Source organism: Thalassospira sp. MIT1004, from assembly GCF_001858545.1.
In the GTDB taxonomy this organism is placed as follows: domain Bacteria; phylum Pseudomonadota; class Alphaproteobacteria; order Rhodospirillales; family Thalassospiraceae; genus Thalassospira; species Thalassospira xiamenensis.
Window position 1 is genome coordinate 173,015 of sequence record NZ_MCAO01000011.1, and the last position, 57,671, is coordinate 230,685.

At 56.0% G+C, this 57,671-nt stretch carries 56 protein-coding genes and 1 tRNA gene (2 of these 57 running past the window's edge); 23 read left to right on the plus strand and 34 right to left on the minus strand.

Going from position 1 to position 57,671, the window contains the following annotated elements; all coding sequences use genetic code 11:
• Together BC440_RS05585 and BC440_RS05590 are read right to left on the minus strand one after the other, a co-directional pair.
• Positions 1 to 46, minus strand: the 5' portion of a protein-coding gene (locus BC440_RS05585; protein WP_065702142.1) for a CaiB/BaiF CoA-transferase family protein. Its footprint begins 1,178 nt before the window's first position; 46 of the gene's 1,224 nt are visible here — the first part of the coding sequence; it begins with the start codon at positions 44 to 46; the stop codon falls past the left edge of the window.
• A gap of 75 nt (positions 47 to 121) precedes the next feature.
• Complete coding sequence (locus BC440_RS05590) at positions 122 to 1,312, minus strand: acyl-CoA dehydrogenase (protein ID WP_065701784.1); 1,191 nt, start codon at positions 1,310 to 1,312, stop codon at positions 122 to 124.
• A gap of 224 nt (positions 1,313 to 1,536) precedes the next feature.
• Between BC440_RS05590 and gcvA the strand changes: the two genes are divergently transcribed.
• On the plus strand, positions 1,537 to 2,442 hold the full coding sequence (gene gcvA / locus BC440_RS05595) for a transcriptional regulator GcvA (protein ID WP_007090180.1): 906 nt from the start codon (positions 1,537 to 1,539) through the stop codon (positions 2,440 to 2,442).
• Positions 2,443 to 2,451: 9 nt separating this feature from the next.
• Here gcvA and BC440_RS05600 read toward each other — a convergent pair whose 3' ends face one another.
• The 6 genes from BC440_RS05600 to BC440_RS05625 all read right to left on the minus strand — a co-directional run bounded on the left by BC440_RS05600 (position 2,452) and on the right by BC440_RS05625 (position 8,806).
• A complete protein-coding gene (locus tag BC440_RS05600) occupies positions 2,452 to 3,897 on the minus strand; it encodes a hypothetical protein (protein ID WP_065701785.1) in 1,446 nt (481 codons plus the stop codon).
• Positions 3,894 to 5,060, minus strand: coding sequence for a hypothetical protein (locus BC440_RS05605; protein WP_065701786.1), 1,167 nt, complete (start codon positions 5,058 to 5,060; stop codon positions 3,894 to 3,896). Before BC440_RS05605 ends, BC440_RS05600 begins: the two co-directional genes overlap by 4 nt.
• A 296-nt stretch (positions 5,061 to 5,356) precedes the next feature.
• A complete protein-coding gene (locus BC440_RS05610; protein WP_065702143.1) occupies positions 5,357 to 6,514 on the minus strand; it encodes a homogentisate 1,2-dioxygenase in 1,158 nt (385 codons plus the stop codon).
• 331 nt (positions 6,515 to 6,845) lie between these two features.
• Positions 6,846 to 7,142, minus strand: coding sequence for a putative quinol monooxygenase (locus BC440_RS05615; RefSeq protein ID WP_065701787.1), 297 nt, complete (start codon positions 7,140 to 7,142; stop codon positions 6,846 to 6,848).
• Between the two features lie 104 nt (positions 7,143 to 7,246).
• The gene (locus BC440_RS05620; RefSeq protein WP_196871089.1) at positions 7,247 to 8,140 is read right to left on the minus strand and encodes a hydrolase; all 894 of its coding nucleotides are present in this window, start codon (positions 8,138 to 8,140) and stop codon (positions 7,247 to 7,249) included.
• A gap of 12 nt (positions 8,141 to 8,152) precedes the next feature.
• Complete coding sequence (locus BC440_RS05625; protein WP_065701788.1) at positions 8,153 to 8,806, minus strand: hydrolase; 654 nt, start codon at positions 8,804 to 8,806, stop codon at positions 8,153 to 8,155.
• Positions 8,807 to 8,947: 141 nt separating this feature from the next.
• On the opposite strand from BC440_RS05625, the gene BC440_RS05630 reads away from it, so the two are divergent.
• Together BC440_RS05630 and BC440_RS05635 are read left to right on the plus strand one after the other, a co-directional pair.
• Positions 8,948 to 9,829, plus strand: a complete 882-nt coding sequence (locus BC440_RS05630; RefSeq protein WP_065701789.1) for a LysR family transcriptional regulator — start codon at positions 8,948 to 8,950, stop codon at positions 9,827 to 9,829.
• A gap of 30 nt (positions 9,830 to 9,859) precedes the next feature.
• A complete protein-coding gene (locus BC440_RS05635; protein ID WP_007090184.1) occupies positions 9,860 to 10,252 on the plus strand; it encodes a GFA family protein in 393 nt (130 codons plus the stop codon).
• A gap of 11 nt (positions 10,253 to 10,263) precedes the next feature.
• Here the strand turns inward: BC440_RS05635 and BC440_RS05640 are convergent.
• From BC440_RS05640 to BC440_RS05655, 4 genes are all read right to left on the minus strand, one after another.
• Positions 10,264 to 10,340, minus strand: a tRNA-Arg gene (locus tag BC440_RS05640).
• Between the two features lie 142 nt (positions 10,341 to 10,482).
• Positions 10,483 to 11,007, minus strand: a complete 525-nt coding sequence (locus BC440_RS05645; protein WP_007090185.1) for an acyloxyacyl hydrolase — start codon at positions 11,005 to 11,007, stop codon at positions 10,483 to 10,485.
• A gap of 83 nt (positions 11,008 to 11,090) precedes the next feature.
• Entirely contained in the window at positions 11,091 to 12,053 is a 963-nt protein-coding gene (pip, locus tag BC440_RS05650) for a prolyl aminopeptidase (RefSeq protein WP_139189976.1), read from the minus strand.
• Positions 12,054 to 12,126: 73 nt separating this feature from the next.
• Positions 12,127 to 12,951: a hypothetical protein gene (locus BC440_RS05655; RefSeq protein WP_065701791.1), complete on the minus strand. Its 825-nt coding sequence runs from the start codon at positions 12,949 to 12,951 to the stop codon at positions 12,127 to 12,129.
• Positions 12,952 to 13,106: 155 nt separating this feature from the next.
• Here BC440_RS05655 and BC440_RS05660 point away from each other — a divergent pair, with 155 nt between their 5' ends.
• On the plus strand, positions 13,107 to 14,588 hold the full coding sequence (locus BC440_RS05660) for a M48 family metalloprotease (RefSeq protein ID WP_037987239.1): 1,482 nt from the start codon (positions 13,107 to 13,109) through the stop codon (positions 14,586 to 14,588).
• A 62-nt stretch (positions 14,589 to 14,650) separates the two neighbouring features.
• Here BC440_RS05660 and BC440_RS05665 read toward each other — a convergent pair whose 3' ends face one another.
• From BC440_RS05665 to fdxA, 3 genes are all read right to left on the minus strand, one after another.
• The gene (locus BC440_RS05665) at positions 14,651 to 15,457 is read right to left on the minus strand and encodes a hypothetical protein (protein ID WP_065701792.1); all 807 of its coding nucleotides are present in this window, start codon (positions 15,455 to 15,457) and stop codon (positions 14,651 to 14,653) included.
• A gap of 92 nt (positions 15,458 to 15,549) precedes the next feature.
• On the minus strand, positions 15,550 to 16,050 hold the full coding sequence (locus BC440_RS05670) for a CarD family transcriptional regulator (RefSeq protein ID WP_007090190.1): 501 nt from the start codon (positions 16,048 to 16,050) through the stop codon (positions 15,550 to 15,552).
• 297 nt (positions 16,051 to 16,347) lie between these two features.
• A complete protein-coding gene (gene fdxA / locus BC440_RS05675) occupies positions 16,348 to 16,683 on the minus strand; it encodes a ferredoxin FdxA (RefSeq protein ID WP_007090191.1) in 336 nt (111 codons plus the stop codon).
• Positions 16,684 to 17,056: 373 nt separating this feature from the next.
• Between fdxA and BC440_RS05680 the strand changes: the two genes are divergently transcribed.
• The 5 genes from BC440_RS05680 (at position 17,057) to BC440_RS05700 (ending at position 22,586) form a co-directional block, all read left to right on the plus strand.
• On the plus strand, positions 17,057 to 19,486 hold the full coding sequence (locus BC440_RS05680; protein WP_065701793.1) for an EAL domain-containing protein: 2,430 nt from the start codon (positions 17,057 to 17,059) through the stop codon (positions 19,484 to 19,486).
• 65 nt (positions 19,487 to 19,551) lie between these two features.
• Positions 19,552 to 19,926 carry a response regulator gene (locus BC440_RS05685; protein ID WP_007090193.1) on the plus strand — a complete coding sequence of 125 codons (375 nt, stop codon included), beginning with the start codon at positions 19,552 to 19,554 and terminating at the stop codon, positions 19,924 to 19,926.
• Positions 19,923 to 20,549 carry a hypothetical protein gene (locus BC440_RS05690; protein WP_007090194.1) on the plus strand — a complete coding sequence of 209 codons (627 nt, stop codon included), beginning with the start codon at positions 19,923 to 19,925 and terminating at the stop codon, positions 20,547 to 20,549. The genes BC440_RS05685 and BC440_RS05690 overlap by 4 nt, the downstream gene beginning before the upstream one ends.
• A 14-nt stretch (positions 20,550 to 20,563) precedes the next feature.
• Positions 20,564 to 22,165 (plus strand): ATP-binding protein, encoded by a 1,602-nt coding sequence (locus tag BC440_RS05695; RefSeq protein ID WP_065702145.1) that lies wholly within the window; start codon positions 20,564 to 20,566, stop codon positions 22,163 to 22,165.
• Positions 22,166 to 22,202: 37 nt separating this feature from the next.
• Positions 22,203 to 22,586: a MerR family DNA-binding transcriptional regulator gene (locus tag BC440_RS05700; protein ID WP_065701794.1), complete on the plus strand. Its 384-nt coding sequence runs from the start codon at positions 22,203 to 22,205 to the stop codon at positions 22,584 to 22,586.
• A 34-nt stretch (positions 22,587 to 22,620) separates the two neighbouring features.
• Here BC440_RS05700 and BC440_RS05705 read toward each other — a convergent pair whose 3' ends face one another.
• On the minus strand, positions 22,621 to 23,043 hold the full coding sequence (locus tag BC440_RS05705; RefSeq protein ID WP_037987237.1) for a YbaN family protein: 423 nt from the start codon (positions 23,041 to 23,043) through the stop codon (positions 22,621 to 22,623).
• A 164-nt stretch (positions 23,044 to 23,207) separates the two neighbouring features.
• On the opposite strand from BC440_RS05705, the gene arfB reads away from it, so the two are divergent.
• Positions 23,208 to 23,624 carry an alternative ribosome rescue aminoacyl-tRNA hydrolase ArfB gene (gene arfB / locus BC440_RS05710; RefSeq protein ID WP_007090198.1) on the plus strand — a complete coding sequence of 139 codons (417 nt, stop codon included), beginning with the start codon at positions 23,208 to 23,210 and terminating at the stop codon, positions 23,622 to 23,624.
• 14 nt (positions 23,625 to 23,638) lie between these two features.
• Here arfB and BC440_RS05715 read toward each other — a convergent pair whose 3' ends face one another.
• Positions 23,639 to 24,232, minus strand: coding sequence for a helix-turn-helix domain-containing protein (locus tag BC440_RS05715; RefSeq protein ID WP_065701795.1), 594 nt, complete (start codon positions 24,230 to 24,232; stop codon positions 23,639 to 23,641).
• Positions 24,233 to 24,515: 283 nt separating this feature from the next.
• Between BC440_RS05715 and BC440_RS05720 the strand changes: the two genes are divergently transcribed.
• Positions 24,516 to 25,298 (plus strand): acyl-ACP thioesterase domain-containing protein, encoded by a 783-nt coding sequence (locus BC440_RS05720; RefSeq protein ID WP_065701796.1) that lies wholly within the window; start codon positions 24,516 to 24,518, stop codon positions 25,296 to 25,298.
• Between the two features lie 2 nt (positions 25,299 to 25,300).
• On the opposite strand, the gene BC440_RS05725 is transcribed toward BC440_RS05720, so the two are convergent.
• From BC440_RS05725 to BC440_RS05800, 16 genes are all read right to left on the minus strand, one after another.
• On the minus strand, positions 25,301 to 25,915 hold the full coding sequence (locus tag BC440_RS05725) for a ribonuclease HII (protein WP_065701797.1): 615 nt from the start codon (positions 25,913 to 25,915) through the stop codon (positions 25,301 to 25,303).
• A gap of 58 nt (positions 25,916 to 25,973) precedes the next feature.
• A complete protein-coding gene (locus tag BC440_RS05730; RefSeq protein WP_065701798.1) occupies positions 25,974 to 26,489 on the minus strand; it encodes a GNAT family N-acetyltransferase in 516 nt (171 codons plus the stop codon).
• 85 nt (positions 26,490 to 26,574) lie between these two features.
• Positions 26,575 to 26,979: a Na+/H+ antiporter subunit G gene (locus tag BC440_RS05735; protein ID WP_007090203.1), complete on the minus strand. Its 405-nt coding sequence runs from the start codon at positions 26,977 to 26,979 to the stop codon at positions 26,575 to 26,577.
• An 11-nt stretch (positions 26,980 to 26,990) separates the two neighbouring features.
• Positions 26,991 to 27,260 carry a K+/H+ antiporter subunit F gene (locus BC440_RS05740; protein WP_007090204.1) on the minus strand — a complete coding sequence of 90 codons (270 nt, stop codon included), beginning with the start codon at positions 27,258 to 27,260 and terminating at the stop codon, positions 26,991 to 26,993.
• On the minus strand, positions 27,257 to 27,751 hold the full coding sequence (locus BC440_RS05745; protein WP_223304866.1) for a Na+/H+ antiporter subunit E: 495 nt from the start codon (positions 27,749 to 27,751) through the stop codon (positions 27,257 to 27,259). Before BC440_RS05745 ends, BC440_RS05740 begins: the two co-directional genes overlap by 4 nt.
• Positions 27,752 to 27,771: 20 nt before the next feature.
• Positions 27,772 to 29,304 carry a monovalent cation/H+ antiporter subunit D gene (locus BC440_RS05750; protein WP_065701799.1) on the minus strand — a complete coding sequence of 511 codons (1,533 nt, stop codon included), beginning with the start codon at positions 29,302 to 29,304 and terminating at the stop codon, positions 27,772 to 27,774.
• A complete protein-coding gene (locus BC440_RS05755; protein WP_065701800.1) occupies positions 29,304 to 29,660 on the minus strand; it encodes a Na+/H+ antiporter subunit C in 357 nt (118 codons plus the stop codon). Before BC440_RS05755 ends, BC440_RS05750 begins: the two co-directional genes overlap by 1 nt.
• Positions 29,661 to 29,664: 4 nt before the next feature.
• Entirely contained in the window at positions 29,665 to 32,535 is a 2,871-nt protein-coding gene (locus BC440_RS05760; protein WP_007090208.1) for a monovalent cation/H+ antiporter subunit A, read from the minus strand.
• Positions 32,536 to 32,716: 181 nt separating this feature from the next.
• Positions 32,717 to 33,943: an MFS transporter gene (locus BC440_RS05765; RefSeq protein WP_223304868.1), complete on the minus strand. Its 1,227-nt coding sequence runs from the start codon at positions 33,941 to 33,943 to the stop codon at positions 32,717 to 32,719.
• A 189-nt stretch (positions 33,944 to 34,132) separates the two neighbouring features.
• The gene (locus BC440_RS05770; protein WP_065701801.1) at positions 34,133 to 35,368 is read right to left on the minus strand and encodes an AMP-binding protein; all 1,236 of its coding nucleotides are present in this window, start codon (positions 35,366 to 35,368) and stop codon (positions 34,133 to 34,135) included.
• A gap of 46 nt (positions 35,369 to 35,414) precedes the next feature.
• The gene (locus tag BC440_RS05775; RefSeq protein ID WP_139190050.1) at positions 35,415 to 36,236 is read right to left on the minus strand and encodes an ABC transporter ATP-binding protein; all 822 of its coding nucleotides are present in this window, start codon (positions 36,234 to 36,236) and stop codon (positions 35,415 to 35,417) included.
• A gap of 109 nt (positions 36,237 to 36,345) precedes the next feature.
• The gene (locus BC440_RS05780) at positions 36,346 to 37,590 is read right to left on the minus strand and encodes an ABC transporter substrate-binding protein (protein WP_065701802.1); all 1,245 of its coding nucleotides are present in this window, start codon (positions 37,588 to 37,590) and stop codon (positions 36,346 to 36,348) included.
• A gap of 105 nt (positions 37,591 to 37,695) precedes the next feature.
• Entirely contained in the window at positions 37,696 to 38,769 is a 1,074-nt protein-coding gene (locus BC440_RS05785; RefSeq protein WP_037987222.1) for a branched-chain amino acid ABC transporter permease, read from the minus strand.
• An 18-nt stretch (positions 38,770 to 38,787) separates the two neighbouring features.
• Positions 38,788 to 39,681, minus strand: coding sequence for a branched-chain amino acid ABC transporter permease (locus tag BC440_RS05790; RefSeq protein ID WP_037987219.1), 894 nt, complete (start codon positions 39,679 to 39,681; stop codon positions 38,788 to 38,790).
• Positions 39,682 to 39,750: 69 nt separating this feature from the next.
• Positions 39,751 to 41,700: a long-chain fatty acid--CoA ligase gene (locus BC440_RS05795; protein ID WP_065701803.1), complete on the minus strand. Its 1,950-nt coding sequence runs from the start codon at positions 41,698 to 41,700 to the stop codon at positions 39,751 to 39,753.
• 2 nt (positions 41,701 to 41,702) lie between these two features.
• A complete protein-coding gene (locus BC440_RS05800; RefSeq protein ID WP_065701804.1) occupies positions 41,703 to 42,512 on the minus strand; it encodes an ABC transporter ATP-binding protein in 810 nt (269 codons plus the stop codon).
• An 804-nt stretch (positions 42,513 to 43,316) separates the two neighbouring features.
• On the opposite strand from BC440_RS05800, the gene acnA reads away from it, so the two are divergent.
• Both acnA and BC440_RS05810 read left to right on the plus strand, forming a co-directional pair.
• Positions 43,317 to 46,004 carry an aconitate hydratase AcnA gene (gene acnA / locus BC440_RS05805; RefSeq protein ID WP_065701805.1) on the plus strand — a complete coding sequence of 896 codons (2,688 nt, stop codon included), beginning with the start codon at positions 43,317 to 43,319 and terminating at the stop codon, positions 46,002 to 46,004.
• Between the two features lie 229 nt (positions 46,005 to 46,233).
• Positions 46,234 to 48,798: an EAL domain-containing protein gene (locus BC440_RS05810; protein ID WP_065701806.1), complete on the plus strand. Its 2,565-nt coding sequence runs from the start codon at positions 46,234 to 46,236 to the stop codon at positions 48,796 to 48,798.
• A 75-nt stretch (positions 48,799 to 48,873) separates the two neighbouring features.
• Here the strand turns inward: BC440_RS05810 and BC440_RS05815 are convergent, their stop codons facing one another.
• On the minus strand, positions 48,874 to 50,211 hold the full coding sequence (locus BC440_RS05815) for a sodium-dependent transporter (protein WP_007090220.1): 1,338 nt from the start codon (positions 50,209 to 50,211) through the stop codon (positions 48,874 to 48,876).
• Between the two features lie 281 nt (positions 50,212 to 50,492).
• Between BC440_RS05815 and BC440_RS05820 the strand changes: the two genes are divergently transcribed.
• The 10 genes from BC440_RS05820 to BC440_RS05865 all read left to right on the plus strand — a co-directional run.
• Positions 50,493 to 51,236 (plus strand): DUF1223 domain-containing protein, encoded by a 744-nt coding sequence (locus BC440_RS05820; RefSeq protein ID WP_065701807.1) that lies wholly within the window; start codon positions 50,493 to 50,495, stop codon positions 51,234 to 51,236.
• A gap of 179 nt (positions 51,237 to 51,415) precedes the next feature.
• Positions 51,416 to 52,138, plus strand: coding sequence for a heme ABC exporter ATP-binding protein CcmA (gene ccmA, locus BC440_RS05825; protein ID WP_007090222.1), 723 nt, complete (start codon positions 51,416 to 51,418; stop codon positions 52,136 to 52,138).
• Complete coding sequence (gene ccmB, locus BC440_RS05830; RefSeq protein WP_007090223.1) at positions 52,135 to 52,800, plus strand: heme exporter protein CcmB; 666 nt, start codon at positions 52,135 to 52,137, stop codon at positions 52,798 to 52,800. Before ccmA ends, ccmB begins: the two co-directional genes overlap by 4 nt.
• Before the next feature lie 49 nt (positions 52,801 to 52,849).
• Positions 52,850 to 53,641 carry a heme ABC transporter permease gene (locus BC440_RS05835; protein WP_037987206.1) on the plus strand — a complete coding sequence of 264 codons (792 nt, stop codon included), beginning with the start codon at positions 52,850 to 52,852 and terminating at the stop codon, positions 53,639 to 53,641.
• Entirely contained in the window at positions 53,638 to 53,841 is a 204-nt protein-coding gene (ccmD, locus tag BC440_RS05840) for a heme exporter protein CcmD (RefSeq protein WP_007090225.1), read from the plus strand. Before BC440_RS05835 ends, ccmD begins: the two co-directional genes overlap by 4 nt.
• A 31-nt stretch (positions 53,842 to 53,872) precedes the next feature.
• Positions 53,873 to 54,361 (plus strand): cytochrome c maturation protein CcmE, encoded by a 489-nt coding sequence (gene ccmE / locus BC440_RS05845; RefSeq protein ID WP_007090226.1) that lies wholly within the window; start codon positions 53,873 to 53,875, stop codon positions 54,359 to 54,361.
• Positions 54,362 to 54,502: 141 nt separating this feature from the next.
• Positions 54,503 to 56,557, plus strand: coding sequence for a cytochrome c-type biogenesis CcmF C-terminal domain-containing protein (locus BC440_RS05850; RefSeq protein WP_065701808.1), 2,055 nt, complete (start codon positions 54,503 to 54,505; stop codon positions 56,555 to 56,557).
• A complete protein-coding gene (locus BC440_RS05855) occupies positions 56,554 to 57,090 on the plus strand; it encodes a DsbE family thiol:disulfide interchange protein (protein WP_007090228.1) in 537 nt (178 codons plus the stop codon). The genes BC440_RS05850 and BC440_RS05855 overlap by 4 nt, the downstream gene beginning before the upstream one ends.
• A complete protein-coding gene (locus BC440_RS05860; protein WP_063094197.1) occupies positions 57,087 to 57,578 on the plus strand; it encodes a cytochrome c-type biogenesis protein in 492 nt (163 codons plus the stop codon). The genes BC440_RS05855 and BC440_RS05860 overlap by 4 nt, the downstream gene beginning before the upstream one ends.
• A 52-nt stretch (positions 57,579 to 57,630) precedes the next feature.
• Positions 57,631 to 57,671: the beginning of a cytochrome C biogenesis protein CcmI gene (locus BC440_RS05865; protein ID WP_065701809.1), read on the plus strand. 718 nt of this gene lie beyond the right edge of the window; only the first 41 of its 759 coding nucleotides appear in the window; the start codon lies at positions 57,631 to 57,633; its stop codon lies beyond the right edge, outside the window.

Genomic DNA, 57,671 nt, shown 5'->3' on the forward strand with positions numbered 1-57,671 from the left:
CACGCGAAAGATCAAGCACACGAAGTCCAGAAAGCGCGCTGGTCATCATTCCATCCCGGGATCGTCATCAAAAAGGAAAAAGGGCGACACCAAAGATCGGTGCCGCCCGTAATCGAAGTCCTCAGCCCTCGGCGCTGAACGCCTGAATGCCGGTCTGGGCACGTCCAAGGATCAGGGCATGCACATCATGCGTACCTTCATAGGTATTGACCGCTTCAAGGTTCATCACATGGCGGATGACATGGAATTCATCGGCAATGCCGTTGCCGCCATGCATGTCACGGGCAACACGCGCGATATCAAGCGCCTTGCCGCAGTTATTACGCTTCATCAGGGAAATGGCTTCCGGTGCGGCTTTTTCTGCATCCAGCAAACGGCCCAGCTGAAGCGCGCCCTGAAGACCAAGGGTGATTTCGGTCTGCATGTTTGCCAGTTTCAGCTGGATCAGCTGATTGGCGGCCAGCGGACGACCGAACTGTTTGCGATCAAGGGTATATTGACGTGCCGCATGCCAGCAGAATTCAGCAGCCCCCATCGCCCCCCATGCAATGCCGTAACGTGCCTTGTTCAGGCAACCGAACGGCCCGCCAAGGCCCTTGGCATTGGGCAACATGTTTTCCGCCGGGACAAAGACGTTATCCATCACGATTTCACCGGTGATCGACGCACGCAGCGAAAACTTGCCTTCGATCTTTGGCGCGCTCAGGCCCTTCATGCCTTTTTCAAGGATGAAACCGCGAATGACACCTTCGTCATCCTTGCCCCAGACGACAAACACATCGGCGATCGGGCTGTTGGTGATCCACATTTTCGATCCCGACAGGGTGAAACCGCCGTCGGCCTTGCGGGCGCGGGTTTTCATGCCGCCCGGATCGGACCCGTGGTCCGGCTCGGTCAAACCAAAACAGCCAACCCATTCACCGGTCGCCAGTTTCGGAAGGTATTTCTTGCGCTGTTCTTCGCTGCCATAGGCATAGATCGGATGCATCACAAGCGAGCTTTGCACCGACATCGCCGAACGATAACCGCTATCGACGCGTTCGACTTCGCGCGCGACAAGGCCATAGGCCACATGGTTGACACCCGGTCCGCCGTATTCTTCGGGGATGGTCGGGCCAAGCAGGCCAAGTTCGCCCATCTCGGTCATGATTTCGCGATGGAAAATCTCGTGCCGGTTGGCTTCGAGAACACGGGTCTGAAGGTTTTCCTGACAATAGGCGCGCGCCGCGTCACGGATCATGCGTTCTTCTTCGCTCAGCTGATCTTCAATCATCAGCGGGTCTTCCCAGTGAAAAGGTGCGCGGCTTGCCATCGTCCTGATCCCTTATGAAATTTTTGAAACCAAAGCAGGGATGACGCCATAGAAGGGCGAGACGGCATCATCCCTGAAAGCTTATCGCTTCTGGGCTAAAGCTAGGGATTGGCAGGCAAGCTTGCAAATGATAAATCGGATATAGTTTATGCGTAAAACTCATAAACTAGCGACAACAAGCCCAGATAAAGCGCAAATATCGCCATATTTCGAGCAATCAGATCATGAGCCGCCGCATCCCGAGCCTTAAAGCGCTGAGTTGTTTTGAGCAGACCGCCCGCTTTGGCAGCGCATCACGCGCCGCCGAGGAGCTTTACCTGACGCAAAGTGCCGTCAGCCGCCAGATACAGGGGCTTGAAGACTGGCTGGGCTGCAAACTGTTTGCCCGCCAGAAGCAGCGCCTCGTCCTGACAGTCGAAGGCGAAAGTTATTTACAGGCAATCCGCCCGGCGCTGGATCAGCTTGAAACCGCCACCCTGACATTCCTGTCTGGCGGAGCCGAGGGCGGGGTTTTGACCATCGCCGCCCCGCCGACTTTCGGGTCGCGCTGCCTGATCCCGTTGCTGCCCGATTTTCGCGGCCGCCATCCCGATATCGTCATCAACTTCATTTCACGGATCGGCATTCCCGATTTTGACCGTGAACAGATCGACATTGCGGTGCTGTTTGGCGATGGAAACTGGCCCGGGCTGGATGCGCATTTGCTGCATGGCGAGGAAATGGTCCCGATCTGCAGCCCGAAGCTGATCGAGAATCTGGATTACTCACCAAAACCAAATAATCTTCGTGATTATTCACTTTTACACATAGCCACCCGCCCCCGCGGATGGAGCGACTGGCTGGCAGCGAGTGACCTTACCGATATTGATGGGGAAAACGGTCCGAAGTTCGAACATTTCACCATGGCGATGCAAGCCGCCATCGCAGGCCTTGGGGTGGCGTTGCTGCCGACATTCGCGATCGAGGATGAATTGGCCAATGGCCGGATCGTTGCCCCCTTTGGCCCGCCACGCGCAAGCCCGTTTCATTATTACGCGACAAGCCCGGTCGGCCGGTCACGCAATCCGAAAATCCGGGCTTTCATGACCTGGCTTGATCAGCGCAAAAAACAGGAAGAACTGACGGCATAAAAGGCAGGCTCAACTTGCCTTTCTGCCTTCAAGCGCGCGCAGTGCATTCATGCCGCGACGGCGCAGAAGATCGGCTTCTTCGGGACCATCGATGATTTCAAGCAGCCGGACAATCGCCATCATGTTGCGCTGGGCATTATCCAGTTCGTCGGCATCAAGCCGCCCCATGCCATCCACCCCGGCACGCCCGATCTGGTTAAGCTTTTTCTTGAGCTCCACCACCGCCTTTGTCGCCGAACTTTGCGCGGCCAGAACATGCGAAATGCGCGCGGTTTCGGCAATCGCCTCGGCTGATTGTTCAGCGGCCAGAACCTTTTCCTCGTCAAAGGGCTGGGCAAAAATCGGGCGCACACCCTGCCGGCCGGACCCCGGGCCCTGCTTGGTTTCGATCTGCGGCAGGGCATCGATGATGCGATCAGGGCTGGCACCAAACATGGTATTGGCCATCGCCTTGGACACCCGACGGCGCGTTTCCAGAAGCTTCTCGCCCCAGCGGCCATCCTTGCGGATGTTAAATTCACGCGTGATGCGGGTAAATTCCGACGCATACCAGCGCGCAAGCGACAGGATGTGATGTTCGCCCTTGCCCGCACCGACCCCCTGTTCGATCTCGATCACGGTTTCCGCCAGAAGATCAATGATCAGATCACCGGTGGTCGCAAGATTGGTGCTGGAAATCGTTCGGTCATCGGCCTTGCTTGATAGCACGCGGATCAGTTTGAAAAGTTCGCTTGGCCGAAGCAGCCGGGCCAGAACAGCCAAAAGGTAAACCGGCTCGTATCCCGGTTTTTCTTCGGAAATCTCAACAAACCGGTCGCGCAGCCAACTGATATCGGCCGTGCCCAGACTTCTGATCGGGGCCGATGGGAACCGTTTGCGCATCGCAGTGATTTCTTCGCCAACATTCAGGATTTTGCCGATCTGCTCGAATGCGGGAAGATGGCTGCGCGAACCAAGCCGCGTTGCCAATGCGCGTTCGGTCTTGACCCCGTTCAGCGAATTTTCGATTTCCTGCGCAATGCACACCGACGCCAGCTTCCACATCCGGCGTTCTGCCTGCTCAAGCATATCCTGATCACGTTTGGCCGCCGCCTTTTCGATATCGGCAATCGCCTTGGTCATTTCAGGGCCGCCCGTGGCCTCGACCACCTTCCAGATCGGCATCAGGGATGAACGGCTGATACGGATACTTTTCTCGACCGGTGGTGCCGAAGTCAGCAGATCTTCGAAAGGATCGCAGAACTGGCGCATCGGCGTCGGATAGCGTTCAGGCTTCAGCGACGCCAGACGCGGGCGCAGGATTTGCAAAATCTGTTCATGCGGCAACGGCAGCTTGGGATCGGCGCGGTCACTTTCGATTGCGCGGGTAAAGCGGGCAATTTCCGAACTGCTCAGCGATTCAAACAGATCACCAAGCTGGGAAACACCCATATTAGCGGCATTTTCAACCTTCACGCCGACTGCCTCCGGAACCGCTCCAGCCGGTCGACCATGTCGGCGTCAATTTCACCACTGCCCAGTTTGCGCAACTCGGACGCCCACAACATCTGGTTAACACGGACATCGACCCAGAATTCATATTCAATTTTCTCTAGTGCCTCGATCGGCAGGACCGGCGCAAAACTTGCGATTTCCTCGACAATTTCACGCTGCCGAACCCGATCATGTTGCGGACGCGACCGCCACAGATCAATCAGCTCCTGCCACCCGTCAAGCACCCACCACAAGCGGTCAATATGCTTTTGCATATCTTCCTTGGCCTTGGCCCAGTCTTGCAGGACCTTGCCCAGTTCATTGTTCCACAAATCAATCTTGCGCAGCAACCGCAAGGCATGGTCCTTGGTGGCACTGGCGGCATTGATCACGCGTGTCGCCATAAAGCGGAAATCGGATTGTTCGGAAATCGACCATTCCTCGACATCGCCGGCAAGTTTCTGCAAACCGAATGTCAAATGACGCAGCGGCCCTTCGCACCCCTCTATCGCAAGGCCTACCGGCGCGCTCAGGATGCTCCAGTCACCCAGGGTATCGATGATCGAATCATTTTCCAAACCGGTCGATGTCGCAAAACGGTTCAGCGCCTTGCGCGCCCTGATCTGACCATCCATGGTCAGCAGGTCTTCGCGCTTCATGTCCTGAACGTCATTACCGCCAAGCTGGCGCAGCGCCTGATAAAGCAGCGTCAGTTGCCCCAGTTCACGTGCGGCCTTTTCGTCCTTGTTGCCGGTAATCCCGGCACGAGCCAGCGCAACACCGCCAACACCAGTCACCGCCACCGCGCGCGCATGCTCGCGCACCATTTCCGGGGTGAATTTTTCAAGTGTGATCAACCGGTCAAACAGCATCCGGTCATGAACCGACAGATCAAAAACCTCGCGCAGGGTTTCAAGCGGCATTTCATAGGTGCCAAGCCCGCCCGAAAGCCCCGGAAGACTGACAAGCGTGCGACCGCTTTGGCCGATCAATACGCGCGAATAGCGCAAGCTTTTGGTCGTGAATGGTGTCCGCACGCCGCGCGACGCAAAAGATGCGGGCAAACAGGACAAGGCATCGGGCTGCCCTGCACCGATTTTGGGGGAACTACCTGCCCCTTTATTTGCAAGCTGCTGTCTGGTCATTCTCGGCTTTGATCAACCCATCCCGACTAATCTATTCTTCGGTCCATCTGCTTTTGGCCTTTCGCGCTCTCAGCTCACGCCATCGGTACCGCTGCCAAGCTTATACTAACGCGCAGGCCAGTCCACGACAAAGGAACCGGTTTTGCGAACTTGCAGGTTACCGGGACAAGCTGATGAAACCCTTAACGCTTCGGATAGGTCAAACAGGCCGGAAGATCAATGCTCAATAACCGCAAAAGTGCAGAAACCCGCCCCAAAACAACTTTTGCCCCCTGCGCCCGGGGTCAGATCGAACATCAAAGTGTTTCCTTCGCCTTTTCCCAGGTATTGACATAAGCCTTCCATTCCGCGCCATCGGGGATGCTTTCATCGATATTGACCATGTCGGCACAGTCGATCATCACCGCCACCTCGTCGGTTTCAACCGGCACCTTGATCATGGTTTTCTGATAGGAACACGGATGCGGACCATGCGGGAAACCGCTGGGGTGGAAGGTTGCCATACCGGGCTTGATATTGCCCCGGCTGTAAAACTCGCCCCGGTGATAGAAGATGAACTCGTCGAAATCCTCGTTCGAGTGATAGAACGGCACGCGAAGCGTCCCTGATTCACCTTCGCCAATTTTCGGCACAAAGGTACTAATGGCAAACCGGTTGGCGACAAAGGTGCTGTGTGCCGCGGGCGGCACTGGCTGATCCGGTTGACGATCCTGTCGCAAGTCGCGCCAGTTCAACCTTACGACACTCAGGTCGCCCTGCCAGCCCACCGCATCCAGCGGATTATAGGGATAGGTCAGGGTCGAAATTGCATTGCGACGCTTGATGTGAATTTCCCAATAGGCTTCGTCCTGCTGGGCACGGAATTTGTCATCAAGTCGCGGCACTTCGAAACTGGTCGGGTTGATCGACGGATGACCTGCCGACTGGGTGTCGTTTGGCAGGCCAAAGGCATCGTTGGTGGCCTCGATAAACAGGAATTCGGACGGATCGGTTGCCTCGAACCGCCAGGCCGTGCCGCGCGGCAGCAGGATGTAATCCCCATCACGATAGGGCATGTGGCCGTAATCGCAATAAAGCGCGCCGCTGCCATTGTGAACAAAAGCAAGCGTATCGCCATCGGCATTGCGCGCCAGCGCATGCATTTTGCCATCCAGCCGCCAATAGCGGACTTCCATCACGGCATTATGCACAATACGGCGCGCCTGCAACGGGCAATCCGGCCCGGCGGCCAACTTGTTCAGATCGAACGCCCGCGGTCGAAGCGGCCCTTCGAAAGAAGCCCAGCCTGCCGGTGGGTGTTTATGATAAATGTGTGCTGATGGCCCAAGGAACCCGTTACGCCCTATTTCGCGTTCATGAACGGTAACGGATGGGGAATTTGTTGAACCTGCGGCATTCTTGGACGCTGCAACGCAATTGCCTTCGCTGTTCGGAAGACGAATCCAGTTCTTCACCTGACACCTCCCGGCCGGATCGGCCATATAAAAGGGCTTGTCGGATTTGCCCGTTATATAAGGATATGTGCAGGTCAGCAGACCTTTTCAAGCCGGGTATACATTTGGAAAAGTACAACTTTCAGATGTGTCCTGCGATATCCGCTGCTTTCCATCAAAAGGGGAAACATCAATTCCCCCGTTCCGATATCCAAACCGGGTGGCAGCGAAGGCAATGATGAAAGCAGCCAGGCGCTGTCCGACGGAATATTGACGTCGTTGATGTGGCAACAACGTCAAATGCACGATGCTTTCACCCCTGTTGCCACCATTCGGACGGGGCAAAGTGGTATCAGACGACCCGTTTTAACAGGCGTGCGAATTCCGTTTTTTCGACATTGCGCACACCATTGGCGTGAAAGTGCTGAATGTGGGGACCCTGTTCGTGATGTTTGCTACGTGCTTCCATCGACTCCCATTCTTCAACGAACACAAAGCATCCGGGCTCGTCCCGATCTTCAAACAGGTCATAGCGGATATTGCCGTCTTCTTTGCGCGATGGTTCGACGACTTCCGCCAGATCGCGACGCAGTTCGTCCTCTTTTCCCGCCTTGGCCTTCAGCCCGACGACGATAAACAGGTTGCTCATTTACTGATTTTCTCCTTGATCGAATGGCGACGAACAGGTTTCTGGTCGCCGCCATCGTTTGCCAACCGTTTTTGACAGATGCCTTAACAGACGCTTTGGCCTATTTATTTCTCGGTCGCCTTTTCGACGTTGAAACCGTCAAAATTGTCAAAAACGCCCATGAAACCGGGAACCGTTGCCTCGCGCGCCCAGTCCCGCTGGAGTTCGCAATACATTTGCACACGGCTGATAAGCTTCACCCCGGCCTGCTCCATACGACGAAGTGCAGCTTCGTGGGCGGCAAGCGACGTACCGCCAACCGCATCAACCGGTACATAGATTTCATAACCTTCCTGAATGGCATCAAGTGCCGGAAAGGTCAGGCAGGCCTCGGTCCAAAGGGCGGTCATGATCAGTTTAGGACGCCCGATTTCCTTGACGGCTTCCTTGAACCCTGTGTCCTCCCAGCTGTTGATCGAGGTACGATCATAGGTCGGCAAATGCCCAAGCACGTCCTGAAGTTCCTGAATCGGTGGCTTGTTGCGACCGGTTTCGACATTGACGGTCGAATGAACGATCGGCAGGTCGTAATTGACCGCAGCCTTGGCAACACTGGTGATGTTGAAGACCAGTTCTTCGCGGGGCATCGAACGGATCGAAGACACCTGGATCGGCTGATAATCAATGACGATCAGGGCCGAATTTTGCGGCGTCAGAAGTTGGTCGGTATGGGGATTACGGATTTTCTCGCTTGCCATCTGGCAGGTCCTTTCCTTGGTTAAAAACGCGCTTCTGTTTGGGCAAAGCCCGCTTTTGGTGAATGGGGTAGCGCGCAGCCCCTTCACGATTTCGGCAGATTGCAGCCATGACTGCGGGCGTGGTCCTGCCAATCGATGGCCAGCGGAATGAAGTTCGATGCGTCGGCAATGCCCGTTAAACTGATCACCGGTCAGGCGGCGGAAACAAAAGTGGGGATGACGAAACAGGCCAAAAGCCAGCTTTGCGGGGGCATTCGTCATCCCCGCCCCGGATCAGCCCCGGGTGTCTGTTACCGGCGTGTTAAGCAATTGCTGTTCCCACAGGAAAGCACTACCGCTTGCGCCGGCGTGGTCCTTGAGTATCTCTGCCAGCTCGACAATATGTTCGGTCCGGGCCCAGTCGCGTTGCCATTCGGATGCAACGGCCAGCCAGGTCATCATATTTGCCCCGGCAGCAATCATGCGCTGGATCGCGACCTGATGCGCCTCGACCGAAACACCGCCACAGGCATCGGTCACCACAGTCACATCCCAGCCTTCGCCAAGCGCCTGTATGGTTGGCATCGCGACACAGACTTCGGTCCAAAGACCGGCAATGATCAGCTGCCTGCGCCCGGTTTCCTTGACCGCATCGACCACTTTCTGGTCCTGCCAAGTGTTGATCAATGTCCGATCAATGATTTCTTGCCCGGGGAAGACATCGGTAATCTGCGGGAAAAGACGACCGCCTTGGGCGGCAATCACGGTTGTCAGGATGGTTGGCACACCAAACGCCTTGGCAACCTTTGACAACCCTGCTGTATTGTTGATCACCATATGGGGATCGTGACTGTTCAGGTTTGCAAGCTGATAGGGCTGGTGATCGATAAGAACGAGCACCGAATCTTCGGGGCGAAGAAGCGAATCGAGGCCATTGCGAAAAGTCATGACGATCCTTTGCTGCCATATTGAAGGTGGTTTACCGAAAGGCTTCTTTTCGGTTGCTGCACTGCCAAAACTGTCATACCGGTCAGGGTTGCACTACCGACCAAGTTTGCTACGCAGTGTCGCAAAATCAGGGACGCTAAATTGGATTTAGATGATTTACAGACTTTTGTAGAAGTTGCTGATGCTGGTGGTGTTTCACCTGCCGCACGGCGGCTTGGCGTGTCCAAATCCGTCGTTAGTCGGCGGCTGATCCGGCTTGAAGCCGAACTGGGTATCCAGCTTCTGACGCGCACAACACGCGGGGCTTCTTTGACCGAGGCCGGGGCCATGTTCCGGGACCATGCGGCCAAAGCCTGCGCCGAGATTAATTCGGCCAGAGAAGTGCTATTACCCTCGGGTCAGCTATGTGGCGTGCTGCGCGTTTCGGTGCCGCTTTCCTTTGGGCCAGATCACTTTGCTCCGGTGCTGGCGGAATTGGCTGTGCGCCATCCGCTGCTTCATCTCCATACGTGTTACAGCGATCAGGTCGTCGATCTCATATCGGGAGGATTTGACTGCGCGATACGCCTCGGATTTCTTGAAGATTCAAACCTGATCGCACGGCGTGTTGGCCCGATTTACGGAACGGTTGTCGCAAGCCCGGCCTATATCAAAGAACATGGCGCGCCCGATACGCCGGAAGAATTGCAATCCCATCAGGCTCTTATGAAGGGAAATGAGGCATGGCAGCTTATGGATGGTGACAAGGTCATCACGGTTCGCCCGCAGGGGCGCTTCAAAGCAGACAACGGAACCGCACTTGTCGCCGCAGCCCTTGCCGGACTTGGCGTCGCCTACCTTCCGGATGGCCTTATCGCCGGACATATTGCATCGGGGGCGCTGGTTCGCGTGATGCAACGTTATCCTATTCCAATGGCGGGAATGTACGTTGTCCGCCCGCCATCACAGCATCCCGACCGGAAAGTCCGCGCATTGACCGAATTGCTGATCGAACATTTCGGATCAGTCTCGTGCATCGCCTGAATGCAACAGCTCGCAGCAAGGGAGAAACCTATGGATAAAATCACCGGTGGCTGCCTATGCGGCAAAGTCCGGCTTGTGGCAACGGGAAAGCCGTACCGGGTTGGCCTGTGTCATTGCCTTGATTGCCGGAAACACCATGGCACGCTTTTTCACGCGTCGGCGGTTTATCCAAAGAACGCGGTAACGGTCGAAGGCGACGTGCGTGATTATCAGGGGCGCTATTTCTGCCCGACCTGCGGATCATCGGTTTTCGGCCATAGCGGGGACGAGATCGAAGTGAATATCGGGTCGCTCGACGCGCCCGATCAGTTAAAGCCCACCTACGAGCTTTGGACCATTCGCCGCGAGGGGTGGCTGCCGGAATTTCCGCTTGCGAAACACTATGAGCGGGACCGGGAAGGCACGGATCGTTCGGAGGAATAGGGGAACAGAAATGGTGCGCCCGACAGGATTCGAACCTGTGGCCCCCAGATTAGGAATCTGGTGCTCTATCCTGCTGAGCTACGGGCGCACTTTATCGGCAAGAGGCATTCAATTAGCAGCTTCGATAGCTGCGATCAATCCGCCAGCGCCGCAAATATGTCGTACCATGGCCAGAAAAGCAAAAAGCCCCGCAAAATGCAGGGCTTGAAGCGGCGTTCCGGAACGTCGGATCACTCAAAGATCGCGTCGATCGGAATGGCATAGGTCAGAGACAGGATTTCCGTGCCCGGGTTTTCGTCGCCGATGCTGGCGTTCGAAATGTGGGCGATACCGAGGCTCAGACGTTCGCGGCTGTCAAAGCGGAAGCCGAGCTCAAGACCGGAACGGAATTCGATCCAGTGACCAAGGTCTTCGCCGTCACCCTGATGGTAGGCTCCGACCGAGGTATAGATGCTGGAAACGAAGTGATCGCCCCACAGCACATCCATCGCCAGACCGCCATAACCGTGTGCTGCCTTGTCGCTGGTGACCATCACGCCGGTGATCGGGCGCAGAACGCCAAACATCGCGTGCTGGAAACGGTAATCAAGACGGAATTCAGCGGCTTCTTCATCCTGCGTGATATCGACCATACCGGTCGAGAATTCCAGCAGGCCGCTGTCATTGTTATTGCCAAGAAACTGCTGCGCGTTTGCCGCACCTGCAAATCCTGCGACCAAAAGCAGGGCCAGGATTTTCCCCAAAACCAACCGCATTAACCTAAGTCCCCTCTAGGATAAATTTGGGCATATACTACCCAACCGTATGATATAAACAACAAAACAATGACACGACTGTTTTAATTTTTATCAAAGCCGGTGCCATTAAAGGAATTCGTGGCACGCACAAGTTCGCGCACGATCCCCGGTTCACTTGCCGCGTGACCGGCATCCTCAACGATATTCATTTCAGCACCCGGCCATTGCGCGTGCAGCTCAAACGCGGAAACCGGCGGACAGACAACGTCATAGCGGCCCTGAACAATGCGGGCCGGCAGATGACGGATTCGATCCATATTCCGAAGAAGCTGGTCAGGGGCAAAGAACCCCTTATTGACGAAATAATGATGTTCAAGCCGCGCCAGCGCCAATGCGATCCCGTCACCTTCGAAATCCGCGACCAAGCCATCATCGGGCAGCAACGTGCAGCAGGTCGCCTCGAACCCGGACCATGCGCGCGCCGCTGCAACCGCGGCAGCTTCGCCGTCCCTGCCGGCAAAGACATCGCCATAGCGATCCAGCAGGGCAGCACTTCCGGGGTTGCGATCAAACCCGACAGCGGCGAGGAATTTTTTCTCGGCCTCGGCAAAGAATTTGCCCATGCCATCCATGAACCAGTCGATTTCCCGATCCCGGCACAGGAATATCCCGCGCAGAACAAAACCAAGCACCTGTTCCGGGTGGGCCTGCCCATAGGCAAGCGCCAGCGTTGACCCCCATGACCCGCCAAACACCAGCCATTTATCAATGCCGCGATCCTGACGGAGCGCTTCGATATCGCCAATCAGATGGTCGGTGGTATTGTTTTCAAGGCTGCCGAACGGGCGGGATTTACCGGCACCGCGCTGGTCATGCAGGATCACCCGGTATTTTTCGGGATCAAAGAAGCGGCGCGACTTGGGCGATATCCCACCGCCGGGCCCGCCATGCAGGAAAATCACCGGAATGCCGTCGGGATTGCCGACTTCCTCCCAATAGATCGCATGCCCGTCGGGCCGTTCCAGCCAGCCGGAATAAGCAGGTTCGATCTCGGGATAAAGCATTGGGGAGCCTCTTGGAATCTAGCGGTTCATTCTTCTACACGTCCAGAGTGTAATTGGACAAGTCCAAAGCCGTTTACGGTTGACCGACAGACTGTTCCACACATAGGGACGCCGGATTGGTCAGTTCCAGGTACGGTCCGCCGCGATCTTCGATCATGCCGCGCACACGGATTTTATCGCCAATCCAGTCTTCCATATGCTGTCCGGCCGTTTTGATCGCATCGCGCAGATCGCGATCGACCATCACGGTGAAATCGTTGCGCCAGTCGGAACCAAAATTAAGGTAGCTGCGCCATTCGCGGTCTTCGATGCGTTGAAGGATGCCATCAATTACGGCAAATCTTCCGACGGCCCGCGCCGCATCGGGAAGATCACCATCAATTTCCGAGGACCCGGCATAATGATAAGCCGGGCTCTGGCCCGGTGCCCAAAGCCCGATTTGCTGCGACATGGCCGATTGCTCGGCCGCAAGCCAAGCATCAATCGGACGGCCTGTTTCGGGCAAAAGCATCACAAGCCCTGTTTCAAGCAGCTTTTCCTGCCAGAGTTTACCAAAACCATCCCGCATATCGGCCAGATGCCGCCCGGCGAAATCGGGCGTTTGATCATAGGCAACAAGATCGGTGATGGCAGAAGACCCGTTTTGCATGGCACTTAAAGCCGCATCCTCGAATTCAGGAACAAAGGCGACATCGGCCAGCCGCCAAAGGATATCTGGCCGGGAGGTCGCAATCAGCGCATCGACGGTTTCGGGCTTTGCCAACCGGATCGGTATCGACCTGACATCACTTCCACGAGCATTGACGGAACCAAAGGACGGCCCGCACAGCCATTGATCCGCCTTTGCCGGGATGCCAAAGGCCAGAATTCCGGCAATCAGACACAAAAACAGCGACATACGGCAGATCGCCGCAAAATTTCCCGATTTTTGCGAATAGGTTTGATTGTTGCGAGATATTGATTGGCAAGCCAACACGCGCTACCACATCGTAAGGGATAAAATTGCGGTTCCGGCAAAGGATACGCATCGCGGGCACAAGAGGAAAGACTTCAATGAGCTGGCTTTTTCATCGCAAGACAAGACGATTGGCAACCGCCCTTGGCGCGCTGGGTCTGGTGGCAACCCTTGCGGGCTGTTCGACCAACCGCGCGACCGGCGAGGACAGCTTTACCGCCTTTATGTCCCCCGATCAGGAAAAACAGGTCGGCGCGGAAGAACATCCGAAAATCGTGCGCGAATTTGGCGGCGATTATGACGAGAAGAATATAGAGGCCTATGTGACCGAAATCGGCAACAAGCTGGTGGCGGTTTCCGAAGCCCCCGACGAGAAGTTTACCTTCACCGTCCTTGATTCACCCGTGATCAACGCCTTTGCCTTACCGGGCGGCTATGTTTACATCACGCGCGGACTGGCTTCGCTTGCCTCGAACGAGGCGGAGCTTGCCGGGGTTCTCGCCCATGAAATCGGCCATGTCGTTGCACGCCATTCCGCCCAGCGTTACAGCCGCGGTGTCCTGACCCAGATTCTGGCCGGTGGCCTTTCGGCGGCCCTTGGCAATGGGGCCGGCGATATCGTCGGTGTCGGCGCGAACGCCTATCTGAAGTCGTTTTCGCGCGAACATGAATTCGAAGCCGACATGCTGGGCGTGCGTTACATCACGCGCGCCGGATACGACCCCGAAGGCATGGCGTCATTCCTGAAAAAACTGCGCGCCCATTCGCGCCTTCAGGCAAAACTGGCAGGCCGGTCGCCCGATGAAATCGATCAGTTTGATTTCATGGCCACCCACCCGCGCACCGTTGACCGCATCGAACAGGCCCACAAGGCCGCCAATGTTACACCGGTCGCAAATCCCGAAGTCGGCAGTGTCCGCTATATGCGCGCCATTGACGGGATTATTTACGGTGACGGCCCTGATAACGGTTATGTCCGTGGAACGTCGTTTATCCATGTGCCGCTTGATTTCCGGTTCGAGGTGCCCGACGGATTTTCGATGATCAACCAGCCCGATGCGGTGATTGCACAGGATGAGGGCGGCGCACAGATCGTGTTTGAAGGCGCACCAAAGGCCAAGGGTGTCGCGCTTGATCAATATCTGGCGCGCGGTTTTTCCAGCAAGATCGCCATCACCAATATCGAAAAAATCGATATCAACGGTCAGGAAGCCGCCACCGGATATGCCGATGTCAACCTGAATTCCGGTGGCAAGGCGCGCCTTCGGGTGGTTGTCATCCGGCACGGCGATAACGCCTATCAGTTCCTGTTCATCATGCCGCTTGATCAGGTTGATGCCTATAACGTTGCACTTCGCCGCACAACATACAGCTTTCGCCCACTGACCCGCGAAGAGCAGCAGAAATACCATCCGCTGCGCATCAAGGTGCGCGCCGTGAACCCGGAATATGATCTTTCGACCTTTGTCGGCCAGATGGCGGTATCACGTGAACCGGCCGAAACCTTTGCCGTACTGAACGGGCTTGAACCCGGGCAGCCACCGGCAACCAATTCGATGGTCAAGGTTGTCATCGACTAACCAGAACAAAGGGGCAGCAAATCCGGTTTGCTGCCCCTTTTGGTATCGAATACCCTGAAAAATCAGCTTTCGATCTGATCGACAATCCTGCCGTCGCGCCCGATCGCAACCGCGATCAATGGGCCACCGCGCCCTGCCCCGCCGTCAATCGACAGGGTAAATTCGCGTTCCTGAAGGCCAAGATTGGCCAAGGCAGATCCCCGCACGATCCGGCGGCAATCGTAATAACGATCCGTGATGCTTTCAAACATCGACCCGCCCCACCAGAAGGTATCGGTCTGTCCGGTCAGCGGACGCGACGCATCAAGCCCGGCATGCACAAAGATCAACGAGCCATCCGTGGCATAGGCCGCGTGCTTCAGGTCCGACAAAAGCGAACTGTGACCAGGCCTGCGACGAAATGCTTCGCCAAACTGGCCGGTCCATTGCGAAATCGCATGCGCCCCCTGCCGCATCAGCGATTGGGTATGCGACGGATCAAAGCCATAGGCGCGCAGCGTCCCGGCAATACCGCGCGACAGCATCCAGTCGAATACCTCGCCCGGGTTCGGGGCAAAGTGAATCTGTTGCAGTTTGCTCAGCATTTCTTCGGTGGAACCGCGCAAAAAGGCGATATCGGCAATATCAACGCCTTCTTTCGCCAGGAAGTAACGCCGGAACAGCAGTAATTCATTGATAGCACCCGATACGGCCTCGGCCGTGCCATCGCCCCAGTAATTGCCAAGATAGATCAGGCGATCACCGGCTGTGATTTTGCCCCGAAGCTTGCCATGAACGGCTTGCAGCGCGGCAAGATCGCCATTGATCGCCCCGACGGTCCATATTTTGTCCGCCGGTTTTATCGGTGCCAGAACTGCGCTCATCGCCATAACGTGCCCAAAATAAACAAAACCGGCCCAAGATTACCTTGTAGGCCGGTTTTTAAAAAGAGGTCTCTGTATAACAAAGCTGTACAGGCGTATCAGGCAGCTTTCTGCAACAGTTTTTCAAGCTTGCCCGAAGCCTTGTCCTTGTCGATCTTTTCGATCGCGGCCAGTTCATCAACAAGGCGTTCAAACGCTGCTTCGTAAATCTGGCGTTCGGAGAACGACTGTTCAGGCTGGGTGGCGGTGCGGTGCAGGTCACGAACCACTTCGGCGATCGAAACCGGGTCACCGGAATTGATCTTTGCCTCATATTCCTGCGCACGGCGCGACCACATGGTGCGTTTGACGCGCGCACGGCCTTTAAGGGTGATAAGCGCCGAGTCCATCTGTTTTTTCGAGGACAGCTTGCGCAGCCCGGAGTTACCCACCTTGTTGACCGGCACGCGCAAGGTCATGCGGCTCGAATCAAAAGTGATGATGTAAAGGCGTAATTCCTGACCCGCGATTTCCTGGGTCTCCAGGCCATCAACACGGCCAACACCGTGTGCGGGGTAAACAACGTAATCGCCAACAGCAAAGGGCAACTTATCCGACATCAAGCTTCCTTCCGGCCCAAACAGGCCTGGTCATTCAACTGTAACACTATAGACCCAGCGACACGAAGAGCTGCACACGACGATGCTTTTGGCGAAGTCGCGGTTTTTGACAGGATATAATAGCGGAGATCCGACTGCGCGGAGCGAGCCTGCCGAGCCCTTGAACGCGAGTTGCCCACAATAACACAAAGAGCCGGCCTATCACAGATTTTTTCCGTGCGACCGGCTCAATGCAGCCATGCGCCAATAAAATCAGGGTGCAAAAACAGTGGTTTTACAAGCGTTTAACGCGTTTTATCAATCACCGGTTCCCGGTGCTTCGCTGAGCAATTCAGTCTTGCCCGACTTGCCATTCCATTCGTCGGCATCGGCCGGTGCATCACCCTTGCGCGTAATATTCGGCCAGACTTCCGCGAATTTGCGGTTGATCTCAAGCCAGTTATCCAGATTCGGTTCCGTATCGGGAATAATGGCCTCGGCCGGACATTCAGGTTCGCAGACACCGCAATCAATGCATTCGTCCGGGTGAATAACCAGGAAGTTTTCACCTTCATAGAAGCAATCGACGGGGCAAACCTCGACGCAGTCCTGATACTTACACTTGATGCAGTTTTCTGTCACCACATAGGTCATGGTGTAACTCCGTTCAGGTTGCGAGGCCGTGATGCGGCTGCGCCCGCGCTCGGCCTTGTTCTCTCTCGGGGCATTGGGTTATCACGCAGTGCGGTTGTGTGCAACTCCAATAAAATCCCATTTTTTTTAGTAGTATTGCCGTTTCGGTGCATTGCGATATCGCAGTTAAACAGACCGCATCGGACGTTCAAACCGGCTTTGGCGGGAAAATACATAAATCCCGGCAATTTTCCAGTATTAGAACCCGCGCAACAATTGCTTTTGCGGTGCCAAGCACATAGTCTGGACTGTGAAACATGGTCATAGAGCCATGCAGGGGTGTGGATTGGCGGAGGGTAGCCTGAAAACACAACGGCTCAGATGGCGTGACCGCTTGTCTGTCAAACAGGCACGTGCCGCTGTCGTTATCACCCTTCTGATTGGCCTGTTTTTCAGCGTCGTACAGATTGTCTGGGATCTTTATGAAGAACGCAGCCTGATTGACCGAACCGTTAATCAGGTTTTGTCGACGTTGCGCGAATCCGCAACACAGGCGGCCTATGGCCTTGACGAAACGCTTGCCGCACGCGTGGTGTCGGGCCTGTTTGAATATGAACCGGTTTACAGCGCGACGCTGCGCGACAATTTCGGAAATGTTCTGGCGCAAAAATCGCGCGCCCCCTCATCATCGGGGCGATCCGCATTTAGCGAAGTGATGTTTGGCAACAACCAGCAATATAACGTGCCGTTGCTGACCGGTGAAAGCCGTGATCTTGTCGGCCATCTGATCGTTCGGATCGATACCGACCTGATTGCCGATGGTTTCATCAATCGCGCCACCCGCATCCTGACGTCGGGCATTTTGCGCAACTTCCTGCTGGGGCTTGCGCTGGTTGTATTCTTTTACCTGACACTCACCAAACCGCTTTTGCGCATTTCACAGGCCGTCACCGGCATTGATCCAGACAGTCCCGATGCAACGGGGCTGACCGTTCCCCGTCATCATCAACGCGATGAACTGGGCCTTTTGTCTCGGTCCGTTGCCACACTGGTCGAAGGGATTGCATCAACACTTGGCAAATTGCGCCAGGCCGAACAGCAGATGCGTGATAACGAGTCCCGCCTGCGCGCGATTGTTCAGAACGTGGCCGATGGCATTCTGACCATCACGCCGAACGGCACCATTGTTGAGTTTAACAATGCATCCTATCCCCTGCTGGGCCTGAAAGAAGGTGAAACGCCAAAGGGACGGTCGCTTCTCGAATTTATCGCCCCGCGCGCCATTCCGAATTTCGAGGAAAGCCTTGCCGAGCTCTCGGGTCTGGACCTGCGTCATCATATCGCAGAGCAGCGCCTGACGCTGCCGCTGGTACGGATGGACAAGACCGAGATCGAAGTAAGCGCCGCGTTTCGCCCGATCCCCGATGCGCAAACACCGCTGATTACGGTTGTTCTTCACGATATCACCGCGCGCAAACGCTATGAGGAACAACTGGTCTATATGGCCAATCACGATGCGCTGACCAACCTGCCCAATCGCAGCATGCTGGAATACAGCCTTAAATCAGCGCTTGAGAATCACAAACGTGATGCCGCCAGCCCGCATGACCGGGCAACCGCGATCCTGTTTATCGATCTGGACCGGTTCAAGCTGATCAATGACAGCCTTGGTCACAATGTCGGTGATTTACTGCTTAAGGCCGTGGCGGACCGTTTGCGCCGGGTGATCAGCCGACAGGAAATCATCGGCCGACTGGGCGGGGACGAGTTCCTGATTATCATCCCGCGGCTGCGCGAAACGCAGGATGCCGCCACACTTTCGCAGGCGGTTCTGGATGCGCTGGCCCCGGCCTTTGACATTCAGGGGCGGCACTTGTTCATCACACCGTCAATCGGCATCGCCCTTTGCCCGGCGGATGGCGATGATTTCCCGACCCTGATGCGCAATGCCGATACGGCGATGTATAGTGCAAAGGCCCGTGGCGGCGGGACCTATCACTTCTTTACCAAGACGATGAATGAAAGTGCGGTTGCGCGGCTTGCCATTGAAAATGACCTGCGCGAAGCCCTGAAAGAGGGACAGTTCGAACTTTATTACCAGCCAAAGATCGAACTGCTATCAGGCAAGCTTGCCGGGCTTGAGGCCTTGATCCGCTGGAACCAGCCGGGGCGTGGCTTTATATCACCAATGCAGTTCATCCCGGTGGCCGAGGAAACCGGACTGATTGGCAAGATCGGCGAATGGGTATTGCGCCGGGTCTGTGATCAGATCCGCGAATGGGATCTGCTGGGTCTGCCGCCGGTCAGCATTGCGGTCAATCTGTCCCCCAGACAATTGATCGAAGGCCGCATTACCGAAACGATTTCGCGCATCCTTGATGAAACCGCAACACCGGCATCACGCATCGTTCTTGAAATCACTGAAACCGTGATGATGCATGAAATCAAACGATCGGCATCCATCCTTGATGAATTGCGCAAGCTTGGCCTGCAGATCGCAATTGACGATTTCGGGACGGGTTATTCGTCGCTGGCCTATCTGAAACGATTGCCGATCAATTCGATCAAGATCGACCGGTCGTTTGTCCGCGATGTGACGACCGATCCCGACGATGCGGCGATCACCAACACGATTATCATCATGGGGCACAATCTTGGCCTGAAGGTGGTTGCAGAAGGGGTTGAAACACAGGAACAGCTTGAATTCCTTCGCGAACATGGCTGCGACGAAATCCAGGGCTTCCTGATTTCCGAACCACGACCGGCCAATATCACAGCCAGACAGATCGAACAGCTTTCGCGCACGGTTGCGTCTATTCTATAATCGGCCCTATCCTTGCGGATGATGCCTGATACAACAAGAACACAAACCGAAAATCAGAGAAAAACATGTCCCAGAATCGATCCGTCCTGCTTGTCGATGACAGCAAATTTGCCAGACTGCTGGTAAAGGCCTTTATCACCAGCAACTATGCCGACTGGCGGGTGGACGAGGCCGAAGAAGCCGAAAAAGCCCAGGCAATGGCCGCCGAGCATGCCTATGATTACCTTTTGATCGATTTCAACATGCCGGGCATGAACGGGCTCGAATTGGGGGAAAAGCTGCGCGCGGCTTATCCCGATGCTGCAATTGCGCTTCTGACGGCCAATATACAGAAGGAAATCCAGAACAAGGCCCACGGGCTTGGCATGGACTTTCTGGCAAAACCGCCAACCGAAGAAAAGATTTGCGATTATCTGAAGGGCAAGGAAGCCGGGCGATGATCGACCTTAGCGAGCTTGAACACGACACAATCAGCGAATTGATCAATATCGGGGTCGGCCGTGCTGCCGCGTCCCTGTCGGAAATGGTTGATCAGCCGGTGGAACTGACAGTTCCGACGATCACCTTTGTCGAAAGGTTTTCCGATTCAAACCTGACATCTTCGCCCGAAGAAGTGGTTTCCGCCGTCAGCCAGTCATTCGATGGCCCGTTCAAGGGCGAGGCGATGCTGGTTTTCCCGGAAAAGCGCAGCCTTGAACTGGTGCGGCGGTTGCTTAAGGTCGATGTGCCGCTCGATACCCTGACCGATCTTGAACAGGAAGCCCTGATGGAGGTCGGCAACATCATCCTCAATGCCTGCCTTGGCAGCATTGCCAACGTGCTGGGCGAGCCGATCAATTGTTCGATGCCGACATTTCGCAAACGCGAAACCCGTGCATTGTTAAATGAAGACACCGCATTTGATGCCGCGTCTGGCAAGATGCCGGTTCTGATGATCCTGCATGTGCAATTCATGCTGCGCCAGAACGATATTGATGGCTATGTGCTGTTTGTCATGGATCTTGACTCCATCCAAACCCTGAAGGAACTGGTACGACGCTTCCTTGAAAACGCACTTGGTTGACGGGCAGCGCCAAGATGACAAACCCTACCCCCCCGATTGTCGATATCAAGAATGCCGCCGAGGCCGCCGACCTATACAGCAATCTGCTTGATACTGCCGATGTCGGATTGGTGGTGATCGGGTCGGATCATGCCATCTGTCACTGGAACCAGTGGATGCAAAGCCGGTCGGGTATTCCGGCCGATCAGGCAATTGGCAAACGGCTGAGTGCGGTTTTCACCGAAACACGTTTGGGGCGGCTCTGCCAAGCAATCAAGGATTGCCTGGAATTCGGCATGCCTGCGGTAATTTCGCCGTCACTTAATCAAGGTGCGCTGCCGCTTCGCCCATTGCCACAATTTGCCGCAACATTTGACCGCATGGAACAATCCATTCGCGTTCATCCGATTACGACATCGCGCGGCGAAAAGCTGTGTTCACTGACCGTGCGCGATGTGACCCTTGCGGTGCAGCGTGACCGGCTTTTGCGCCAACAGGCTGCCGAACTGGCCGAACTGGTCACCCAGACCCGACGCAGCGAAGACCGCACGCGCGCGATTTTGCAAAACACCATTGATGCCATTCTGGTCGCATCTGATGACGGCAACATAGAACCGCTGAATGCCCGCGCACAGGAACTTTGCGGCCCGGAAGGCGACCCGGAACTCAGCAACATTATCCGGTTTCTGCTGCCTGATAGCGAACATACCCCACCACAACGCCCGACAGCCGACAGGTTACTGACCGATCTGGGGACCGGCGTGATCGAGGTTCTGGCATGCACCCCAAATGGCCGCAACGTGCCGCTTGAAGTTGCGATCAGTCATTTTTCGGCAGACGGACGCTATCATTACATCATCACGCTTCGCGATATTTCCCAGCGCAAACGCCATGAAATGGAAATCCAGCGCACCATGGCGGAACTGGAACGTTCCAACAGCGAACTTGAACAATTCGCCTATGCCGCGTCCCACGATTTGCAGGAACCGCTTCGCATGGTGTCAAGCTATACACAGCTGATTGCGCGGCGATACAAGGATCAGCTTGACGAAACCGCAGATGAATTCATCCATTATGCGGTTGATGGCACCCAGCGCATGCAGCGCATGATCGACGACCTTCTGACCCTGTCGCGGGTCGGACGGCATGGCAAACCGTTCAATGCGGTCCCCCTTGATAGTCTGTTTGATGCGATTGCCGCCAATTTCCGGCGCGCAGGCCTTGGCCCGGCGGGCAATATCGTGCGTGACGGCTTCCTGCCAACCGTAACCGGGGATGCCAGCCAGCTTTTGCTGCTGTTTCAGAATCTTGTTTCGAATGGCCTTAAATACAGCGACCCTGACAAGGGTGAAGTCCGGATTTATGCCACCGAAACCGATGAAAGCTGGAAGGTTTTCGTTGCCGATAACGGCATCGGGATCGAACCGCAATATCACGCAACAATCTTTGAAATCTTCAAACGCCTGCACGGTTATGGTGAATATGCCGGGACAGGGATCGGTCTTGCGATCTGCAAAAAGATCGTCGACCGGCATGGCGGAACGATTTCGGTAGAAAGTGAACCGGGCAAAGGCAGCACGTTCTGCGTTGAATTGCCGAAAGAATTGCCGATTGTGATCCCGCCAGAAAGCATGTAGCTTTCGTTTACGTAAGCGTAAACCTGAACGGGATGTCATGAGCGACAATTATTCCATCACCGACCTTGCCCGCGAGTTCGACGTCACGACCCGTACCATCCGTTTTTACGAGGATCAGGAACTGATCGCCCCGGCTCGTCAGGGGCAGACCCGCATTTACAGCCATCGCGACCGGGTGCGCCTGCGCCTGATCATGCGGGGCAAGCGGCTTGGCTTTTCGCTTAAGGAAATCCGCGATCTGCTTGATCTTTATGACACCGACCGCAGCGAAATCATGCAGTTGACCATCCTTGTCGGCAAGATCAATGAACGCCGCGACACGCTGCGCAAACAGCGTCAGGATATCGATGCGACACTTGATGAGCTCGATAAGCTTGAAGAAACCTGTCAGGAAGAATTGACCCGCAAATCGGGGAACTGATCTGCACTGTTGTGTGCCTTGACGTGGTCAGGAATCAGGAGCCTGCACCCGGCTCCCCGCCCTGCGTCTGTACCTGCGCCATCGGCATCGATGCGGGCAGACGCGACGGGCGCGACAGGATAAAACAGCTGACCGGGATCGCGACAAGCAACTGGATCATCACCACCCAGCGGTTTTCGACAAAGATCAGGGATGCGGCAATCACCACGACAAAGGCCGACATCGCCATGATCTTGGCCCGGCGATGGATCACGCCATGTTCGTTCCAGTGCCGGATCGACGGACCAAAATGCGGATGATTGTAAATCCACGCATGCAGGCGCGGTGACCCTTTGCTAAACAGCCAGGCGGCCAGCAGCATGAAGGGGGTGGTCGGCAGAATTGGCAGAAATGCGCCAACAATTCCAAGCCCTACCGAAAGCCAGCCCAAGGCCAGATAAAGATACGATACCTGCACGTCTTATTTCCTGTTTACAGCCCTGCCCGCCCCTGACAGGGTAAGTGCCTTCAATGTAGGTGGAATGCCATTGTTTTTCAATCAACAGCACCCACCGGCTTTCGGGCTTCTGCCGTGCGGGATCGCCGCACAACTTGCCGCCCCTATTACTTAGACGATCCGCCATGCTCGAAATCTCAAATGATCTTTATCTTGATGAACGCCATCTGCAATTCCAGTTCGTGCGCGCATCCGGACCGGGCGGCCAGAACGTCAACAAAGTATCGACCGCGGTACAGATGCGCGTGCGTATTGATGACCTGACGGAATTGCCGCAACGCGTGCGTGATCGCCTGCGTGAACTGGCGGGCAGCAGGCTGACCAATGACGGGGAAATCATCTTTGACGCGCAGCGTTATCGCACCCAGGAACGGAATAAACAGGATGCCATCGAACGGCTTCTGGCCCTGTTGCGCAAGGCCGCAGAACGCAAGAAATTCCGCGTCAAAACCCGCCCGTCTCTATCGGCCAAACGCAAACGGGTCGACACGAAAAAGAAACGCGGCGACGTAAAGAAAATGCGCCAGCGACCGATGGATTAGGCCGCAGATACCGGTCAGGACAACGGGCATTTATGCAGCCAGTCGTCCATCAAGGCGGCCATTTCCGAGTTTTCCACACCCGCCTGTGACAGCGATTGCCAGGTCGAAAACTGCACCGCATGTCGCGCAACCGCTTGGCACATCTTGCCCTTGCGTCGTTCGGCAGGCAGGCTTGCCAGTGCATCGGCAGACAACATGTCGAGATAGCCATCAAAGCCCTTCATCTGTTCATGAAGGGCTGGGACATTTTCCCGATCACGATAGCAATGATCCCACATATAAGCCGTTTCACCATAATAGTGATAAAGCATGCTCAGTATCGCGAGGCCCCAGTCACCCTCTGCTACCGACTCGCGCCATGATGCGGGATCGGGTGGCGGGTTAAGGCTCAGCCAATGTGACGAGCACGCATCAAGCAATTCATTTTCTTCGGGAAAATGCCGATAGACCGTCAGGCGCTGCACCCCGGCGCGGTCTGCAATCGCGCTGATGGTTGTGCGTGCCGGGCCGACTTCGCCATGCAATTTCATCGCAGCTTCGAGAATCTTGAGGCGCGTTTCGTCTTCTTTTTCCGCGCGTAACGTCTTGTTGTATTTTCGTTTTTCCATTTAATAAAACATCACTGTTCTTTTAAATTTAAACCAAAGGAACTGCGTTCTTCATTTTAAATGAACACATGTGATCATTCACTTTCTTGGTAGTTCCCCAAAGAGCCACAAAATACACATGATGCAGCCCAACCCTGAATTTAACCATCATCACCAGCTTTGCCGAAATGAGCAAGATGAACCTTCGGGACATCCCGGTTCGTATTGCGGATTTCCAATCCGGATTTGCACACAGCCAACCGGGTTTCTATAACTGTCATGGAATGACACAGGATTTGCCAACATGACAATCCAATGGAACGAAATCGCCAAGCCCGCCCTGCCCGCCAATTGCGGATGGCGCGGCATCTACCGGGTGCGTTATTCGGAAATTGGCGATAACGGCCTTGCGATGTTGCCGGCCCTGGCCGATTACATGCAAGACGCCGCTGGTTGGGGCGCACGCATCCTGAAACTCGCCTATGACGACACGGTTGATAAAGGCATGGCATGGGTGCTGGCGCGGATGGTCATTCATGTCCGACGCTATCCCGGCAATGGCGAGGAAATCATTGTCGAAACATGGCCATCGGGCGTTGCAAGGCGTGTGGCCACCCGCGATTTCCGTCTGATCGACGGCAAGGGTGATGTAATTGCGGTCGCGCAAAGCTTCTGGGTGATGTTTGACCTGCTGGAACGCCGTGCCGCAAGCTGGCCGGACTGGATCGAAGAACGGCTGCCAAAACCGCCCGGCCCGAAACTGATCGAACCACCATTCCGGCCGCCCTTCACCACCGACCCGTTACCCGAAATCGACAGCATAAAGGCCCGCCCATCCGATCTTGACCTGTATGGGCATGTCAATAATGTGCGCCTGATGCAGTGGGTGCTTGGCGCAACCGGTGCGGATGCAAAACCGGACTTCCAACCCGAAAGCATCGATATCCAGTTCCGCACCGAATGCCGGGTTCACGAACGGGTAAAGGTTCGCCAGACGAACGGGTTTTCCGCGATTACGCGCGATGGCGACGGGGTTGATCTTGTCCGTGCCCATGTGGTGGCACGAAACCAGACCGCTCTGGCCTAGGATCAGGACAGAATTCCGAGCAGTTCGGCAATCGGTCTGAAACTGCGGCGGTGATGCAGGGTCGGCCCGACAATGCCAAGCCCCTCCATATGCTTTTTCACGCCATATCCCGCATTGCCATCCCATCCGAAATGCGGATAGCGCGCGGCAAGGCGGGTCATGGCGCGGTCGCGCACGACCTTGGCAACGATGGATGCCGCCGCGATGGATAATGATCTGCCATCGCCCTTGATGACCGTTTCCACCGCGCACGGCAGCCCCGGGTCACGATTGCCATCCACCAGCGCCTGATCAGGGCATTGCGGCAAACGCGCCACTGCACGGCGCATCGCAACATAGGTCGCCTGAAGGATATTGATCCGGTCGATTTCACGGACCGATGCCGCGCCAATACCAACCTCGGCACATCCCATGATCAGGTCAAACAACAGATCGCGTTTCTTGACCGACAGCTTTTTGGAATCGTTGAGTTCCGCCAGAAGGATTTCAGGCAGCCGTTCATCACGCGGCAGGATCACGGCCGCGGCAACCACCGGCCCGGCAAGCGGCCCGCGGCCGACCTCGTCGATCCCGGCAATGCGTCCGCGATATTGATCCTCGATGCTGAAATCCGGCATGTAAAACCTGTCCCTCCTGCCTTGTCCTCATAGCAAGGATGTGGGGCGGTCGACAATGTCATCTGTGATGACGTCTGGCAAAATCATCCGCCGTGATGGCATATCGCACGCCATCACTATCGGTCTTGTGATGGCGCATGCCGATCTTTCGTGCGACCGCAAGTGACCCGATATTGCGTGCATCGATACAGGCAATGAAACTGTCCAGTTTCATTTTTTCAAACCCGTGCGATAACACGGCGTTGGCGGCCTCGGATGCATATCCCCGCCCCCAGAAAGCCGGTTTCAGACGCCAGCCGATTTCGATTTCGGGTCCAACGGCGTCCTCGGGGATCAGCAGAACCCAGCCAATGAAACTGTCCGGTTCCGTTTTTCGAAACAGCGACCAATATCCCAGCCCCGGCCCGTAATCCATGGTGATGCGATCATGGATAAAGGCGCGATGTTCGGTTTCATCGGCCCAAGGCCCCTGAACGAAATCGGTTACGCCGGGTTCGCGATCCATCGCAAAACAATCGTCAAGATCATCCAATGTCCGCGGGCGCAGCCATAGACGTTCGGTTTCCAGTATCATTCGGTTTTCCTGCTATTCGAGCACCGCAACAGCATAACAAAACGGCACCGCTTGAACGGTGCCGTTTTAAGGTTTGCAAACCCGGCTATTTTTCGTCGGGTTTATATTCTTCGCTGGGGTCATAGCCATCCGGGCCAACCGGATCAAAGGTCGCCCAACCTTCGTCCCGACCACTTTCCGGAAGGTCCTTATGCGGGTCAACATGACGCAGCAAATAGGCCTTGGCGATCAGGTTCGCGGTGATCGGTGCCGTCAGGAACAGGAACAGCGTGATCAGCAATTCATGAATGGTGAAATGCCCGCGTTCGATCCAGAAGAACAGCATCGAAGCAATCAGAATGGCACCAACACCCACGGTGGTTGCCTTGGTCGGCGCATGGAGCCGCGGCAGCAATTCACGCAGCTTGATCATCCCGAACGACCCGACCAGCAGGAAAATCCCGCCAATCACGATCAGAACAGAAATGACGATTTCAGCAATAAACGGCATCCTGTCTCTCCCTATTCGATGATGTCGCCACGCAAGACGAACTTGCAATAGGCAACGGTGGAGACAAAGCCGAACATGGCAAACAGAAGCGCGCCTTCGAAATACATCGAGGTCGCGCGGCTGATCCCGTACAGCACCAGAAGGGCAATGGCGTTGATCGCCATGGTATCAACCGCCAGAACACGATCAGCAATGGTCGGCCCCTTGGCCAAACGCCACAGATTCATCAACAGGGCCACCGCCACACAGATAAAGCCGAAATTCAGTGCATATTCGATCATTCGAAAATCTCCTTCAGACGGCCTTCGTAGCGGGTCTTGATATCATCAACCACGCCCTGCGGGTCCGGCGCATGCAGGCAATGCACCAGAAGGCTTTTGGCATCCGCACTCAGATCGATGGTCACCGTGCCCGGCGTCATGGTGATCGTCCCGGCAAGGGTCGTGATCGCCTCGGGCGAGGTCAGATCAAGCGGCACAACCACGCTTTTGGATTCAAGGCTTTCGGTCTTGCGAAACAGGATCAGTCCGGCAACCACAACATTGGCGACCAGAATGTCCCACAACACGATCAACCCGTATTCGCAGATGGCATAGGCATTGCCGACCTTTGGGCGCGCGGGCCAGAAGTTTGACGTGATCAGCGGGATGGCAATCGCCAGGATCGCACCAAAGACCACGGCACCAGCCGATATTTCATTGACCAGCAACACCCAGACAACCAGCAGGGCCAGCGAGAGCAGCGGGTGGGGAAGACAACGTTTCAACATCATCACTATCCTTTCATCACCGCTTACTGGCCAGACTGTGTGGCGGGTATTTCACCCAGCACAGCCCGGATGTAATCCGTGGTGTCAAACAATTGCGCCGCCGTTCCCTGCAGGTAATCCGTGATCGGGGCGGCAAAGACCGTCAGCACAACCAGCGCACCAAGCATGCCGCAGGCGGCAATGATCGGAAGAACCGGCCAATTGGCGCCTTCGACCTCAATCACGCCTTCGGCAGACGCGCTTTTCCAGAACAGCACACTGCCAGCCCGACCGAAACCGACAATCCCCATCAACGACGTCACAAGGATCACCGCCCAGATCCAGACGCCGAACGCGCTATCGCGCGCAGCATCAAGGATAAGAAGCTTGCCGATAAAGCCACTAAGCGGCGGCATCCCGGCCATGGCGATGGCGGCAATAAAGAACAGAACCGCCAGCAATCCGGACTGATGGAAAACCGGCGCGGTGTTCAGGCGATCGCCATACTGGCCACGGCGCGATGCCACAAGATCACCGATCAGGAACAGGGCCGCACCGGCAAAGGTCGAATGCAGCAGATAATAAAGACCGGCCGAAATGCTTTCGGGCGTAAACAGCGCGATGGAAATCAAAAGCGTTCCCATCGATCCGATCACGGAAAAGGCAATCAGACCATTAAGCCGCTTGGCCGCCAGAACCCCGATCATGCCAATCGCCAGTGTCACAATCGCGGCTGGCAGGATATAGGGCTGTGCGAGCCACGCCATATCACCGGCATTTTCACCAAAGCCCAGCGAATAGACGCGCAGGATCGAATAGGCCCCGACCTTCGTCATGATGGCAAACAGCGCCGCCACCGGGGCCGGTGCATTTGCATAGGTGCCCGGTAGCCAGAAATGAACCGGCACAAGGGCCGCCTTCACACAGAACACCAAAAGCAGGATCAACGCCCCGGCACGCAGCAGCGCGGCATCACCAGCCGCCACCAGCGGCACCTGAACGGCAAGATCAGCCATGTTCAGCGTACCGGTAACGGCGTAGATCATGCCGACCCCGACAAGGAACAGCGACGACCCCGTCAGGTTGATGACGATATATTGCATGCCCGCCTTAAGGCGTTCCGCCCCGGCCCCATGCAGCATCAGACCATAGGATGCGATCAGCAGGACTTCGAAGAAGACAAACAGGTTGAACACATCCCCCGTCAGGAAGGCACCATTGACCCCCATCAGCTGGAACTGGAACAGGGCATGGAAATGCTGGCCGCGCTTGTCCCATTCGCTGGATGCAAACAGGATGACGCCAAGACCAAGGATCGAGGTCAGAAAGATCATCATCGCCGACAGACGATCCAATACGATCACGATCCCGAACGGTGCCGGCCAATCGCCAAGCGCGTACATTTCCGGGTTGTTGTTATTGGCAAAAATCACCAGCGACAGGGTAACCGCCACAAGGGCGACGGTCGCGGTGATCGAGAATATGCGCTGCAAGACAATGTCGTGACGCACCGCCAGAACAATCAGGGCGGCCATCACGGCAGGCAGCAAAATGGGGACGACAATCCAGTGACCCATCAGTTTTCATCTCCTGCTTCGGATGGTGCGCCTTCCGGGCGACCGTCAACATGGTCATTACCGATTTCAAGATAGGCCCGGATTGACAGCACAACGATCAGTGCGGTCATCCCGAACGAAATCACGATCGCTGTCAGGACAAGCGCCTGGGGCAGCGGATCGGTATATTCGGTAACACCATCACGCAGGATGGGCGGCATATCGATGGTCAGGCGTCCCATGGCGAACAGGAACACGTTCACCGCATAGGACAACATCGCCAAACCGATCACCACCGGGAAAGTACGACCGCGCAGCAACATATATGTCCCGCACATGGTCAGAAGCCCGATACTGCTTGCTACAAGAAACTCCATGATATCAGGCCTCTTTCTCAGCTGTCGCGACCTTCGCGGTCGCGGCGGACGGATCATGGTCCATCGGCTCGGGATTGATGTCGACATGTTCGGCCATGCGTTCCACCTGCGACAGTTTGGCAAGCGCAAGGGTCACCGCCCCCACCACCGTCAGGAACACACCAAGATCAAAGCCCATGGCAGATGCCAGCTCAAATTCGCCGACAATCGGCAGATGAACATGGACAAAGCCACTGGTCAGGAACGGCAGCCCCGCCACCCAGGCCGAAAGCCCCGTAATGGCCGCGGCAATCACGCCAAGCCCGATCATGCCGTGGTAATTGGCCTTCATGCGATTCTGGGTCCAGCCAAAGCCCGACGCCATATATTGCATGACCAAGGCAACCGAAACGACCAGACCGGCAATAAAGCCACCACCTGGCTCGTTATGACCGCGCAGGAAGATGTAAACCCCCACCAGAAGCGACAGCGGCAGCATCACGCGCGTTGCAATGACCATCATCATCGGATGACGGTCTGCCGACCGGCGATTATCGACCACCCAGCTTGCAAGGCGTTTGGCGGCCTCGCCCTGGGTGACGGTTTCAATCAGGGCAAAGATCGACAATGCGGCAATGCCAAGAACAATGATCTCGCCAAAGGTATCAAAACCACGGAAGTCAACGAGGATCACGTTGACCACGTTGGTGCCGCCACCTTCGGTTTTCGAATTGGCCAGATGAAACGCCGAAATCGAATTGGGCAGTTCACGGGTCATGATCGCCCAGACAGCCCCACCCATGCCAAGACCGGCCGCGATTGAAATCACCCAGTCGCGGAATTTGCGCCCCGGCTGGCTTTCTTTCGGGGTTTCCTTTGGCAGGATGTTCAACGCCAGCAACATCAGGATGACCGTTACCACCTCGACCGAGATTTGGGTCAGGGCAAGGTCAGGTGCCGACAGATAGATGAAGCCAAGCGAGACAATCAAACCGATGACCCCCACCAGAAGAAGGGTCAGAAGCCGGTTATGATGCATCGCGACCGCCGCGATACAGGTCCCGACCAGAAGCACCCAACCAATGGCGGCAGGCGGCGAAACGGCCAGAAGTTCGCGCGTACCAGCGGTGTGATCGGGTTCGGCATAGAAACCCGAAAGCCCGATGGCTATGGCGGCAAAGATCATGATCGCCAGATAACGTTGCAGCGATCCGTTCTGAAGATTGTCGGAAATCACGCGACTAAGCGCCACGACCTTGACGATCAGACAATCAAACATTGCCTTTGCATCCGGCCGCGACAGGTTGGAGGTTACCGACATCAGGCCGCCATGACGCAGAAGAATAAGCGCACCGGCAATCAGGGCAATCACGCTCATGCCAAGTGCCGGGGTCAGGCCGTGCCAAAGTGCCAGATGATATTCCGGAAGGTTCCCCCCCGTGACCGCATTGGCCGTGGCCGCAACCAGCGGTCCGGCAATGGCCGCCGGGAACAGACCGATCAGAACCACCAGAACCGTCAGAAATGCGGGCGGTGCCCACATGCCAAACGGCGGGTCATGGGGATGATGGGGCAGTTCGTCACGGGTTTTGCCAAACCAGACATGGAAGATAAAGCGCAACGAATAGGCGACCGAGAACACCGCACCAATCGTTGCCAGCAACGGTACAAGCCAGTTCTGATCGAACCAGACGGTATGCCATGCTTCTTCCAGCATCATTTCCTTGGACAGGAACCCGTTCAGCGGAATGATCCCGGCCATCGATGCCGCCGAAATGATCCCGATGGTCCCGGCAATCGGCATCAGGTTCAGCAACCCGCCCAGACGGCGGATATCGCGCGTTCCGGTCTCATGGTCAATGATCCCGGCGGTCATGAACAGGGCCGCCTTGAAGGTTGCATGGTTGATGATATGAAACACGCCCGCAACGGCGGCCATCGGCGTTCCGAAACCAAACAGCATGGTCACAAGACCAAGATGGCTGACGGTGGAGTACGCCAGAAGCCCCTTAAGGTCATGTTTGAAAATCGCAATCCAGGCGCCCAGCACCATGGTCACGAGGCCCGCACTCGCCACGATATAGAACCATTCCTCCGTTCCCGAAAGAACCGGCCACATGCGCGCCATCAGGAAGATACCCGCCTTGACCATGGTCGCCGAATGCAGATAGGCCGAAACTGGGGTCGGTGCGGCCATGGCATGCGGCAGCCAGAAATGGAACGGGAACTGTGCCGATTTGGTAAAGCAGCCCAGCAGGATCAGAACAAGGGCTGGCACATAAAGCGGCGACGCCTGGATCAGGTCGGCATTTTGCAGGATCACCGTCAGATCATAGGACCCGACGATATTTCCAAGGATCAGCATCCCGGCAATCATCGCAAGTCCGCCTGCCCCGGTCACGGTCAGCGCCATACGCGCGCCCTGACGACCTTCGGGCAGATGCTTCCAGTAACCGATCAGAAGGAAGGATGACAGCGACGTCAGTTCCCAGAAAATCAGCAGAAGCAGGATGTTGTCGGACAGAACAATACCGACCATCGCGCCCTGGAACAGCAGCAGGAACACATAAAACCGCCCCATCGGATCGTCTTTCGACAGATAGAACCGGGCGTAAATGATGATTAGCAAACCAATCCCGAGGATCAGGGTCGCAAACAGCAAACCCAGACCATCAAGAAAGAAGGTCACGTTCAATCCAAGATCGGTCAGCCAGTCATAGCGGACCTGAAACACTTCGCCGCCAATGACGGCGGGTGCCTTGGCGATAAGCAGGATCAAGGCAAGCAGCGTGACCGAGCCGGTAGCTGTGGCGCACGCATTGCGCCCGGCCCTGATCATGACGGCGGGTAACACCGCCCCAAGGAAGGGAAGCAAAACAATGAGGGTGAGACTCATGAAAGACCCTTATTTTTGGAAAACGCCGCAGCGCCCCCAATTTGCGCAACAGCAAGAAAATTCTGGCAGAAAGTAATATTTGTACTGAAAATGGTCAAGAAAACCCAACCGGCGCAGTTTTTTACCTTCCGGTTGTCAAGTGAAGCGGATCACCGCCCATTTTCATTGTTTCAGTTCAAAATTATCGCCGCCCCCCTGCCAGACGGATCGCTTCGGGCATGTTGCGCAACCGGCCCATGGCAATGAAACCCAGTAACGGCCCCACCGCCAGCATGGCAAACGCCCCCCACCAGCCAGACGCGTCGGCAATCACCGGCACCAGATGGATGGATCCCAGTGCAATGATAAAGCCGATGGCATTTTGCAGGGTCAACGCTGTTCCGACCTGATGGGGATCGGCCAGCTCGATCACGCAGGATGAAAATTGCGCAGAATCGGCAATCACCGAAATGCCCCAGACGATACAGACAACAATCAGGATCGGGATCGACGCATCGCCAAGCGCACCGGCAACAAGTGCGCAGATGCCACTGATGGCCATCGCCGCCATGGTCACCGTCGTCCGGCCGATCCGGTCGGCCAGCAAACCGCCCGCAAGGCTTCCGAACGCGCCGATACCAACAATCGCAAATGTCAGAAGAGCCGCCCAGATACCGGGATTATCAAATTCCCGCCCGGAAAGCGCCCCATACAGGAACAACCCGATCCAGCCCCACATGGCATACAGTTCCCACATATGCCCGAAATAGCCATAGCACGCATGACGCAATGGTTTGTTCGCCCAGATGTGCCCGACCATACGCGGATCAAATCGCGGGGATTTGCACGGTGTCCCGCCCAGTTTGACAAACAGGATCGCCACACCCGCGATATAGGCCGAAATACTAGCTGCCACGATCACCATGCGCCAATCGAGTGGCACCGCCACCGCAAACAGATGCGGCAGAGCCGACCCCATGGTCAATGCCCCAACCAGCAAGCCGACCAGAAACCCGGTATCACCGCGAGACCAGGTAGCGACCATTTTCATGCCAATGGGGTAAATCCCTGCCATGCAGATACCGGTAATCAGGCGAAGCCCGATCACAACAACCCCGTCGACGGGCACAGCAAGGATCAGGATATTGGCCGTCGCGGCAATGAATGCCGATGCCGCCCAGAAATGCCGCGCTTCGACCCGGTCGGCCAGACCGAAAAAGGCGCTGATCAAAGTCCCCAATACAAACCCCAGCAAGACCGAACTGGTAAACAGGGATGATTGAATGGCACCAAGGTCAAACTCGGCGCGCAATTGCGGCAATACCGCCGTTGCTGAAAACCACAGCGAAAGCGCCATCAACTGGCAAATCGTAATCATGCCAACGGCAAATGGCTTGCCTGCCTGCGCCATGCTTTCCCCTGTAATCATTCAAACTTATGCGCCATCATACATTCCCAAAGGGCGATGAACAGTGTCCCCATGCACAAAACAAAAAAATGCCGCCCGAACGAAGCCGGACGGCATCAAGTTTCCCGAGCGGGAATGAAAAATATCGAAGCCCTCTTGACGGGTCCGGTCCCGTGACGGGACAGCGTCAAAAAGGGTTCTGGCGCTTGCTCAGGAATAGTCGCGCTGGTCGTCGATCACCTTGCCATCATTGGGCAAGCTGCCCGGTGTTGCGATTTCGACCTTGCCGCGCAGCTTGCAGATCGAATGCAGGCTATCCATCACCGCATCGGCACTGAACCCGGCGGCATCGGTTTCACAGGCCAGCGTCATGACATCGACATCATTTTCACGGGTCACGATCAGGCGCGCCTTGCCGATATCAGCATGTCGTTTGACGACCTCCGCAATCTGATGCGGATGAACAAACATGCCTTTGACCTTGGTAGTCTGATCGGCACGGCCCATCCAGCCTTTGATACGCATATTGGTCCGCCCGCACGGGCTTGGTCCGCTTGCAATCGCCGAAAGATCACCGGTGGCAAACCGGATCAGCGGATAATCCATATTAAGGCTGGTAACGACAACCTCGCCCACCTCGCCCTCGGCCACCGGGTCGCCGGTGCCGGGCCGCACGATTTCAAGGATGATGTCCTCGGCAACGATCATGCCGCTTTTGGCATCGCTTTCATAAGCAATCAGCCCCAGATCCGCACTGGCGTAACATTGCAGCATGGCAACACCGCGTTCGGCAAACCAGTCGCGCAACGACGGTGGCAATGCTTCGCCTGAAACAAGTGCACGGGTGATGGATGAAACATCCCCGCCCAGTTCGTCGGCCTTTTCCATCAGGATTTTCAGGAACGACGGCGTCCCTGAATAACCGGTCGGTTTCAGGTCGCTGATCGCCTTGATCTGGGCTTCGGTCTGGCCAACACCGGCTGGGATCACCGCACAGCCACACGCACGTGCGCCGCTGTCAAAAATAAAGCCCCCCGGCGTCAGGTGATAGGATAGGCAGTTATGGATGATATCGCCCGGCCGGAACCCGGCAGCAAAAAACGCGCGCCCCATCCGCCACCAGTCATCCCCCTTGCCTTCGGGATCATAAATCGGGCCCGGACTTTGGAAAATACGGCCAAGGGCCGGAACCGGTGTTGCATTCAACCCGGCAAAGGGCGGGTTTTCCGCCTGCATGGTGATCAGATCGGATTTGCGCGTCACCGGCAATTTTGCCAGTGCCTCGCGACTGTTGATCGTCTGCGGATCAACACCTTCAAGGATACGGCCAAACCCGGCGGCCTTGCTTTTTGCGTGATGAATAACCCGCGGCAATGCCGCCATCAAACCGGTTTCACGGTCTTTGGGGCTTCGGGTTTCACTGGCATCGAAGAAGGTATTGAGCATGATGGCCGGGTCCGTTTTCTGGTCATTGAAAGGCGGCGAACACGTGTTAAAGCCAGCGTTTGCGGCGCTTGTATGATTTGATGTTCTTGAAGCTTTTGCGTTCTTCCGAACCACCGCCAAGATAGAATTCCTTGACGTCTTCGTTGTTCAGAAGTTCGTCACGGGTACCATCCAGAACCACCTTGCCGCTTTCCATGATGTAACCGTAATCGGCAACCTTCAGCGCAAAATTGGCATTCTGTTCCACGATCAGCATGGTAATGCCCTGTTCGCGGTTGATCTTTTCGATGATCCCGAACACTTCTTTCACCAGCAAGGGTGACAGACCCATCGACGGTTCATCAAGCAAAATCATTTTCGGGCGGGCCATCAAGGCCCGGCCGATTGCCAGCATCTGCTGCTCCCCGCCCGAAAGGTAACCTGCAAGTCCGGTCCGTTCGCGTAGGCGCGGGAAATATTCAAACACCATGTCGATATCGTCCTTAACGCCCTTGTCCTTGCGGGTATAGGCGCCAAGCCGAAGGTTTTCGACACAGGTCATGTCTTCGATGATGCGGCGGCCTTCCATGACCTGAAACAGGCCGGAACGCACGATATCCTCGGGATTGCCATTGGCAATCTGCTGCCCCATGAAATTGATATCGCCGCGGGTCACCTTGCCATCCTCGGTCTTGAGCAAACCGGAAATAGCCTTCAGCGTCGTCGATTTCCCCGCACCGTTCGGGCCCAGAAGGGTCACGATCTTGCCTTGCGGGACTTCAAGCGACACCCCGCGCAGGACAAGGATCACCTCGTCATACACGACTTCGATATTATTGACCGACAGCAACGATTCTGCGGTTTCGGTTTTGCGGACCGGCTCTGCCATGGTGTCCCCTTCGATCACGTTCTGATTACATCCCCCGGTGCCGGGGCGGGCGCGCTTTTCGCCACCCCGCCCCGGCACCATCGGGAGACATCCGTCTTCTGACTACGACTTAATAGCCAAGCCAGTCGTCACGGCGCGGCAGGGTCACGGTTGCCGCCTTGGTTACGGTCGGCTCACCGCCTTTGGCACTGCCGTTATAGATATTAACGGTGTTGATGCCGCGATGGTCTTCGGCAGTCCAGGTTGCAGGCATGCAAACGCCTTCAAGACCGGCAGGCACCCAATCCGTACGGGCATACATGCCGGCCTTGATGTTTTCGCCGGTGATGCCGCCATTGGCCTTGGCCCATTCCATGGCTTCTTTCATGTAATAGGCCGAGCAAATGCCGCGGATATAGTGATGGGTGCGGAACTGTTCGCCCGAACTATCGGACATTTTCGAAATTTCGCGCACAAGATCCATGCCCGGTACGCCCTCGTCGGTCCAGAAGCTGGTCATGGCCGGGAAGACATAGTTTTCAACATCACCGATGGTTTTCAGCGTTTCGTAGTCACCTGCCCAGATATTGGCCAGCCATTTCGGGCTTGCACCAACCGTATCGCAGGATTTGACCAGCGAAACGACCGACGGGCCGAGGTTGCCAAGGTAACCATAATTGGTTCCGGCTTCCTTGATCGTCAGGCACTGCGCCTTGAAGTCGCCCGGCTTCATCGAAACGACGACCGGCTCGGTCACGTCAAAGCCAAGTTCGGTTGCGTATTCGGCACAGGCTTCTTTCGGTGCATTCGGATAGGGATGGTTATCCCCGATATGCGAGAAGACCGGTTTGCCCGAACCACCCGATGCTTTCCAATCCTCGGCGGCCCACTGAACCAATGCACGGCAGGCGTCGGAATAGGATGCGCCATAGAAGAAGTTATAAGGTGCCGGTTTCGCGGTTTTCGGGTTTTTGCCGGTCGGGTCGGTCAGATGGCCGGAATAGGACGCGGAATAAACCGGGACCTTGTCCTGGGCCACAAAGCTGATCAGGGCTTCGGTGTCGCCCGTGCCCCAGCCCTGCATGGCGACCATGTTGTTGCGCGAACGCCATTTTTTGTAGTTCGCAATCGCCTGCGGAACCTTATAGGCGTAATCGACCGATTCTGAATCCAGAACCGTCCCGTCAATGCCACCGTGGGTATTGATATACATAAGCGCGTCACGGACACCATCGGCATAGAATTTGCCAATGAACCCGGTCGCCCCGGTGATGTCCATCAGATGACCGACAAAAACCATGTCGTCATCTGCTTTGGCTGCCGAAACCGACAGGCCGGTTGCAACAATCGCTGTCGCAGCAATCAGTCTTTTCATCACGACGTCTCCCTTGGACGTTTTTCTAAACAAAGTAGCCTCCCGGCCTTCGCCGATTTTCGTCCCGATCTTTGTTTTTAAGCGACCGGGTTTCGGCGATATTGATCAGTACGAGAAGGGATAAAGCTTCCAGTACGCCCTGATCTGCTGCCAGCGGTGCGCGAGCCCATCCGGTTCGAAGATCAGGAAAAGGATGATGGCCAGACCGATCGCCATCTCCTTGATATAGGCCAGCCCGTCGGTCACAGCCGTCGAATTGGCCCAGTCGAAAACACTTAAAAGCCCGACACCGTTTTCCATGACTTCGGGCAGCAGAACCATAAAGATGGTCCCCATCAGCGTGCCCTTGACCGAGCCAAGACCGCCAATGATGATCATGCCCAGAAACTGGATCGACAGCAGGATGGTAAAGCCCTCGGCGGAAACGAAGCCAAGGTAATGGCCATACATTGCCCCGCCGATCCCGGCATAGAAGGATGAAATCGCAAAGCTCATCAGACGGTATTTCGTCAGATTGATGCCCATGATTTCCGCCGACAGATAATGATCCCGTACCGCAACAAAGGCGCGTCCGTCACGGGTCCGCATCAGGTTGGTGCCCAGCAAGTACATGATCACTAGGAAGAACAGGCAGACATAGAAGAAGCTGAAATCATCGAGCACTTCATAGCCAAACACATTGACCGGATTTGCCGCCGCCCCATAAGACCCGCCGGTAAACCAGTCAGCCCGGGCAAAAAAATCTTCCAGAATGAACTGGGCGGCCAATGTTGCAATCGCCAGATAAAGGCCCTTGATCCGGGCCGCAGGCAGACCGAACAAAAGCCCGACAGCCGCCGTCATCAGACCGGCCAGCGGGATCGACAGCAAAACCGGAATGCCGGTCGTGTTGTTGATCCAGGCCGATGCAAAGGCACCAAACCCAAAGAATGCCGCATGACCCAATGAAATCTGCCCGGTGAAGCCGACCAGAATATTCAGACCAAGGGCGGCGATGGCAAAGTACGAGATCTGAATGAACAGGTTAACGTAATAGCCGTCCAGAACAAACGGGATCAGCGCGGTTGCGATCACACCCAAAATCGCGGCATTGCGGACAAAGGTGGTATCAAAAATCCGCGTATCCTGTCGGTAGGTGGTGCGAAAATCACCGCAGGGACGCATCGAAAATCCAGCCATAACCTATTACTCCGCCCCTTAGATGCGTTCGATGTCTTTGGTGCCAAACAGACCGTATGGCTTGATGCAAAGAATGATGATCAGCACATAGAACGGTGCGATCGAAAACAGGTTGCCCCAGTGCAGGTACTGACCGTCGACAAACTCGGCGGTGTTTTCCAGAAGTCCGATGATCACACCCCCGACAATCGCACCGATGATTGAATCAAGCCCGCCCAGAATAACCGCCGGGAACACCTTGATCCCGATCACCGAAAGCGCGGATGAAACCCCGTTGACCATCCCGATCACGATACCGGCAACCCCCGATACCAGGGCCGAAATCGCCCAGGACATCGCAAACACGGTTTTCACCGAAATACCAAGGCTTTGCGCGACCTGCTGATCAAAGGCCGTGGCCCGCATCGCAAGGCCCAGCTTGGAATATTTGAAGAACCAGTAGAACGCCGCCATGATCACCAGCGAGATCACGAAACTCATGATATAGGCGGTTTCGATCTGCATCCCCATCAGGTTGACCGACCGTGTTTCAAACACCTGCGGATAGGTCGCCGTGGTCGCACCGAATATCCATTTGGTCGCCGCCTGGAAGAAAATCGAAAGCCCGATCGTCACCATGATCACCGAAATGATCGGCTCGCCAATCATCGGGCGCAGAACCACCATTTGCAAAATGATGCCAAACGCCATCATGAACAGTAATGTAAAGATAAAGCCCAGCCAGAACGGCATATGCATTTCGACAAGGAATGCGTAACAGACCCACGCCCCGATCAACAGGAACTCGCCCTGTGCGAAGTTCACGATCTGGGTCGATTTGTAGATCAGCACGAAACACATGGCGACGACGCCATACAATGTTCCGACAATCAGCCCGTTAAGCAGAAGCTGAAACAGAAGTTCGAAATTCATGTTGCCATCCCTGTAATGGCGGCCCCGCTGCCGATCAGGCAATCGGGGCGCACAGTTTTTATCGCTGCCTTACTCGGCGGCTTTGGGTGCCGTCTTTGCGGCATTGTTCCCGTCCAGATCGACAACCCTGACACTGGTCTGGATGCGGGTTTTTGACCCGTCCTGGAAGGTGATCATGGTGTCGATATCAACCTTGTCATTGCCGGCATAAACCGCATCGATAATGTCGGCATATTTTTCGGCAACCACACTGCGGCGTACTTTGCGCGTGCGGGTCAATTCGCCGTCATCGGCATCAAGTTCTTTATACAGCAGCAGGAAACGCTTGATCCGCTGGGCCTCGGGCAGGGTTTCATTCACCTGCCGAATTTCATCAACGATCATGTCATAAACCTGCGGCTGGGCCGACAGATTGGTATAGTTGGTAAAGGCAATCCCGCGCTGCTCGGCCCATTTGGCCATGATCGAATACCGGATACAGATCATGGTCGACAGGAACGGCAATCCCTTGCCAAGGATGACGGCCTCGGCGATGAATGGCGAGAATTTCAGTTTGTTTTCAATAAATTGCGGCGAGTACCGCACCCCGGTCGATGTTTCCGCCAGATCTTTAAGACGGTCAATCACCACAAGGTGCTGATTGCCTTCCTTAAAGTACCCGGCATCCCCGGTATGCATCCAGCCGTCATGGACATCCTCGTCATAGGACGCCTGATTTTTATAATAGCTGGTGAACATGCCCGATGTCCGGGCAACGATTTCGCCAACCCCGTTTTCATCGGCATTGATGACCCGGATTTCCGAATTATCAAACGCCTTGCCGACCGTATCAAAATCAATGTCGTCGGGCTGATGGATGGTATAGGCCCCGCACAGCTCGGTCTGACCGTAAAGCTGGCGCAACGGAACGCCCATGGCATGAAAGAACTTGAAGGTTTCCGGCCCCATGGCCGCCCCGCCGGTCGCCGCCGAGCGCAAATTGGAAAAGCCCAGCCGGTCCTTAAGCGCATTCATCAGGATCACATCGGCAAATTTCGAATGCCCGCCGTTATCAAGCGCGGTCCGGGCCAAGGCCATGCCGAAATCATACATTTTCTGTTTGAACAGGGTTGAATCCATCATCCGTGCCCGCACATCGGCCGCGATGGATTCCCATACACGCGGCGCCAGCAGGACAAAGTTCGGTCCGATCTCGCGAAGATCGGCCATCATGGTTTCCTGTTCTTCAACAAAATTCACGATCTGGCGGCTGATCAGCGACTGACCGACCACATAAACCTGTTCCATGATCCATGGCAGCGGCAGAACCGAAACATAATCATCCCCGGGATATTTCGGGTCAGCGCGCAAATAGGCTGCGCAATGATCCAAAAAATCACCGGCATTGAGCATCGCCATTTTCGGTTTGGACGTCGTGCCCGATGTGGTGCACAGAATGGCGCATTCATCACCGCGCGTATCAGCCACCATCGCATCATAGGCACCGGGGTCCCTGGCCTCGATCGACCGGCCCAGTTCATAAAGTTTTTCGACATCCATCAACCGCGGATCATCGTATTTCCGCATACCGCGCGGATCGCAGTAAACAATATGCTCAACCGTCGGAATCTGGTCGGCCAGCTCAATCAGCTTGTCACATTGTTCTTCGTCTTCAGCGATCAGAACCCGTGCGCCGGAATAGGTGATCAGATAGGCAACCTCTTCGTGCAGGCTGTCCTGATACAGCCCGACCGACATGGCGCGCAGGGCATGGGCGGCAACTTCGCCCCAAACCCATTCCGGGCGGTTTTCACCGATCAGGCCGATCACATCGCCGGGTTTGATGCCCATGTCGCGCAGGCCAAGCGACATCCACTTGACCCGGTCATTGTAATCTTTCCAGCTAAATTCCTGCCAGATGCCGAATTCCTTTTCGCGCATCGCAACTTCATCGCCCCAATGGCGCGCATTATAGGCCAGCACTTTTGGAAAGGTATCGAGCGCCTGGACATCGGCATATTCCGGGGTATTGCTGCTCATCTTCAGGCCACCTGCTCGTCTTCGTCGGTCACGTCGTCGTCTTCGCCCAGATAGGCTTTTTTGACATGGGCATTGGCCATGACTTCGTCAGGCAACCCTTCGGCAATCTTGCGCCCGAAATCCAGAACCATGACCCGGTTGGAGATATCCATCACAACCCCCATGTCATGCTCGATCATCACCACCGTCATGCCCCATTCTTCATTGAGGTCGATGATAAAGCGCGCCATGTCCTCTTTTTCTTCAAGGTTCATGCCTGCCATCGGTTCATCCAGCAGGATCAGATCAGGGCGCAGCGCCACCGCACGCGCCAGTTCGACCCGTTTGCGAAGGCCATAGGACAGCGTGCCCGCCGTCGCCTTGCGAATATGGGAAATTTCCAGAAAATCAATCACATCCTCGCAGAAACGACGATGTTCAAGCTCTTCCTTCTGCGCCCCGGAAAACCAGTAAAGCGGCCCGGTCAGAAAATTGTTCTTAAGCAGGTGATGCCGCCCGACCATGATATTGTCCAGAACGTTCATATGGCCAAACAGCGCCAGATTCTGGAAGGTACGGCCAACGCCAAGCTCGGCCCGGTCATTGGGCTTAAGCCCCGTGACATCCTGCCCCTTGAAGGACACTGACCCGGTGGTTGGCTGATACCGACCCGAAATGCAGTTCAGCATCGATGTCTTGCCGGCCCCGTTCGGGCCAATGATTGAAAACAGCTCGCCGGGCTGGACGGAAAAGCTGACGTCGCTTAGCGCGCGCACGCCGCCAAACACAAGCGATACGTCGCTGATCTGCAAAATGGGACCCTGTGACGTCATAACGTCGCTTATCCTCCCTGACTTGGGCCGCAGGCACCCCTTTTTCCGGTTGACCGGATTTTAAGGTGGATACCCCGTGCCTCTTGTTCAGTTTCCCTGATGATGTACCGGTTTTTATCTGACCCGGACCTTACGGAAACCGGGCTTGGCACATTTAATACGTATTTAAGTACCAATTTCAGCAAATGACGTCAACGTGTTGCACAGCAACGGATTGACACTTTTCACAAATTCGCGCCGCACAATTTTTGCGTTCTGGTCTGATGAATGCACTTCTACCTATAATTCCGTAAGGTCATCACGACACAACCCGCATACTGAAAGGCTGAAAATTATTGCATCGCAACATTCAGGTTCCTGTTCGCGCTGCACCAACTGTGTTCTGACAAATGCCGAAATTGTCCCCTGTTGCATTCAGGCGATCACCCGATTCGTTCCCCTTCGGACAGGATTTCCCCCAATAGTACAGGCCATCCTCTACATTCGAGTCTTTCCAGATATGGCGGTGATCCTGTGGACTCGCGAATGATCTCCGGGCGGATTTACGGTGTTTTTCACCCGAATCAGATACCTTCTGATTGCCATTACGCGCCAACCATTCACCAATTCGTTGTTATCGCAGGGATTTCAAGAATGACCCTTTTGCGGGTCTGGACTTTCAGGGGGAATTGTGGTGTAACCCCGTGGCACATACATATGTAGCCGTGACCCGCGTCACGAGATACAGATAGCCCACCGCTCGGCGCTCCGACGGTCGGGGTGTCTTGTCACGACAAGCCCTTTAACCACCTTGAGGAGGGTCTGATGTCCATTTGTGGCAAAGACAACCTGCAAACGCGCCGCACGCTGAATGTCGGGGACAAGTCCTACGACTATTACAGCCTTAAAGTTGCTTCCGAAAAAATCGGCGACGTTTCCAAGCTTCCGTTTACGCTGAAGGTCGTTCTGGAAAACCTTCTGCGCTACGAAGACGATTTCACTGTCAAAACCGACGATGTCAAAGCTGTTGTCGAGTGGCTCAAATCCCGTTCGAGCTCGCACGAGATCAACTATCGTCCGGCCCGCGTCCTGATGCAGGACTTCACCGGCGTTCCTGCCGTTGTTGACCTTGCCGCGATGCGCGATGCCGTCGTCAAGATGGGCGGCGACGCCCAGAAGGTGAACCCGCTTTCACCTGTTGACCTCGTCATTGACCACTCGGTCATGATCGACTTCTTTGGCACCGACGACGCACTCGACAAAAACATGGAAGTCGAGTTCGAACGTAACGGCGAACGCTACGAGTTCCTGCGCTGGGGCCAGAATGCGTTCAACAATTTCCGCATCGTTCCGCCGGGGGCTGGCATCTGCCACCAGGTGAACGTCGAACATCTCGCCAAGGTCGTATGGACCGGCAAGGATGATAACGGCAAAACCGTTGCCTACCCCGATACGCTGGTTGGTACCGATTCCCACACCACCATGGTCAACGGCCTTGCCGTTCTGGGCTGGGGTGTTGGCGGTCTCGAAGCCGAAGCAGCCATGCTCGGCCAGCCGATCTCGATGCTGATCCCCGAAGTCGTCGGTTTCAAACTGACCGGCTCGATGAAAGAAGGCATCACCGCAACCGACCTCGTGCTGCGCGTCGTTCAGATGCTCCGCGAGAAGGGCGTTGTTGGCAAGTTCGTCGAATTCTATGGCGACGCGCTGGATCATATGAGCCTGCCGGATCGTGCGACCATCGGTAACATGGCACCGGAATACGGTGCGACCTGTGGCTTCTTCCCGATTGACGATGAAACGCTGAACTATATGCGTAACACCGGTCGTTCCGAAGAACAGATCGCACTGGTCGAAGCATATGCCAAAGAACAGGGCATGTGGCGCGACCCGAGCTTCGAAGCCGAATATACCTCGACCCTTGAACTCGACATCTCGACCGTTGAACCGGCTCTGTCCGGTCCGAAACGTCCGCAGGACCGCGTTCTGCTCAAAGATGCCGTTTCAAGCTTCACCAAGACCTTTGCCGACATGGCACCGGGTGTTGATGCGGATCGTTCTGTTCCGGTTTCGAACGAAAACTTCGCAATGAAAGACGGTAACGTCGTTATTGCCGCCATCACGTCCTGCACCAACACCTCGAACCCGAGCGTGCTGATCGCAGCCGGCCTGCTGGCGAAAAAAGCGGTTGAACTCGGCCTTAAAAGCAAACCGTGGGTGAAAACCTCGCTTGCACCGGGCTCGCTGGTTGTTGCCGACTATCTCGAAAAAGCCGGTCTTCAGACCTATCTCGACAAGCTCGGCTTTAACGTTGCCGGTTTCGGTTGCACCACCTGTATCGGGAACTCCGGTCCGCTGGCCGACCCGATCATCGAGGCAATTGACGGCAACGACATGCTCGTGACCGCCGTTCTGTCGGGCAACCGTAACTTCGAAGGTCGTATCAGCCCGCAGGTCAAGGCAAACTATCTTGCCTCCCCGCCGCTGGTTGTTGCCTATGCCCTTGCCGGTAACCTGAAGGTCGATCTGAACAAAGACCCGATCGGCACCGACAAAGATGGCAAAGACGTCTTCATGAAAGACATCTGGCCGACCAACAAGGAAATCGCGGACACCATCGCATCCTCGATCTCTGCTTCGATGTACAAAGATCGTTATGACAACATCTTTGCCGGCCCGAAACCGTGGCAGGAAATCGAAGTCACCGAAGGCGAAACCTTCGAATGGGATGGCAAATCGACCTACGTCCAGAACCCGCCCTACTTCGTCAATATGGCGAAAGAACCGGGTGCGTTCTCGGAAGTTCATGGTGCACGTCCGCTCCTGATCCTTGCTGACTCCGTGACCACCGACCACATTTCTCCGGCCGGTTCGATCAAGGAAGAAAGCCCGGCAGGTGAATACCTCAAGGCGCACGGCGTTGCGGTTCGTGACTTCAACTCCTATGGCGCACGCCGCGGGAACCACGAAGTCATGATGCGCGGCACCTTTGCCAACATCCGTATCCGCAACGAAATGGCACCGGGCACCGAAGGCGGTGTTTCGGTTCATTACCCGTCCGGCGAACAGGGCTGGGTCTATGATGTTGCCATGCGTTACCAGGCCGAGGGCACCCCGCTGGTTGTCATCGCCGGTAAGGAATACGGCACCGGTTCGTCCCGTGACTGGGCAGCCAAAGGCACCAACCTGCTTGGCGTCAAAGCTGTTCTGGCCGAAAGCTTCGAACGTATCCACCGCACCAACCTGGTCTGCATGGGCGTCCTGCCGTTGCAGTTCAAGAATGGTGAAGGTCGTGCGACTTACAAGCTCGACGGCACCGAAGTCTTCGACGTTCTGGGTATCGGCAACGGTATCAACCCGATGCAGGACGTTACGGTTCGTATCACGCGCAAGGATGGCTCCACCGAAGAGGTCATTGCCACCTGCCGTATCGATACCGAAAACGAAGTCCTTTACTACCAGAACGGCGGCATTCTGCAGTTCGTTCTGCGTAACATGATGAAAGCTGCCTGATTTCGCCTGAAATCAGAAGCCTGCTGAATGCGAAACACCCCCGTCTGTCAAGGACGGGGGTGTTTTTGCGTGGAACGCATCTTTAAATTGCGACAAACCCAAACCACATATATCCATTGATTTATAACAAGTCAGCCGTCCCGACGATTTGATAGGGATGGGTCCTGACTCTAACCAATAATGCCCGCAAACCGGGCACCTGACAGGATTTGGACAGCAACAGGTTATCATGACGCGCCCCAGTTTTGCCGATGGCAATACCACCCACCTGACTGTAGGTACGATTTCCCCCGGCATCGTGTTGCGTTGCGGGCCGGAAACCGCGATTGGTCAGGCCATCGACATGATGCGCGAAGCCAATTGCAGCTCCATCATCGTGACACAGGATCACCTGCCGATCGGAATCTGGACGGAAAAGGATTGCCTGTCCCTGCCCGCCGACTGCGAAGCCACCCTGAACGAGCCGATATCGAAATGGATGTCGGCCCCGGTTCACAGCATATCGGTCCATGCCACGCCCGAGGCCGCCATCATCCGTATGCGCGAACGCCATGTCCGTCATCTGGTCAGCGTGGATGCGGAAAACCGCCTTGCCGGAATCATCAGCCAGTCTGACCTGATCCGCCAACAGGGCAGTTGGCGCAAACTGGGCGATGGGGATGTCGGGGCCGCCATCCGCCGCACGACAATCTTTGTCGATGGCGATATCCCGATGTCGGAACTGCGCGCGCGCATGCATGATGCCAAATGCGATTGTGCGATTGTCTATGATCCGTCGGTCGCGACCGACCCGGTTTCGATGCTTGATCACACCGGGATCATTACCGAACGCGATATCCTGCGCAATCTTGCCAATGGCGATCACGCAACACCGGCCATCGAAATTGCCAGCCGTCCGCTGCGTGTCATTTCCGCCAAGTCCAGCCTGAACAACGCCCGCGACACGATGCTGGCCCAACATATCCGCCATCTTGCGGTCATTGATGAAACCGGCAATGTCATCGGTGTTCTGTCATTCGCCGATCTGCTGGAATTCATCGAACAGGATTACTTCGCCCATCTCAGGTCCGTGATGGAGGGCCGCGATGTCGAACTGACCAAGGCCCGCCGGTCGCTGTTTCTGGCAGACAAGATCATTGAAACATCGCCGGACGGGATCATGGTCTGTGCCGCCGATGGCACGATCGAACTGGTCAATCCGGCCTTCACCCGGGTCACGGGTTACAACGCATCGGACGTGATCGGCAAAAACCCCAATATCCTGCAATCGGGTCGTCAGTCTCGCGAATTTTACACCTCGATGTGGCGCGATATTCAACAGCACGGCAAATGGGAAGGCGAAATCTGGAACCGCCGCAAATCCGGCGAAATTTATCCCGAATGGCTGTCGATCATCGCGATCCGTGATGCCGATGGCCAGATCAGCCAGTATGCCTCGATCTTTACCGACATCAGCGAACGCAAGAAAAACCGCGAAGACATTCTGCGGCTTGCCCATATTGACGAACTGACCGGCTATCCCAATCGCCGCCGGTTCCTTGAACTGCTGGCCCACGGCATCGGCGAGTCCCGCCGCAAGGGAACCCGCCTGACGATCCTGCTGCTCGATATCGATAATTTCCAGCGGGTGAACAACACACTGGGACACAGTGACGGTGACGACGTTCTGGTCGAAGTTGCCCGTCGGCTGCATCGCCGTCTGGATCAGGGGGGTGTTCTGGCGCGTGTTGGTGCGGATGAATATGCCATTCTGCTTTCGGGGGGGACTTCCGCCGATGATGATGCCGCACTGGCCGATGATCTTTTAAAAGCGTTAAACCAACCGCACCTGACCAGCAAGGGACAGGAAATCTATATTTCGGCCAGCATCGGCATCGCATCCTTCCCGCACGACGCCAACGATACCGCCAATCTTTTGCGCAATGCCGAAATTGCGATGATGCATTCCAAGGAACAGGGCCGAAACCGGTTCAGCCGCTATAACCGCGCCAGTCATTCACGCAGCGATGCCGACCTTGCCCTTGAAAGTGCCCTGCGTCAGGCGCTGGATCGCGATGAATTTCATCTGGTCTATCAACCGCAATTCGAAGCCCGCACCGGCAACCTGCACGGCGTCGAAGCCCTGTTGCGCTGGAACCATCCGCAACGGGGGGCGATCCCCCCCTCGGTCTTTGTTCCGGTAGCCGAGGAAATGGGCGTGATCGGCGAACTGGGGCGCTGGGTATTGCGTCACGCCTGCCGTCAGGCGGTCGCATGGCGTGAAAAGGGCCTGCACAACGTCACGATGGCGGTGAATGTCTCGGTCCAGCAATTCTATGGCACCATTGATCTTGCCGAACAGATCAGAACCATTCTGGTCGAAAAGGGCATGGCGGCAGACCGGCTGGAAATAGAAATCACCGAAAGCCTGTTCATGCAGAATATCGAAGAAATGCGCGCCAACATGCAGCGCATTCGCGATCTGGGCGTCAAAATCGCACTCGATGATTTTGGCACCGGTTTTTCCAGTCTCAGCTACCTGCGCAAACTGCCGTTTGACACGATCAAGATGGATCGCAGTTTTGTCGACGACATCAATCAGGGACGCGAAGGCAGTGCGCTTGCGATCACCATCCTGAATATGGCGCAGAACCTGCACAAAAAATGCGTCGCCGAAGGTGTCGAAACCAACGCGCAGCTCAAACTGCTGCGCGATGCCGGATGCGATTACATACAGGGATACCTTCTGGGCAAACCGATGTGCGCTGATGAAATCCTCACCCTGTCTCAGCAAAGACCGGCCGAAGCCTCCTGATCCGGTTTGATCCCCAGCAAAAAGGGCGGGGAAATTCCCCGCCCTTCGCATGTCTTCTGCTGTGAAAAAAGCGGCCTAAAGCACGCCAAGTCCCTTCAGCAGAATGAAGGCAATCGCAAGCGGTGCGATGAACTTCACGATAATGCCCCAGCCATTGATCCAGAACGGCACCACGCCATTATGGGCGGCAATATCTTCCTTGGCCTTGCCCCAGACAACCCAGCCGACAAACAGCGAGATGAACAGGCCACCAATCGGCAGCAGCAATTTCGAGCTGACATAATCCATCAGATCAAAGAAGCCGAGGCCAAAGATCTTGAACTCGCCCATAAGCCCCATCGACAGCGAGGACGGAATCCCCAGCAGGAAGATGATCACCCCCACCGTGATCGATGCCCATTTGCGGCTGATGCCACGGTCATCAACGAAATAGGCAACAACCACCTCAAGGATCGAAACCGCCGACGTCAATGCCGCAATACCCAGCAACAGGAAGAACATGAACGCAAAGATCGACCCCATCGGCATATGCGCAAACACCGCTGGCAACGTAATAAAGGTCAGCCCCGGACCGGCACTTGGATCAAAGCCGAATGCAAACACGGCTGGCAGGATCAAAAGACCGGCCATGACCGCAACCGACGTATCAAGCAGCGTCACCCAACCGGCCGAACTGGCGATATTTTCCTTTTTGCTCAGATACGAGCCATAGGTAATCATCGCCCCCATCCCAAGCGAAAGCGAGAAGAACGCCTGCGAAAGCGCTTCCGATACCGTTGCCCATGTCACTTTGGAAAAGTCCGGCGACAGCAGGAAGGCAATGCCTTCGCCCGCACCCGGCAGGGTCACGGAACGCACGATCAGCACCAGCAACAACGCAAACAGGGCCGGCATCAAAATCTTTGACGCACGTTCAATACCCGAACCAACACCCGCCAGGACGACAAAAACCGTCAACGCCATGAAGATCGCATGATAGATCAGCGGCGAAACCGGATCGGCAATGAACCCGCCAAAGATGCTGCCCAATGCGGCCGGATCTTCAATCGCCAGCGCCCCGGTGATCGATTTGACCATATAGGAAATCGTCCAGCCGGCGACGACACTGTAAAATGACAGGATGATAAAGGCAGCCGCAACACCACAAAGCCCCACCAGCGGCCATGCACCGCCCTTGAGCTTTGCAAACGCGCCAATGGCGTTCTTTGCCGTCATCCGGCCAATGACCATTTCAGCCAGCATGACCGACAGGCCAATGGTGAAAACCAGCGCCAGATAAATCAGCAAGAAGGCACCACCGCCATTCTCGCCCGCCATATAGGGAAACTTCCAGATGTTGCCCAGCCCCACCGCCGACCCAGCAGCCGCCAGGATAAAGCCGAGGCGTGACCCCCAATGCTCTCGTTTAATCATTGCCTGCAAACCTTTCTTGGACTGGCATCCGCGGTAAGTCGCTCCCGCCGCAGTGCCGGTTCCTCATTTTTCTCTATAAACGCAAAGGTGATTTCACCTCACGCATTCCGTGAAGACCTTTTGCCTCCTTTCGGAATTGACCGGAGCTAATAACACCGATCTCCCGAAATCTCCTGTCTAAATTGCCGTGTTTTGCGCAAAAATCGGTCGTTTTGGCGCAAACGGACCTTTCAACGCCTTGTGATTGGTGGTTGATAGGCATTTTGGGGCATCATCCATCCATGAAACAGCTTCGCCCCATTATCTTCATGCTTGGAACCGCGTTCATGGGTGGTTTATCGCTGGCACATGCTGGCGAGTCCACGTCACCCCGCGCCGTGATCGAGCTTTACACATCCGAAGGATGCAATTCCTGCCCTCCGGCGGATCGTGTTCTTTACGAATTAAATCAGGAACATGGTGACCTTCTTGCCCTGTCGTTTCATGTCGATTACTGGAACTATCTGGGCTGGGAAGATCCGTTTTCCAGTGCGGCCAATACCGAACGGCAACGCGAATATGCTGGTCGCATGCGTGAACGCTATGTCTATACCCCGCAGGTCGTGATCAACGGCGATCAGGTCGTTCGCGCCACCGACAAAGGCCGAATCGTCACCACCAGCAATGAAACGACCCCGCTTCGGGAATGGGCGGAACTGGCCCTGCTATCAGATAATCGAACCAGCCCCGCCAGTGGCAAATTAAAGCTCGGCATGCTCAATACCCCGCCTGCCGGGCAGTCCTATCAGCTTTGGCTGATCGGGTTTGATCGCGAACAGGCACGCGATGTCCGGTCTGGCGAAAATGCCGGGCGGCGTCTGGTTCATGCCAATGTCGTGCGCGAAATGATCGATCTTGGGCAGTGGGACGGCAAGCCGCGCGAACTTGATTTCGCCCTGAACCAGCCTTGCGACGGTGGTGTCGCGGTCCTTGTGCAGGAAGGCCGCGGCGGCCCGGTTCGAAGTGCCTCGGTCATCCGCTTCTGATCTGCTATCGCTTTGCCCGCGCCGCAGCCGATTTTTGATCGCTGCGGCGTTTCGCGTCTTTTTGGATTGATTTGAAACAATGTCATCACATCCAATGTCGGATAAAGCATGATTAATGACGTCGGGCGCGGTATAGAAAAAGCGCATCCGGCATGAATTCCGACAGTCAAACGAGTTAGATGACAGTTTTTACCGGTTCTGATCTGACCTGTCTGCGTGGCGAACGTCTGGTCTTTGGCGATCTTTCCTTTAGCGCCAATACCGGCGATGCCGTGATGCTGCGCGGTCGCAATGGTGCAGGAAAATCAAGCCTTTTGCGCCTGATGGCGGGCCTCATGGCCCCGCGCCGCGGCACCATCCGCTGGCAGGGTGACGATATCGCCGATGATAAAATCGGCCATCGCGCGCGCCTGCATTACCTTGGTCATCAGGACGCGATCAAACCGGTCCTGACCGTTCGCGATAATCTGCGCCTGTGGGCCGAACTGCGCGGTATTTCCGATATTGATGCCGAAATCGATCAGGCGCTTCGCGCCCTTGATATTCATCACCTTGGCAAAACCGCCGGGCGATATCTTTCAAGTGGTCAAAAACGCCGCACCGCCCTTGCCCGTATCCTGCTGGGCCAAAGCGACCTTTGGCTGCTCGACGAGCCGACCGTTGGCCTTGATCGCGAAAGCTGTGCCGAACTGGCGCGTCTGATCGCCGAATTCCGGGCCAAAGGCGGCATCGTGATTTATTCCACCCATGTCGATCTGGATATCGCGGCACCGATCATCCTTGATCTTGATCCGTTTGCCATCCCGATGATGGAATGGCTGATCGAACATGATGATGAAGATGCCAACCAGCATCTCTCACTCGACATGGATCAAGGCAGAACGACGGAGGCCGCGATATGAATGCCTTTGTCGCCATCCTGCGTCGTGATTTGCGATTGGCCCTGCGTCAGGGTGCGGATTCCGTGATGGTGGTTGCCTTCTTTATCGTAACCACCACCCTGTTTCCGTTCGGTGTCGGCCCCGAAGCCAATATTCTGGCGCGCATTGCATCGGGTGTGATCTGGGTCTCGGCCCTGCTGGCGGCCATGCTGTCACTCGAACGTGTCTTTCAGACCGATTACGAGGATGGCACGCTGGAATTGCTGACCCTGTCGCCTGCACCGCTGGAATTGCTGGTTCTGGGCAAGGTGTGCGCCCATTGGCTGACGACCGGCCTGCCGCTGATTATTGCGGCACCCGTGATGGCCGTGATGCTCAATATGGATCAGGATGGCTTTGGCACCCTGATGATCGCCATGCTGATCGGCACACCGGCACTCAGCCTGATCGGGGCGATTGGTGCGGCACTGATTTTGGGGGCACGACGCGGCGGTGTGCTGGTGTCATTGCTGGTCCTGCCACTATATATACCGGTACTGATTTTCGGTGCCGGTGCGGTCGAGGCCGCATTGCTTGGCATTTCCGCCCAGGCACAGTTACAGATCATGGGGGCGATCCTGTTACTGTCTTTGGCTGCCGCCCCGTTTGCCACGGCCCATGCCATCCGGCAGGCCGTGGAATAACTTAAAACAGACGACCTTCGGCGGCATCGCCGCAAACGGACGAGAGAAAATGCATCGTTTCGCCAAACCAAGCGTGTTTCTGAAACTGACCGGGGCCATGATGCCCTGGGTGGTCGCGCTGACCGTCATTCTGACCGCCGCCGGGCTTTATCTGGCCCTGATCGGATCGCCGGTTGACTATCAGCAGGGCAACACCGTCCGCATCATGTATATCCACGTGCCCGCGGCATGGATGGGACTGTTCTGTTATGTCGGCATGGCTCTTTGCGGGGCCATGAGCCTGATCTGGAAACATCCGCTTGCCGATATCTGCGCGCGCGCCACCGCACCGGTTGGCGCAACATTCACCGCCCTTACGCTTGTTACCGGGTCGCTTTGGGGCGAACCGATGTGGGGAACATGGTGGGTGTGGGATGCGCGTCTGACATCAATGCTGATCCTGCTGTTCCTCTATCTTGGCTATATCGCGCTTGTGAATGCCTTTGACGATCCCGAACGCGGATCAAAGGCCGGATCGGCCCTGGCACTGGTGGGCGCGATCAATGTGCCGATCGTCAAATTTTCCGTCGACTGGTGGAATACCCTGCATCAACCGGCATCGGTTGCCCGCATGGGCGGGCCCAGCATCGATCCCAGCATGCTCGCCCCGCTTCTGATCATGGCCTTTGCCTTCACCGGTTATTATTTCATCGTTCTGGTGCTGCGCGTTCGCCTTGAACTCAACCAGCGGCGCATCCGTGCGCTTCAACTCAGCGGCCTGTTTGACGAACGCCCCGTTGCCAGCGGCGATCATGACGAACTCGCCTATGATCAGGGTCACAACGCCGGAGCCAGCAAATGAACGAATTCTTCTCAATGGGCGGCTATGGCAGCTATATCTGGGCCAGTTACGGTATCGCAGCCCTTGCGATGATCATTCTTCTGATCATGACCCTGCGTGGCCTTCGTCAAAGCCAGACCGAACTTGATCAGCTTGAAACTGTTCTGAAAGCTCGCCGTCCCAGACGTGCCCGCACAACAGACCAGTCCCCGACTTCCTGAGCCCAAGCCTTCCTGAGCGGAGAATATCAAAGTGTCTCTTTCGCGTGCCAAATCCCGCAAACGTCAACGCATGTATATCGTCATGGCTGCCCTTCTGGCGGTCGGGGCGGCGGCTGCCTTGGCCCTTACGGCATTTGAAGATTCGGTTGTGTTCTTCTTCAGCCCGACCGAAATCGCCGAAAAATCGCCGATTGATCCCGATCAGCGCCTGCGCGTCGGCGGCCTCGTCGAAGAAGGATCGCTTAAAAAACTCGGCGGCGGTGAAACCGTCACCTTTATCGTCACCGACATGGCAAATGCGGTCACCATTTCCTATACCGGCATCCTTCCCGACCTGTTCCGCGAAGGCCAGGGCGTCGTCGCCGAGGGCCATATGGGTTCCGAGGGCCAGTTCATCGCATCCGAAGTTCTGGCCAAGCATGATGAAAACTACATGCCGCCCGAGGTCGCTGACTCATTGAAAAAAAGCGGTTATTGGGAAGAAATCGAAGCCCGCAACGCCGAAGAGATGCGTAATTAAGCCACATTCTGCCATCATAAAAACCTCATATTGAAGCCATCAAAGCGGCATTAAACTGGGTGGATGCCTTGCTGTTTGACAGCAGGGGCTGAGTGGTGTTCGTTTGGTGAACACCACATATCGGGGAAATCTGAAGAACGCATGATCGCAGAGTTTGGACATTTTGCCCTTATCCTGATTCTTGCATTGGGAACCTGTCAGGCCGTCCTGTTCTGTCCGGCCCTGTTTCGCGCAAGCTATCGCGCGCTCGGCCCGACAACGACAATGACACCGGCAATTGCCGGCGGAACCTTGCCAGATGGACTGACCGGCAATATCCGGACTTCCGAAAATGTCGGTTTCGGTGTCTGGCCCCTGCCCTTTGCCATGTGCGTTCTGGCAATCATTGCCGAAGCCGCCCTGATCCATTCCTTTATTGTCAGTGATTTTACCCTGCCCGTGGTGGCCGATTACAGTCATTCATCTACCCCGATGATTTACCGTATCGGTGCCTCCGTCATCTCCGATAGCGGCGCCATGCTGTTCTGGGTTGCGACCAGCACACTGGCGACACTGATATACGCGCTGCAAAGCATTGCGCGCGGCGTTACCGAACAGGATCGTGTCGCCCTTGGTATCCTTGGCATCATTGTCGCCCTTCTGGCGGCGGTAACAATCATTGACGCCGATCCGTTTATCCGGTCGGGCATCGCACCGCTTGACGGCAACGGTCTTGATCCGGAATTGCAGGACCTTGCCGGTATGGCACGCGGGCCGATCCTGTATGCCGGTCTTGCCGGATTATCGGTGATTTTCGCGGTGACCTTTGCCGCACTGCCGGGTGCGAAGCTTGACCGTGCATGGTCGGAACAACTGCGCCCGTGGACGATGATTTCCTGGACATTGCTGGGCGGTGCCATCGCCATCAACGCCTACCGTGCTTATACCGAACAGGCATGGGGCAACTGGTGGTACTGGGATACATCCGAAAATGCATTATTGCTACCCTGGCTGTTGACCACGGCATTCCTGCATTGTCGGGCCGTTCTTGAAAAAACCGAAACCCTGAAACCCTGGACGGCTCTTTTGGCGCTGTCGGCCTTTGCTGCCGGCTGGTTCGGGACATTCCTCGTACGCTCCGATCTATTGGGTCCGTTGCCAACCGCCCTGCTCAGCAGCGGCGACGCTGTTGCCCTTCTGGTTGCCTTCTGCGTTCTGTTTGGCGGGGCCTATTTCATGTTCTGGCGGTGCGCGACCGACATGATCGATGACAAGGACTTCTCGCTGGTATCGCGCGAAAGCGGCATGTTCCTCAACAGTGTGATGCTCTCGGTTGCGGCGGCCACCGTTCTGATCGGCACCATTTATCCGCTGTTCCTGCGCTGGCTGGGCGGCGATATCATCACGGTTGGCCCACCGTTCTTTGTTCAGGCCCTGATCCCGATCGGTTTGCCGCTTCTGTTTCTGATGGGCTTTGCCCCGACGCTGCGCTGGCGCAAGGACGAGGCATGGCAGATCGGGCGGCGGATGAAGCTGGCCGCCATGATGTCGCTGATCGTGATCCTGTTTGTCTGGATGCGCTTTATCGATGCGTCTCCCCTGCCATTGCTCGGGATCGGTCTTGCGGCCTGGGTCTTTACCGCCGCCCTTGGTGATCTTTGGGAACGCCTGTGGCGTCAACCCGACCACGGCGAAGGCAAATACCGCAATCTCCAGCTTCTTGGCCCCCGCTATCTCAGCATGACCTTTGCCCATATCGGGATCGCCATCCTGATCGCCGGGGGATCGGCCAGTGCCATCTGGGAACAGCAGATATCGCTTTCGGCGCGCACCGGACAAAGTATTCAGATCGGCCCCTATAACCTGCAATACGAAGGTGTGGCGCTGCTGCCCGGTGAAAACTTCGCCACCCGCAAGGCGACCTTCATCATCTATCGCAACGCCCAGCCGGTCGCCGAACTGTTCCCCGAAGTCCGCTATTATCCGATCCGCGGCATCGAAACCAAGGAAGCCGATATCTGGCATGGACGCGATGGGGATTTGCATGTTTCCGTTGGCGAACGGGCCGAAGATGGCGGGCGTGTCGTGACCGTCCGGTTCCTGCCAATGATGCCCTGGGTTTGGGGCGGAATGTTACTGATGCTGATCGGCGGTGCTATCAGTATCTGTACGCGCATTATCCTGCGCTATAAGAAAAACGGAGTTCCCGCTTCATGAGATTCTGGATCGCAGTCATCCCGCTGGTACTCTTTGCTGCTCTTGCCGGTGTCTTTCTGACGAATATTGGTAAAGATACATCTGTTGTGCCGTCGGCCTTGCTGGGTAAACCGGCACCCGATTTCCAGTTGCCCCCATTGCCAGGCCGTGACCGCGGATTGTCACGCGCCGATATATCCAAGGGCGAGGTGTCGGTTCTGAACGTGTTCGCCAGCTGGTGCATTCCATGTCGTGCGGAACATCCGCTCATCAAGCGCCTCGCGCGTGAGGCTGACGTTCCGGTTTATGGCCTGAACTACAAGGAAAAAGACCCGCAGGACGGTGTCAACTGGCTGGATGAACTTGGCGATCCCTATGCCGCGGTCGGGATGGATTTATCCGGGCGAACCGGTATTGATTTCGGGGTCTATGGCGTGCCGGAAACCTTTATTATCGATGGCACCGGTCAGATCCGGTACAAACATGTCGGGCCCATCTCAAATCAGGTTCTTGAAGAAGTCTTGCTGCCAAAGATTGCGGAGTTAAAAGGATGATCCGTCGAAATTGTTCACTGTTCGCGGCCCTTGTCATTCTGCTGGGCCTGCATACGGCCCCGGCTCTTGCCGTCAATCCCGACGAGATGCTGACCAATCCCAAGCTTGAAGAACGCGCGCGCGACATCAGTCAGGGCTTGCGCTGTCTGGTCTGTCAAAACCAGTCTATTGACGATTCCGATGCCGATCTGGCCCGTGATCTGCGCATTCTGGTGCGCGAACGTCTGGTGGCTGGCGACAGCAACGAAGAAGTCGTTGATTACATCGTCGAACGCTATGGCGATTATGTTCTGCTGAACCCGCCGCTGAAACCCGAAACCTACATCCTGTGGATCAGCCCGGCCGTTCTGGCATTTCTGGCCCTGATTGCGGTGATCGCCTTTTACCGCCGCAAACAGCGCGAAGACGGTGCAGGCCCGAAATCGCTTTCCAATCAGGAACAGAAGCGGCTTGATGAAATCCTTGGCACGTCACAGGATCGCTCTTAACGATGCAGTTTGGCCGCCCCGCATATAGTATTCTCCCGTCGCGAGGTTCCTTTTGATCTGGCTTGGCCTTGTCATACTTGCCGCGTTTGGCGG

Coding starts and splice junctions, on each gene's coding strand:
- BC440_RS05590 (WP_065701784.1), bottom strand. CDS start 1,312: ATGGCAAGCCGCGCACCTTTTCACTGGGAAGACCCGCTGATGATTGAA.
- gcvA (WP_007090180.1), top strand. CDS start 1,537: ATGAGCCGCCGCATCCCGAGCCTTAAAGCGCTGAGTTGTTTTGAGCAG.
- BC440_RS05605 (WP_065701786.1), bottom strand. CDS start 5,060: ATGACCAGACAGCAGCTTGCAAATAAAGGGGCAGGTAGTTCCCCCAAA.
- BC440_RS05615 (WP_065701787.1), bottom strand. CDS start 7,142: ATGAGCAACCTGTTTATCGTCGTCGGGCTGAAGGCCAAGGCGGGAAAA.
- BC440_RS05620 (WP_196871089.1), bottom strand. CDS start 8,140: ATGACGAATGCCCCCGCAAAGCTGGCTTTTGGCCTGTTTCGTCATCCC.
- BC440_RS05625 (WP_065701788.1), bottom strand. CDS start 8,806: ATGACTTTTCGCAATGGCCTCGATTCGCTTCTTCGCCCCGAAGATTCG.
- BC440_RS05635 (WP_007090184.1), top strand. CDS start 9,860: ATGGATAAAATCACCGGTGGCTGCCTATGCGGCAAAGTCCGGCTTGTG.
- BC440_RS05645 (WP_007090185.1), bottom strand. CDS start 11,007: ATGCGGTTGGTTTTGGGGAAAATCCTGGCCCTGCTTTTGGTCGCAGGA.
- pip (WP_139189976.1), bottom strand. CDS start 12,053: ATGCTTTATCCCGAGATCGAACCTGCTTATTCCGGCTGGCTGGAACGG.
- BC440_RS05655 (WP_065701791.1), bottom strand. CDS start 12,951: ATGTCGCTGTTTTTGTGTCTGATTGCCGGAATTCTGGCCTTTGGCATC.
- BC440_RS05660 (WP_037987239.1), top strand. CDS start 13,107: ATGAGCTGGCTTTTTCATCGCAAGACAAGACGATTGGCAACCGCCCTT.
- BC440_RS05665 (WP_065701792.1), bottom strand. CDS start 15,457: ATGGCGATGAGCGCAGTTCTGGCACCGATAAAACCGGCGGACAAAATA.
- BC440_RS05670 (WP_007090190.1), bottom strand. CDS start 16,050: ATGTCGGATAAGTTGCCCTTTGCTGTTGGCGATTACGTTGTTTACCCC.
- fdxA (WP_007090191.1), bottom strand. CDS start 16,683: ATGACCTATGTGGTGACAGAAAACTGCATCAAGTGTAAGTATCAGGAC.
- BC440_RS05685 (WP_007090193.1), top strand. CDS start 19,552: ATGTCCCAGAATCGATCCGTCCTGCTTGTCGATGACAGCAAATTTGCC.
- BC440_RS05690 (WP_007090194.1), top strand. CDS start 19,923: ATGATCGACCTTAGCGAGCTTGAACACGACACAATCAGCGAATTGATC.
- BC440_RS05695 (WP_065702145.1), top strand. CDS start 20,564: ATGACAAACCCTACCCCCCCGATTGTCGATATCAAGAATGCCGCCGAG.
- BC440_RS05700 (WP_065701794.1), top strand. CDS start 22,203: ATGAGCGACAATTATTCCATCACCGACCTTGCCCGCGAGTTCGACGTC.
- arfB (WP_007090198.1), top strand. CDS start 23,208: ATGCTCGAAATCTCAAATGATCTTTATCTTGATGAACGCCATCTGCAA.
- BC440_RS05715 (WP_065701795.1), bottom strand. CDS start 24,232: ATGGAAAAACGAAAATACAACAAGACGTTACGCGCGGAAAAAGAAGAC.
- BC440_RS05720 (WP_065701796.1), top strand. CDS start 24,516: ATGACAATCCAATGGAACGAAATCGCCAAGCCCGCCCTGCCCGCCAAT.
- BC440_RS05725 (WP_065701797.1), bottom strand. CDS start 25,915: ATGCCGGATTTCAGCATCGAGGATCAATATCGCGGACGCATTGCCGGG.
- BC440_RS05730 (WP_065701798.1), bottom strand. CDS start 26,489: ATGATACTGGAAACCGAACGTCTATGGCTGCGCCCGCGGACATTGGAT.
- BC440_RS05735 (WP_007090203.1), bottom strand. CDS start 26,979: ATGCCGTTTATTGCTGAAATCGTCATTTCTGTTCTGATCGTGATTGGC.
- BC440_RS05740 (WP_007090204.1), bottom strand. CDS start 27,260: ATGATCGAATATGCACTGAATTTCGGCTTTATCTGTGTGGCGGTGGCC.
- BC440_RS05745 (WP_223304866.1), bottom strand. CDS start 27,751: ATGATGTTGAAACGTTGTCTTCCCCACCCGCTGCTCTCGCTGGCCCTG.
- BC440_RS05750 (WP_065701799.1), bottom strand. CDS start 29,304: ATGGGTCACTGGATTGTCGTCCCCATTTTGCTGCCTGCCGTGATGGCC.
- BC440_RS05755 (WP_065701800.1), bottom strand. CDS start 29,660: ATGGAGTTTCTTGTAGCAAGCAGTATCGGGCTTCTGACCATGTGCGGG.
- BC440_RS05760 (WP_007090208.1), bottom strand. CDS start 32,535: ATGAGTCTCACCCTCATTGTTTTGCTTCCCTTCCTTGGGGCGGTGTTA.
- BC440_RS05765 (WP_223304868.1), bottom strand. CDS start 33,943: ATGATTACAGGGGAAAGCATGGCGCAGGCAGGCAAGCCATTTGCCGTT.
- BC440_RS05770 (WP_065701801.1), bottom strand. CDS start 35,368: ATGCTCAATACCTTCTTCGATGCCAGTGAAACCCGAAGCCCCAAAGAC.
- BC440_RS05775 (WP_139190050.1), bottom strand. CDS start 36,236: ATGGCAGAGCCGGTCCGCAAAACCGAAACCGCAGAATCGTTGCTGTCG.
- BC440_RS05780 (WP_065701802.1), bottom strand. CDS start 37,590: ATGAAAAGACTGATTGCTGCGACAGCGATTGTTGCAACCGGCCTGTCG.
- BC440_RS05785 (WP_037987222.1), bottom strand. CDS start 38,769: ATGGCTGGATTTTCGATGCGTCCCTGCGGTGATTTTCGCACCACCTAC.
- BC440_RS05790 (WP_037987219.1), bottom strand. CDS start 39,681: ATGAATTTCGAACTTCTGTTTCAGCTTCTGCTTAACGGGCTGATTGTC.
- BC440_RS05795 (WP_065701803.1), bottom strand. CDS start 41,700: ATGAGCAGCAATACCCCGGAATATGCCGATGTCCAGGCGCTCGATACC.
- BC440_RS05800 (WP_065701804.1), bottom strand. CDS start 42,512: ATGACGTCACAGGGTCCCATTTTGCAGATCAGCGACGTATCGCTTGTG.
- acnA (WP_065701805.1), top strand. CDS start 43,317: ATGTCCATTTGTGGCAAAGACAACCTGCAAACGCGCCGCACGCTGAAT.
- BC440_RS05810 (WP_065701806.1), top strand. CDS start 46,234: ATGACGCGCCCCAGTTTTGCCGATGGCAATACCACCCACCTGACTGTA.
- BC440_RS05815 (WP_007090220.1), bottom strand. CDS start 50,211: ATGATTAAACGAGAGCATTGGGGGTCACGCCTCGGCTTTATCCTGGCG.
- BC440_RS05820 (WP_065701807.1), top strand. CDS start 50,493: ATGAAACAGCTTCGCCCCATTATCTTCATGCTTGGAACCGCGTTCATG.
- ccmA (WP_007090222.1), top strand. CDS start 51,416: ATGACAGTTTTTACCGGTTCTGATCTGACCTGTCTGCGTGGCGAACGT.
- ccmB (WP_007090223.1), top strand. CDS start 52,135: ATGAATGCCTTTGTCGCCATCCTGCGTCGTGATTTGCGATTGGCCCTG.
- BC440_RS05835 (WP_037987206.1), top strand. CDS start 52,850: ATGCATCGTTTCGCCAAACCAAGCGTGTTTCTGAAACTGACCGGGGCC.
- ccmD (WP_007090225.1), top strand. CDS start 53,638: ATGAACGAATTCTTCTCAATGGGCGGCTATGGCAGCTATATCTGGGCC.
- BC440_RS05850 (WP_065701808.1), top strand. CDS start 54,503: ATGATCGCAGAGTTTGGACATTTTGCCCTTATCCTGATTCTTGCATTG.
- BC440_RS05855 (WP_007090228.1), top strand. CDS start 56,554: ATGAGATTCTGGATCGCAGTCATCCCGCTGGTACTCTTTGCTGCTCTT.
- BC440_RS05860 (WP_063094197.1), top strand. CDS start 57,087: ATGATCCGTCGAAATTGTTCACTGTTCGCGGCCCTTGTCATTCTGCTG.